Raw genomic sequence first — 56119 nt, forward strand, 5'->3', positions numbered from 1 at the left:
AGCGCCGACTTGCGCCGCGCCGTCCAACGTTTGATCTCTTCGTCCATCACTTGGCTCATCGTGCTCTCCTCAAAAGGTAGCACCTGAGCAGGAAATCACTGGGTCATTACACCCGGGCCTTCGCCCTAGCGGCCGGCGGGCGGTTCTCACTCCCACTCAATCGTCGCCGGCGGCTTCCAACTGATGTCGTACACCACCCGCGACACCCGCGCACTTCGTTGATGATCCGGTTGGAGACGCGGCCCAGGAAGTCGTACGGCAGGTGCGCCCAGTGGGCGGTCATAAAGTCGATGGTTTCCACGGCGCGCAGCGAGATCACCCACTCGTAGGCGCGGGCGTCGCCGACGACGCCGACGGACTTGACCGGCAGGAACACCGCGAACGCCTGGCTGGTCTTGTCGTAGAGGTCGGCCTTGCGCAGTTCCTCGATGAAGATGTGGGCGCGGGCCAGGATCTCGGCGTATTCGGCCTTCACTTCGCCCAGGATGCGCACGCCCAGGCCGGGGCCCGGGAACGGGTGGCGGTAGACCATCTCGCGCGGCAGGCCCAGTTCCACGCCCAGGCGCCGCACTTCGTCCTTGAACAGCTCGCGCAGCGGTTCGACCAGGCCCAGCTTCATGTGCTCGGGCAGGCCGCCCACGTTGTGGTGGCTCTTGATGACGTGCGCCTTGCCGGTCTTGCTGCCGGCCGATTCGATTACGTCGGGGTAAATGGTGCCCTGCGCCAGCCACTTGGCATTGCTGAGCTTGCCGGACTCTTCGTCGAAGATCTCGACGAACAGGTTGCCGATGATCTTGCGCTTGGCCTCGGGGTCGCTGACGCCGGCCAGCGCGCAGAATGAGCTGAGCTTACGCATCTAGCGTCCTACTGGCCGCTCCGGCCGGTAGCGCTCCACGGCCAACGCATCTGCCGGCTCACCATCGCTGAACGCCAGCGTCACCGCCGCGACGATGTCGTCCCACACACCAGGCGTCTTCAACACCGGCATCTCTTTGGCCAGCACGTTGCTCAGGTCCCCGCGATTCTGCTCAATCGAGCGCAGCACGCGGTCGGCCTGATGGTCGGGCATCTCCACGATCTCCTTCAGCCCGGCGCGCGCGCGCGCATGGCTTCGCAGGTAACGCGATTCCTCGCGCATCTGCTCGGTCAGCGTGCGGTCGATGACATCCGACAGATAGACCACGTGTGGCCCGAGGTCGGGATAGCGCCAGACCGGCCGAGCCACTTCGGCACCGGTGAACGCGAAATTCGACGCCACGCCGTCCGGATAGGTGGTCAACGTGGGCTCGAACGCTACGAGCTCCCGTACCCTCTCCATCAACGGCCGCGAGACCCGGTCCAGGACGCGGTCGTAGCCGCGCCGCTCGCCGGCGTCGTCGGTGATGACGGCCGACACCGGCAGGATCACGGGGTCCGGCACCACCCCGTCCCGGCGCAGCGTGTCGTTGACGAGGAAGCGGTGCACGCGGCCGTTGCCGTCGGCCAGCGGATGGATGTAGACGAAACCGAACGCCACCACGGCACTGCGCATCACCGGCGACTGCCCCTGCGTCCTATGCAGAAAGACGCGCAGGCCCTCCAGCATCGGTGGCACATCCGCCGGCATCGGTGCCACGTAGTGCACGACTTCCTCGTAGCGCATCCGCTCGCCGACGAAGACGGGCGACTGGCGGATGCCGAAATGCACGAGCGTGGTCCTGTCGCCCAGGATCTCGCGCTGCAGTTCGGCGAGTGCCTCGTGGGTCAGCGGGGGCGCGTCCTGGCCGGTGCGCCGGGCCATCACGTCGGCGAAGCGCTGGATGCGGCTGTCCTGGTCTGCCTCGCCCTCGATGGCGAAACTGGCGCGGCTCTCTCGCAGCGTCATCCAGGCCGCCGCGCGCATCAGGAGGTCCTCGCCGAACTCGCTCGCCAGCGCACCGAACAGCGCGCGCACGTCCAGGTCCGCGGCGCGGAGCACGGTCTCGGTCTTGACCACCGTCGGGCAGAACCACCGGGTGCCCGGCAGGTTGTCGTTGACCCGCCAGCGCTGGACCTTGCCCACCTGGGCAGGCGAGGCGGCGACCAGCTTGGCGCTGTCGATCGCATCGACGTAGTTGCCGCCGAGCCGCGCCGGCACTTGCAAGGCATCGCCGGTCAGCCATTCGTACAGGAAAGCCGCCCGCCGGGCGTACTGGCCCGTGGGCTCTGCATCCACCCAGGCCTGGACGAAGGCCGGCCCGCTGCGCGCGAACAGCCGGGCCAGGAACTCCAGGTGCGGCACTTCGTGGCGAAGATGGAACTGCAGGTGCGCGGCGGGTTCTGAGGACGGCCGCATCGCCTCCTGGTAGGTTTCCAGACGGAAGCCGTCCTCGACCGCCGTCGCCCGTCGCCCGCCTATCTGGCTGAGCACCGGCAATCGCCCGACGGGCAGCACTTCAAAGCACCGGGCGAGCCACGCGGCACCGATCGGATCGGCTGGCAGATCGTTCATCGCATGGCTCCTGGACTCCCCTTTTTCGACGGGAGCGCTGACGATGGACCCGCGCTCGTGCATCGTCCGGATTACGGGCGGACAGAATCGATTACAAATTGATTGAAATGCATGATTTTGATTATCGTGCCGCAGCGGTGGGACCGCAAGCGCCTTTGAGCCGGCCGCGACGGGACGCTATGCCGAGGCTGATGCGATGGAGCAGGCCGTGGAGATGGGCAGGTAGAGGGCCAGCGAGTGCGATGCAGTGCGCCGGAAACCGTAGACTTCGTAGAAGCGCGCTGCCGCGTCGTCCTTGGCATCCACGATCAGTACGCGCACGCCAAGGGTCTGCCGTGTTGCCAAGGCGATGTTTACCGCATGTCCGACCAGCAACTGGCCGTATCCCCGGCCCTGCGCGTCGGTATTGACCGCCAGCCGCGCCATCCGGATCGCGGGAATCGGATAGGCGGGAAGCCGAGCGCGATCACCCGGCTCGAGTTCTTCCAGCTGCAACTGGGCGGCAGACAACGCGCAGTAACCGAGCACTTGCCTAGGTGCGCTGTCGTCTACAAGGACGTGCGTGGTCGCAATTCCGTCGCGGTGGTGCTGACTCGCCTGCCGGCGCAGGTAGTCATCCAGCGCGGCAACGCCGCATGAGAATCCGGCTCTATCGTGCAGCCGCTTGTCCAGCAGCACGAAACTGAGTGCCATGCGCCTTCAGCGCGGATCGGTGAGGCGGGCGGCGCTATTCATCGCCTTCTGCAGGCGATCGTTGGGCTGGAATGGCGCATCCAGTGCCGCAAGGAAGTGGCGAGATTCCGCCGGAGACAGCGCGACGGTTGTATCCGCCGCGATGGCCGTGTCCGCCTCCCGAAGCACGGCACTGCGCACGAACGCGGACACCGGCATACCGCGCAAGGCGGCGGCGCGGGCGATCCGGTCCTTGTCCCGAGCGTCGATCCTAAGATCCAGACGGGCGGCTGTGCTGTTCATGGGAATCCTCCTGTGTACGGAAATCTACCGTACGCACGAAGACGGAAGCAAATGACGCGAATCGCCGGGTAGCGCGCCGTTCACTCCCACTCAATCGTCGCCGGCGGCTTCCCGCTGATGTCGTACACCACCCGCGACACCCCACGCACCTCATTGATGATCCGATTCGAGACGCGGCCCAGGAAGTCGTACGGCAGGTGCGCCCAGTGGGCGGTCATGAAGTCGATGGTCTCGACTGCCCGCAGCGAGATCACCCATTCGTAGGCGCGGGCATCGCCGACGACGCCGACGGACTTGACCGGCAGGAACACCGCGAAGGCCTGGCTGGTCTTGTCGTAGAGGTCGGCGCGGCGCAGTTCCTCGATGAAGATGTGGTCGGCGCGGGCCAGGATCTCGGCGTATTCGGCCTTCACTTCGCCCAGGATGCGCACGCCCAGGCCGGGGCCGGGGAACGGGTGGCGGTAGACCATCTCGCGCGGCAGGCCCAGTTCCACGCCCAGGCGCCGCACTTCGTCCTTGAACAGTTCGCGCAGCGGTTCCACCAGGCCCAGCTTCATGTGCTCGGGCAGGCCGCCCACGTTGTGGTGGCTCTTGATGACGTGGGCCTTTCCGGTCTTGCTGCCGGCCGATTCGATTACGTCGGGGTAAATGGTGCCCTGCGCCAGCCACTTGGCATTGCTGAGCTTGCCGGACTCTTCGTCGAAGATCTCGACGAACAGGTTGCCGATGATCTTGCGCTTGGCCTCGGGGTCGCTCACGCCGGCCAGCGCCTTGAAGTAGCGCTCGCGCGCGTCGATGCGGATGACGCGGATGCCAAGGCCATGCGCGCTGGAGGCATCGGCGAAGGTCGCCATCACCTGGTCGCCTTCCTGGAAGCGCAGCAGGCCGGTGTCGACGAACACGCAGGTCAGCCGGTCGCCGATGGCCTTGTGCAGCAAGGCGGCGACGACGGACGAGTCCACGCCGCCGGATAGGCCCAGGATCACCTCGTCCTGGCCCACGGTCTCGCGCACGCGCGCGATCTGGTCGTCGATGATGTTGGCCGCGGTCCACAGCGTGGCGCAGCCACAGATGTCGACGACGAAGCGGCGCAGCAGCACCTGGCCCTGCTTGGTGTGGGTGACTTCGGGGTGGAACTGCACGCCGTACCAGCGCTTGGCCTCGTGGGCGAACGCGGCCACCGGCACGCGGTCGGTGGTGGCGGTGACGGTGAAGTCCGGCGGCGCGACACTGACGTGGTCGCCGTGGCTCATCCACACGTCCAGGCGCTGGGCGCCTGCGTGGTCGCTCAGGCCGTCGAACAGACGGTCCTGGGCGACGATGGCCACTTCCGCGTGGCCGTACTCGCGCGCGTCGGCCGATTCGGTCTCCCCGCCCAGTTGCTTGGCCATTGTCTGCATGCCGTAGCAGATGCCCAGCAGCGGCAGGCCGCTGTCGAACACCTGCTGCGGGGCGCGCGGCGAGCCGTGCTCGGTCGTCGATTCGGGGCCGCCGGACAGGATGATGCCCTTGGGCGCGAATGCGGCGATCTGCGCCGGGTCGTGGTCCCAGGCCCAGATTTCGCAGTACACGCCCAACTCGCGGATGCGGCGGGCGATCAGCTGCGTGTACTGCGCGCCGAAGTCGAGGATCAGGATCTTGTCGCTGTGCAGGTCGGTCATCGGCGTGGGCTTGTCGTGTCGGGTGAGGGCGCGGGCGCGCTGGGGAAACGGAAGGTGGGGGGCCGGATACGAAACGGGATCCGCTTGCGCGAATCCCGGATCGGTGCGTGGCGGCGCGGCGTCAGCCGGCCTGGTAGTTCGGCGGCTGCTTGGTGATCGTCACGTCGTGGACGTGGCTCTCGCGCTGGCCGGCGCCGGTGATCTTCACGAACTGCGGTTTGGTGCGCATGTCTTCGATCGTTGCGCAGCCCACGTAGCCCATCGTGGCGCGCAGGCCGCCGGCGAGTTGGTGGACGATGCCGGCCAGCGGGCCGCGGTACGGCACGCGGCCCTCGATGCCCTCAGGCACGAGCTTGTCGGCGTCGGACGAATCCTGGAAATACCGGTCCTTGCTGCCCTGCTCCATCGCGCCCAGGCTGCCCATGCCGCGGTAGCTCTTGTAGCTGCGGCCCTGGAACAGTTCGACCTCGCCGGGCGATTCCTCGGTGCCGCCGAACAGGCCGCCGATCATCACCGTCGAGGCGCCGGCCGCCAGGGCCTTGCCGATGTCGCCCGAGTAACGGATGCCGCCGTCGGCGATCAGCGGGATGCGGTCCTGCAGCGCTTCGGCGACGAAGTCGATCGCGGTGATCTGCGGCACGCCGACGCCGGCAACGACGCGCGTGGTGCAGATCGAACCGGGGCCCACGCCCACCTTCACCGCGTCCGCGCCGGCGTCTTCCAGCGCCTTGGCCGCGTCGCCGGTGACGATGTTGCCGCCGATGACCTGGACCTTGGGATAGGTCTTCTTGACCCAGTTCACGCGGTCGAGCACGCCCTGCGAGTGGCCGTGCGCGGTGTCGACGATGATCACGTCCACGCCGGCTGCGACCAGCGCCTCGACGCGCGCTTCGGTGTCGCCGCCCACGCCGACCGCCGCGCCCACCAGCAGTTGCTCGTCGGCGTCCTTGGCGGCATTGGGGTTGTCGTGGGCTTTTTGGATGTCCTTGACGGTGATCAGGCCGCGCAGTGCGAAGGCGTCGTTGACCACCAGCACTTTCTCGATGCGGTGCTTGTGCAGCAGCGCCAGCACCTCGTCCTCGCTCGCGCCCTCGCGCACGGTGACCAGGCGGTCGTGCTTGGTCATGACGTTGCGCACCGGGTCGTCGAGCTTGGTCTCAAAGCGCATGTCACGCCCGGTGACGATGCCCACCAGCTTGCCGCCGTCGACCACCGGCACGCCGGAGATGTTGCGTGCACGGGTCAGGCGCAGCACTTCGCCGATGCTGGTGTCCGGGCCCACGGTGAAAGGTTCGCGGATGACGCCGGCTTCGAAGTTCTTGACCCGGGCCACCTCGGCCGCCTGGCGCTCGACGCTCAGGTTCTTGTGCACGATGCCGATGCCGCCCATCTGCGCCATCGCGATGGCCAGGCGCGCCTCGGTCACCGTGTCCATCGCCGCCGAGACGATCGGCAGGTTCAGGCGCAGGTCGCGGGTCAGCCGCGTGGCGAGGCGGACGTCCTTGGGCAGGACGATCGAGTGGGCGGGAACGAGCGAGACGTCGTCGTAGGTGAGTGCTTCGGCCTGGATGCGCAGCATGCGGGGTGCCGGGGAGGAGGAAGCGCGCCATTCTATCGCGTTTGCGGCCCCGGCGCGCCGCGACCGGACGCCGCGGATGTCGCGCTAAGTGCCGGCCTGCTCGGCCGCTTCGATCGTGTTCTGCATCAACGTGGCCACGGTCATCGGCCCGACACCGCCTGGCACCGGCGTGATCCAGCTGGCCCGCCGCGCGGCCTCGACAAAGCCGACATCGCCGACCAGGCGGCCGTCGTCGAGCCGGTTGATGCCGACATCGATCACCACCGCGCCGGGCTTGACCCAGTCGCCGGGGATCAGCCCGGGGCGGCCGACGGCGACGACCAGGATGTCGGCCTCGCCGACATGGCGGCGCAGTACGTCCGGCGGCGTAAAGCGGTGACAGGTGGTCACCGTGCAGCCGGCGATCATCAGTTCCAGCGCCATCGGCCGGCCGACGTGGTTGCTGACGCCGACGATCGTGGCGCTGGCGCCGCGCACCGGGCGGTCGGTGTAGGCCAGCAGCGTGGTGATGCCGCGCGGCGTGCACGGGCGCAGGCCGAACTGGCGCAGCGCCAGGTGGCCGACGTTCGCCGGATGGAAACCGTCGACGTCCTTGCGCGGGTCGATGCGCTCGATCAGCCGGCTCGCGTCGTCGATGCCCGGCAGCGGTAGCTGGACCAGGATGCCGTGCACGGCGGGGTCGGCGTTGAGGCGGTCGATCAGCGCGACCAGCTCGGCCTCGGTCGTGCCGACGGGCAGGTCGAAGTCGAAGGCCTGGATGCCGACCTTCTGCGCGGCGCGGCGCTTGTTGCGCACGTAGGACTGCGAGGCCGGGTCGCTGCCGACCAGCACCACCGCCAGCCCCGGGCGCGTCCCGCCGCCGGCGATGCGCGCATCCACGCGCACGCGCAGTTCGTCGAGCAGGGTGTCGGCAATGCGCTTGCCATCGAGGATTCGGGCCGGAACGGGGTCTGCGGCGGTCATGCGGGCGTCGTGCGGCGAAAGAGCGCCCCATTGTCCCTGATTCGGGGCTCGGCTTGCAGACGTCGGCAGCACTGCCGATGCTGTCGGCCTCCCCTGCCCCTGGATCGACCATGACCGATACGCCCGCGGCCACGCCCGCTCCGCTGTCCGAGGACGCCCGCATCCGCGCCGAGGCCGCGACGTTCCGGCGCCTGCGCGCGCATCTGCTCGAGGCCCGACCGGACGTGCAGAACATCGATCTGATGATCCTGGCCGGCTTCTGCCGCAACTGCCTGGCCGATTGGTATGGCGATGCGGTGCGCGCCGAAGGCGTGGACTTCGACAAGGCCGCGGCACGCGAGGCGTTCTACGGCATGCCGTTCGAGACCTGGAAGGCGCAGCACCAGCGCGAGGCGACACCGGAGCAACAGGCCGCGTTCGCCGCGAGCCAGCGCACGCACGCGGGCTGACGCGCGCGCGTCACGGGCAGCGCGGCAGGCCGTCGCCGACGCTGCATTCCACGCAGCACATCGGGGCCGAGGGCTGGCCGGGCGTCGGCAGCACGGGCGTCGGCGCCGTCGGCAGCACCAGCGGCATCGCCGGCTGCAACGCGGCCAGTTCCTGCGCCGGCCGCAGTTGCAGCAGCACCGCCCAGTCCTGGCGGTTGGCGCTGCAGGCGTCCGGCGTGTCGGGCGTGCACGGCACATCGTCGAGCGTGCGCATCGGCAATGCGGCGAACTGCCCGCCGGCCGAGAGCGGCAGCATCCGCATGGTCACGCCGTCGAGCACGTTGCCGCCGACCAGGTACGCGACATTGCCGCCCTCGGCAGCCGCGCCGACGACGACATCGCAGTGCATGCCCAGCCCGCTGTCCTCGCTGCTGAGCAGCGTCGCCAGGCCGGCGAAGCCGAACACACGGTTGGCGGCGCGCACGTAGCACAGCAGGTCGCCGCGCGCCGGCCGCGCACTCACCGGGTTGGCGACGCGGTAGGCGCTGGTCTCGGGGTTGCGGTAGGCCGCGCGCACGTAGTCGACGTGGCTGGGCGAGCCCTCGAAGCCGGGCAGCGCGGCGCGCCGCGCGGTCCAGGACACGAACGCCGCAGACCACGGCACATCGACCAGGAACGCCCGGCACCCGGGCGACGGCGCACCGCCGTAGGCCGCGTAGGCGCATTCGCCGGCGCCCGGCCGGTGCTGCAGCCGGGGCAGCAGGCCGGCGCCCACCCAATAGCCCGCGACCCGGCGCCAGGCCTGCTCGCCATTGGTCAGCAGCGCGGTTTCGGCCTCGCGCACGGTCGACCCCGCGTAACGCCCGTCCACATCGATGAACGGCCGGTGCCAGGTCTGGTGCTCCTCGCAGGCCACCGCGGCCAGCCGCGTCGCCGGGTCCGGCGCCGCCACCTGCGCGCGCAGTAACGGGCACGGGTCGGCGGCGGACGCGCCCGGCGGCCACACGAGCAGCCAGGCCAGGACCAACAGACAGAGCCAGCGTGACGACATGCGCAACCTCGGGAGCGGGGGCAGGATGGGACTCATCGTGCCCCGCCCCGTGTGAAGGCCGGTGGGCGGGCGCGTCGCCGCTTACTTGGTCGTGTAGCCGCCGTTGATCAGCAGGGTCTGGCCGGTGATCCACCAGCCCTCGCTGACCAGGTGCCGGACGAACGGCACCACGTCCTCGATATCGGTCAGGCCGGTGCGGCTGCAGCCCGACAGCGCCGCGGCCGAGCGGTGGTAGGCCACGGCGTCCTTGTCCTCCTGGCCGTAGAAGAACGGCGTGTCCATCGGCCCCGGTCCGATCGCGGTCACCGAGATGCCGCGCGCCCCGAACTCCTTGGCGGCGGCGCGGGTGAAGTGTTCCACCGGCGCCTTGGCGCCGGCGTAGGCGGCGTAGTACGGGGTGAAGGCACCGAGCAGCGAGGTCACCAGGGTCAGCACCTTGCCGTGGTCGGCCACTTTCAGGCCGGCCTGCTGCAGGAAGAAGAACGCCGCCTTGGCGTTGATGTCGAACATCTTGTCGTACTCGGCCTCGCCGATCTCGGTCAGCGGCTTCTTGAGCACCATGCCGACGGTGTTGATGGCGATGTCGATATGGCCGAAGGCCGACACACCGGCATCGAACAGCGCGGCGACGTTGTCCGGACGGGTCAGGTCGCCGGAGAAGATCTCGGCCTTGGCGCCGGCCGCCTGGACGGCGCGCGCGGTCTCCTGCGCGGCCGGAAGCGAGTCGGCATCGTGATGGTGGATCAGCACTGCGCTGGCGCCGTTCCAGGCCAGATCGCGGGCGATCAGCCCGCCGAGGTTCTTCGCGCCACCGGCGATCAGCACCGTCTTGCCGTGCAGCGAATGGTCGATCTTGGACATGCCATGCTCCTGCGATGGGGGAGTCCCCAGTTGACCGCAGCCCCCGGCTCGAATAAACACGATGAATCGACAGTTTGTTTTCGGCGCTACCGAATAATCATGGATCTGTTGCGCCATCTCGCGCTGTTCCGCCGCGTGGCCGACTGCGGCAGCTTCAGTCGCGCAGCGGAACTCGAGGGGCTGGCGCCGTCGTCGGTCTCGGCCGCCATCGGCCAGTTGGAGCGGCATCTGGGCACGCGGCTGTTCCAGCGCACGACCCGCCAGGTCCGGCTCAGCAGTGACGGCGAGCGGCTGTACGCGCGCGGTGTCGAACTGCTGGCCGACGCCGAGGGCATCGCGCAGCTGTTCCAGCCGGCCGCCCAGCCCAGCGGCCTGCTGCGGGTCGAGGCCCCGGCGCGGATGGCGCGCCTGCTGCTCGCCCCCGCCCTGCCCGCGTTTCTCGCGGCCTATCCCGGCATCGCGATCGAGCTGGGCGGCAGCGATCGCTTGAGCAATCTGGTGGGCGACGGCATCGACTGCGTGCTGCGGGTCGGGCCGATCGGCGACCTCGACCTGGTCGCACGCCCGCTTGGGCAACTGCAACAGGTGACCTGCGCCGCGCCCGCCCTGCTCGCCCGGCACGGGCCGGTCGCCGACCTGGACGCGCTGGCGGCCCTGCCGGCGATCCACTTCGGCCAGTCGCCCGGCGGGCGGGCGGAGCCCTGGGAATTCCAGTCCGCGGACGGCCTGGTCACCCGCCCGATGACCGGACGGGTCGGGGTCGGCAATGCCGAGACCTACATCGCCTGCGCGCTGGCCGGGCTGGGCGCGATCCAGGTGCCGCGCTACGACGTCGCCGACCTGCTCGCGGCCGGCCGGCTGTGCGAGCTGCTGCCCGATACGCCGCCGCCGAGCGTGCCGGTCAGCGTGCTCTATCCGGGGCCGCAGCGCGGCTCGCGACTGGTGCAGGTGCTGATCGGCTGGCTCGACGGGGTCATCGCGCCGCTCGTCGAGCCGGTATCCGCGCCCTGAGGCCGGCTCAGCCGGCGCAGAACGCCGCGTAGTCGATGTAGCCGGGGAAGTCGCGGCCCGGTGCGCACAGTGGGCAGTCGGGATCGGCGCCCAGCCGGGTCTCGCGAAAGCGCATCCGCAGTGCATCGAACTGCAGCAGGCGCCCGCGCAGCGGCTCGCCGATGCCGATCAGCAATTTGAGCACTTCGGTTGCCTGCAGCAGGCCGATCACGCCCGGCAGCACACCCAGCACGCCGACTTCCGAGCAGTTCGGGGCGGCTTCCGCCGGGGGCGGCTCGGGAAACAGGCAGCGATAACAGGGGCAACGGCCACGCGCGCGTCCGGCGTCGAACACGCTGACCTGGCCCTCGAAGCGGTGCACGGCGCCGTAGACCAGCGGTTTGCGGTGCAACACGCAGGCGTCGTTGAGCAGGTAGCGGACCGGGAAGTTGTCGGCGCCATCGAGCACCACATCGACGCCGTCGATCAGCCTGTCGATGTTGGCGCTGGTGACGCGCTCGGCGACCGCCTCGATCCGCGTGCGCGGGTTCAGCGCGCCGAGCGTGGCCGCAGCCGAGGCGACCTTGGGCTGGCCGATGCGGTCCTCGGCATGCAGGATCTGCCGCTGCAGGTTGCTGCGGTCGACGACATCGTCGTCGGCGATGCGCAACGTGCCCACGCCGGCCGCGGCGAGGTAGTACGCGGCCGGCGAGCCGAGGCCGCCCGCCCCGATCACCAGCACCGTGGCCTCGGCCAGCCGGCGCTGCCCCGCCAGGCCGATCTCGGGCAGGCGCAGGTGCCGCGAGTAACGGTCGTGGAAATCCAGGTCGATATCGCCATCGGGCAACGTCGTCGGCAACCCCTCGGCCTGCCAGCGGCTGGTGCCGCCGGCGACCGAGGCGATGTCGGTGTAGCCGGCCGCGGCCAGCGCGTGCGCGGCCTGCAGCGAACGCCGGCCGCTCTGGCAGATCAGCAGCAGCGGCGCGGCGCGGTCGGGCACGTGCGTCTGGGGCGCGGCTTCGAGCGTCGCGCGGTCGACGCCTTCGGCGCCTTCGGCCATGCCGGTCACGCGCTCGTGGGCGTCGCGCACGTCGATCAGGCGCACGCCGACCCGGCGACGGCGCAGGGCCTCGTCGGGGGAGATCTCGGGAATGCTCATGCGCCGATTATCGCCCGTCGCGGGCGACCGGGTCGTCCCACCGCCGGATCGCTCAGTACGGCACGACTTCGACCACGCTGTCGGCCGGGTACTCGCGCGCGCCGGCCTCGAGCACGATCAGCACGTCCGAATCGGCCGCCGCCTGCATCCGGTGCGAGCCGTCGGCGGGGTTGGGTTCGACGCGCGACACGCCGTCCTCGTCGATCGACCAGCGCCCGCGCAGGAATTCCAGCCGCCCGTGCTTCTTGGTCCACGCATCGCGCAGGCGCGCGCGCCGGATCGGCCGCGGGGCGCGCCGCTGCAGGCCATCGACCAGGCGCCGGCCGACCGCCAGCCACGTGGCCAGCACCGAGACCGGATTGCCCGGCAGGCACAGGAACAGCGCCGGCCCCAGCGTCCCGCCCTCGGCCAGCAGCAGCGGCATGCCCGGCTTCATCATCGTCTTCCACAGGCGCACGCTGCCGCGGCGCTGCAGCAGTTCGGGCAGGTGGTCCTTTTCGCCGGCCGACACGCCACCGCAGGTCAGCACGATGTCGAAGGCCTCGCCGGCATGGCGCAGCGCCGAGGCGATCTGCGCCGGGTTGTCTGGCAGCGTCGGGAACGCGACCGGCTCCAGGCCCTCGGCGCGCAGCAGGCCCATCAGCTGCTCGCGGTTGGAGTTGTAGATCTGCCCGGGCTGCAACGGCATGCCCGGCTCGACGAGTTCGTCGCCGGTCGCGAACACCGCCACCGTCGGCCGGCGCACGACCTCCAACTGCGCCAGGCCCTGGGAGGCCGCGAGTGCGATCCGGCTCGGGGTCAGCACTTCGCCGGCATGCAGCAGGCGGTCGCCGACCTTGGAATCCTCGCCGGCGCGGCGCACGTGCTGGCCCGGACGCGGTGGCACCAGGATCTCGACCCGGTCGCCGTCCAGGCGCGTGTTTTCCTTCATCACCACGGTGTTGGCGCCTTCGGGAATCGGTGCGCCGGTGGTGATGCGCAGACACTGCCCGCGCGCGATGCGCACGTCCGCACGCGGGCCGGCGAACTGCTCGCCGACCAGTTGCAGCACCGCCGTCCCCTCGCCCGCCAGATCGTGATGGTCCAGCGCGAAACCGTCCATCGCCGAGTTGTCGAACGGCGGTTGCGGCAACGTGGCGACGACATCGCGCGCGAGCACATGGCCATGGGCACGGCCCAGCGACAGCGTCTGCACCTCGAGCGCGCGTTCGGCGGCGACCGCATCGACGATCGCGCAGGCCTGGTCGAACGGCACGCGGTAGGGAAAGGACGGGGCGGTGTCAGGGTGCGGCGATTCCGGCATCGATCAGATCGTCAGGCGTATTGAGGTTGCCGAAGCGTACACCTTCCAATCGGACGGTCCGCATGCCGAGCCGGCTCTGCAACGCGCGCACCGCGTAGTCGCCGCGCGCCAGCGCCTCGGCCGCGCCGCGTCGCAGCGCGTCGGTCGGCCACAACGCGACCAGCGGCTGCACGCCGTCATCGTCCTGCGCACAGGCGCCGGTGTCGCCGGCCAGCAAGGCCAGCATCGGCAGCAGTCGGGCATCGGCCTCGCACAGATCGACCGGCAGGGTCAGCAGCCAGGGCGTGTCGACGGCGGCGGCCAGCGCGTCGAGCCCGGACATCGGCCCGGCATCGGGCGTGCGATCGACCACGGTCTCGATGCCGTGGGCTGCGTAGCGAGCGAGGTCACGGTTGGCGCTGACCAGGAACCGCGCTGCCTGCGGGGCGAAGCGCGCGCGCCAGCGCAGCACCTGCGCTGTGCCGCCCTGCTCGAGCCAGGCCTTGTCGAGGCCGCCCAGGCGCGAGCCGCGGCCGCCGGCGATCACGCCGACGGTCAGTGCCGCCGCGGTGGGCGGCACGCTCACTTGCGCTTGACGTGCCGGATCAGCCGCTTCTTCTTGGCGACCTGGCGTTCGCTGAGCACGTTCTTCTTGTCCTTGTACGGGTTGTCGCCCTCGCGGAACACGAAGCGCACCGGGGTGCCGACGAGCTTGAAGCGCTTGCGGAAGAAGTTCTCCAGGTACCGGCGATAGCTGTCGGGCAGCGTGCGCAGGCGGTTGCCGTGGACCACGATCGTCGGCGGGTTCTCGCCGCCCGGATGCGCGAAGCGCAGCTTGGGCGCATGCCCGCGCACGACCGGCGGCGGGTTGGTCTCGGCGGCGATCTCGAGCGCGCGGGTCACATCGGACGTGCCGAACTTGTAGTTGGCCGAGGCGTGCGCGCGATGGATCGCGGCGAACAGTTCGCGCAGGCCCGAGCCGTGCTTGGCGCTGATGCGCACCGCCTCGGCCCAGGGCACGAATGCGAGCTTGCGCGACAGCAGCGCTTCGGTCTGCTCGCGCTGGTACTCGCTCAGCCCGTCCCACTTGTTGACCGCGACCACCAGGGCGCGCCCGGAGTCGAGCACTGCGCCGAGCACGCTCGCGTCCTGGTCGGTGACGCCCTCGCTGGCGTCGATCATCACCACCGAGACCTGAGTGGCCTCGATCGCCTGCAGGGTCTTGATGATCGAGAACGTCTCCACCGCCTCGTCGACCTTCGACTTGCGGCGGATGCCGGCGGTGTCGACCAAGCGGTAGCGCCGGCCGTCGCGTTCGAGATCGACCTCGATCGAGTCGCGGGTGGTGCCGGCGACCTCCGAGGCGATCATCCGCTCCTCGCCGAGGATGCGGTTGACCAGGGTCGACTTGCCGACGTTCGGGCGGCCGACGAAGGTCACGCGGATGCGCGTGGGGTCGGTGTCGAGCTGCTCGGCCTGCCCGGTTTCGGGGAGCTTTTCGAGCACGTCGTCGACGAGTTCGTCGATGCCGTGGCGGTGCGCCGAGGACACCGCGTGCGCGTCGGTGAAGCCGTAGCGCGAGAAGTCCGCGATCGCCGCACGCGCATCGAGCCCGTCGGTCTTGTTGATGATCAGGAACGTCGGCTTGCCGAGCTTGCGCAGCCAGCGCAGCAGTTCGTCGTCGAGCGCCGAGGCGCCCTCACGGCCGTCGACGACGAACAGCACGAGGTCGGCCTCCGCCGCCGCCGCGCGCGACTGCTTGGCGGTCGGGCCGGCCAGTCCGGCCTCCTCCAGATGCACGCTCTCGCCGGCGATGCCGCCGGTATCGACCAGCGCGAACGGACGCGCGCCGAGGCGGCACACGCCGTAGTGACGGTCGCGGGTGACGCCCGGCTCGTCATGGACGAGCGCGTCGCGGGTGCGGGTCATCGCGTTGAACAGCGTCGACTTGCCGACGTTGGGGCGGCCCACGAGGGCGACGAGCGGGAGCATGCGGCAGGATCCGGAACGAAAGAGCGGAAGGAAGGGCCGGCACCGTGGCGGCGACCCGAAAACGAAGAGGCCCCGGGCGGCGACACCGCCCGGGGCCCTAGTGTCGCATTGGCAGCGTCGAAACCCTACTGGCTCAGGCGCCAGGCGCTGACGTCGCCGTCGACCGTCTGCACCACCAGCACGCCGTCGGCGACGACCGGTGCGCCCTTGATGGGGTCGCGGCCGGCGCGCTGGCGCGCGGCGAACTCGCCGTCGTCCAGACGCAGCCAGTGCAGATAGCCGTCGAGGTCGCCGACCACGGCGTAGTCGCCCTGGATCACTGCCGCGCTGAGGTTGCGCCGCGCCAGTGCCGGCTGCTGCCAGGCCGCGGTGCCGCTGAACTTGTCCAGCGCCCAGACGGTGCCGTTGGCGTCGGTAACGACCACGCGATGGGTCGACAGCGCCGGACGGTTGGAACCGCCATGCTCGCTGACCCACAGCGGACGGCCGCTCGGGCCTTCGAGCGCCATCGTGCGATGCCGGTAGCTGCTGGCAAACAGCACGGCCTCGTCGAGGACGGGCGTGCCGTCGACATCGGCCATGCGCTCGAGTTCGGTGCGGCCGTCGGGCTGGGCGACCGCCTGCTCCCACAGCGTGCGGCCGTCGGCCAGCGCGAGTGCGGCGAGCGTGCCGTCGTCGTTGCCGACGAACACGAAGCCCGGCCCCAGCACCGGCGCGTCGTTGCCACGGACGGTCAGCGACGGCAGTTCGCGGACCCAGAACCAGCGACGCTCGCCACTGGCGATGTCGAACGCGGTGACGCGGCCGTCGTTGGAGCGCACCAGCACCAGGCCCTGCCCGATCGTCGGCGCGGCGATGACTTCGTTGGTGACCTTGGCGGTCCAGCGCTGTTCGCCGGTGGCCGCATCGAGCGCCAGCACGTCGCCGTCCAGGCTGCCGACCACGACCAGGCCGTCGCCGACGCCGGGGCCGCCGCTCAGCCGCAGGTCCGATTCATGGCGCCAGACCGACGCGCCGCTCTGCAGGTCCAGGGCCCGCACGCCGCCCTTGATCGCGGCGACATAGACGCGGCCATCGGCGACCACCGGCCCCTGGCGCACGCCCAGCCGGCCTTCGCCCTTGCCGGCATTGGCGGTCCACAGGCGCGACACCGTCACCGACGGGGTGATATCGGTCAGCTTGGCGGGCTCCGACAGGGCCTTGGCATCGGCCTTCTCGCTGTTGCCGAACCAGCCGCGGACGGTGCTGCAGCCGGTCACCGCGACCGCGCACAACGCAATCGCCGCGAACCGCAACGCGCGGGACGGAACGGGGGAAGCCGCGGCGGGGGCCGTGTGCTCGGTCATCAGGATTCAACCTCGGGTTCGTCCGGCGCACCGCCGACTTGGGAAAGCTTGAGTTCGACCAGGCCGCGCTGGGGCGCTGCGCTGTCGAGGCCGCGCAGCGCGCTGGCGTAGTCGGCGCGGGCCTGGTCGGCCTGGTCGAGCGCGAAATGCGCGTCGCCGCGCACTTCCAGCGAGACCGCATCGTCGACGCCGTCGAGCAGCGCGACCGCCTCCTGGCCTCGGCCGGCGTCGATCAGCAGCCGCGCCAGGCGCTGGCGCACGACCGCCGCCACGCCGGGTTCGGCGCCCTCGACGCCCTGCAGCGTCGCGATCGCGGCATCGCGCTCGCCGGCATCGAGCTGGGCCTTGGCCAGCTGCAATGCGGCCAGTTCGCCATAGGTGGAATCGGGCAGCGCGGCGATGCGCTCGCCGGCCTTGTCGAGCGCCCCGGACCGGATGTCGAGCACCGCGGCCTGGTAGTCGGCGTGCTGGGCAGCCGCCTGGTCGTGGGTCCGCTGCTTCCAGTACTGCCAGCCGAAGATCAGGGCCCCGCCCACGATGACGCCACCGATCAGGCCCAGGCCGTTGTCGCGAAGCCAGGCCTTGACCCGCTCCCCCTGTTCGCGCTCGTCCAGCAGCTCATCAAGTGCCATATGTTCTCTGCGCCCGTCGCCGGCGACGGGTCTTTGCCATTGGAAAACGACAGACCGGCTGCAGCACTCGCGCGCCGTGCCGGTCCTGTGTGCAGCGCGGGTCGCGACTACTCGGCGACGGGCGCAAAACCGCGATCGGAGGATACCTCAAAGCGCGCGACGTTCGATCGGCGAAACTCGGACAGATCCTGAACGACCCCATCGCGCAGCACCTCCACCGCGCCGGCATTGCCCAGCACGATGCGGTGGACATCGGCAGTCGCGAACTCGCGCTGCTGGCCTGCCGGCACTTCAGCCGACTCGATCCGGCGGCCGTCGTGGCCGACGATTTCCACCCAGCTCGGACCGCTGAAGCGCAGCGTCAGGCGCCCGGCCTGATCGCGCGCGGCCGGCTCGGCCGTCGGTACGGGCGCGAGCGCGCGCTTGGGCAGCGCGCCCAGCGACGCGGTGACCGGCCGCGGGCCGACCGGCTGCGCGGGGGCGGCCTCGTCGCCGAGCACACCGAGCGAGGCGGTGATCTCGCCGGTGTCGTCGACATGCTGGCGCGTCGCCACCCAGACCGGCACGACGATCAGCGCGGTGATCACGACATAGACCGCGCGGCCCATGGCCTTGTCCAGCATCCGCTGCATCGGCGGGGTGTAGGTGCGCGGGGTCAGTTCCGGCGGGCGCACCTGGGTGGCCTCGGGAATGGTGTCGGCCAACGACTCGGGCAGCCCGAGCAGACGCAGATAGCTGCGCAGTTGCCCGCGCACGAACACTTGCGCCCCCAGGCGCCCCCAATCTTCGGCCTCGAGCGCCTCGACCACGCGAAGCTGCATCCTGAGCCGCGAGGCGACATCGGCAAGGCGCAGCCCCGCCTGTTCACGTGCAACGCGCAGGCGCTCTCCGACCCCAGACATGGTCTCTGGCGTGGCCTGGTGCGAAGAACTCATGGTGGACTGGTTTCCCTTGGCTGGAGTTGCGGCGCGTCCGGAAATTCGGTCTCAAGACGCCGCATGAGTCGATCGGCGGCGGCTCCGTCGCCGAGCCCCTGTTCGATGCGGGCCGCCAGTTGCAATGCTGCCGCAGTTGCGGGGGCGACGGCAAGCCGTCGTTGCGAAAAAGCGCGCGCATCGAACCATCGCCCCTGCCCGGCGAGCAGCCGGGCCATGGCATCGAGCGCCACCGCGCTCGTAGGCTCGAGCTCGAGCGCGGCGCGCAGGTCGCGTTCTGCACGCACGGCATCGCCGGCATCCAGTGCGCAGGCGCCGGCATTGGCCAGGGCGCCGACGCGGTCGCCGTAGTTCGGATCCTGCAGCGCGGCGTCGAACTGCGCCAGCGATTCACCGGGCCGGCCGCTGCGGCACAGCCAGGCGCCGTAGTTGTTGAGGGTCGCACCGTGACCGGGCGCGCGCTCGACCGCGGCGCGGTAGTAGGCCCCGGCCTGCGCTTGGCGGCCCTGACGATCGCTGACCAGGGCCAGCAGGGTATTGGCGTCGGCCGCGGTCTGCTCGTTGCGCAGGGCCGACTTGGCCTGACGCTCGGCGCTGCGGTCGTCGCCCTGCTGGTAGGCGCGCACACCCATTGCCAGCTGCTCACGCGCAGCCTCGGCACGCCGGAACTCGGGCGTGCCGCCGATGTTGTAGGTCGGTCGCTCGACGTTCGACTTGACGAACCCCGAGCGCGAGCAGGCGGCAAGCGCCATGCCGAGCATCACCAGAACGACGGCCTCAGGCCACCGCATCGGCACCGTCGCCACCCTCGGCGCGCAGCCGCTTGAGGTGTTCGGCCTGGCGCCGAGTGCGGTCGGCGACCTGGCCCTTGAGCTGGCCGCAGGCCGCGTCGATGTCGTCGCCGCGGGTACGGCGGACCGGCGCGATCCGGCCCGATTCGTTGAGCAGCTTCTGGAACCGCCGGATCGCCGCATCGTCCGGGCGCTCGAAGCGAGTGCCCGGGAACGGGTTGAACGGGATCAGGTTGACCTTCGCCGCGTCCTTCATCTGCAGGCGATTGTCGAACTCGCGCATCAGCCGCACCAGCTCGCGCGCATGCTGGGGCTGGTCGTTGACGTCGCGCATCAGCGTGTACTCGAACGTCACCGACTCGCCGCGCTTGCGCTGGGCGTAGCGCACGCACGATTCCATCAGCTCGGCGATCGGGTACTTCTTGTTGAGCGGCACCAGCTCACTGCGCAGCGCGTCGTTGGGCGCGTGCAGCGAGACCGCCAGCGACACGTCGCTGACCTCGCCGAGCTTGTCGATCATCGGCACCATGCCGGCGGTCGACAGGGTGACGCGCTTGTTGGCCAGGCCGTAGCCCAGGTCGTCGCGCATGATACTCATCGCGCGCACGACATTGTCGAAATTCATCAGCGGCTCGCCCATGCCCATCATGACCACGTTGGTCAGGCGGCGCTGCTTGTGCGGCACATTGCCCAGGTGACGGGCCGCCACCCAGACCTGGCCGATGATCTCGGCGGTCGACAGGTTGCGGTTGAAGCCCTGGGTCGCGGTGGAACAGAACTGGCAGTTGAGCGCGCAGCCCACCTGCGACGACACGCACAGGGTGCCGCGCCCCTTGTCGGGGATGTAGACGGTCTCGATCGCGTTCAGGCCGTCCATCGCCAGCAACCACTTGTGGGTGCCGTCGGTGGAGGGCTTTTCGAACTGGATCTGCGGCACGCGGACTTCGGCGTGCGCCTCGAGCTTGGCGCGCAGCCCCTTGCCCAGATCCGTCATTTCGTTGAAATCGGTGACGTAGCGGTGGTGGATCCACTTCATCACCTGATGGGCACGAAAGCGCTTTTCGCCGAGGATCTCGGCGAAAAAGCGCTCCAGCCCCTCGCGATCGAGGTCGAGCAGGTTCTGCTTGGCGACGGCAACGTCGATGGCGACCCCGGTCACGATGGCATCACTCAGCGCGAGACGACTTCGTCGTTCTTGAAGAAGTACGCGATCTCGGTCTTCGCGTTGTCCACCGAATCCGAGCCGTGGGCGGCATTGGCGTCGATCGAGTCGGCGAAGTCGGCGCGGATCGTGCCCGGCGCGGCGTCCTTCGGGTTGGTGGCGCCCAGCAGCTCGCGGTGCAGGGCCACGGCGTTCTCGCCCTCCAGGGCCTGGATCATCACCGGGCCGGAGGTCATGAACTCGACCAGCGCGTTGAAGAACGGACGCTCACGGTGGATCGCGTAGAAGCCTTCGGCCTCCTCGCGGGTCAGCTGCTTGTACTTGGCGGCCACGATCTTCAGGCCCGCCTTCTCGAAACGGCTGTAGATCTCACCGATGACGTTCTTGGCAACGGCATCGGGCTTGACGATGGACAGGGTGCGCTCGAGCGCCATCTGCGAATTCTCCGGACAATGGGGACGACCATCCCGGCGGGCTGGTCGAAGTTAGCATGGAAAAACCCGCGGCGGGGCGCGGGTTTAGCCGATACGGCTGCAGTGATTCTACCGCATTGCGGGGGAGTTCCGCAGCGCGTCGCAACGGTTGCGGTCATTGACGCGTCAGGCCGGCGCGCTCTAGCATCAAACAAGCGTTTGATTCAGCGGAGTACGGATGAGCGGCACGCGACAGTTTTCCACCAAGGACAAGATCCTGGGCGCAGCCGAGGAGCTGTTCGCGGCCAATGGCTTCGCCGGCACATCGCTGCGGCAGGTCACCAGCCGCGCCGACGTCAACATCGCCGCGGTCAACTACCACTTCGGCAGCAAGGAGAACCTCGTCAACGAGGTGTTCCGCCGGCGCATGGACCAGATGAGCGCGCAGCGCCTGGCCCAGTTGCGTCGGGCGCTGGCCGAGCAGCCCGGCCAGATCGAGCCGATCATCGCCGCGTTCGTCGATCCGGCGCTGGACATGGCGATCGGCCGCAACGGCAGCGGCGGGTTCGTGCGGGTGATCGCACGCGCCTATGTCGAGAAGAACGACGCGCTGCGCAAGTTCCTGTCCGAGCAGTACGGCCACGTGCCGCGGGAGTTCGCCTCGGCCCTGGCCGCCTGCCTGCCGGGATTGGGCAAGGCCGAGCTCTACGGCCGGCTGGATTTCCTGGCCGGCGCGCTGACCTACGCGATGGCCGATTTCGGCTTGATCAAACGGCCCCATGGCACCACCGAGGCCGAACACCGCACCCGGATCGCCGGCGAACTGATCCGCTTCTCCGCCGCCGGTTTCCGCGCCTGACCCCACGCCGGGCTCGACCCGGCCCTTATCGAACAAAGGGATGGAGCAAATGTCCGAGAAATTGCTTGTACGTCGCGCCGCGGTCCTGGGCGCCGGGGTCATGGGGGCGCAGATCGCCGCCCACTTGACCAATGCCGGCATCGACACGGTGCTGTTCGACCTGCCGGCCAAGGACGGCGACCCGGACGGCATCGTCCGCAAGGCACTGGCGAACCTGGGCAAGCTCAGCCCTGCCCCGCTGGCCTCGCGCGCGCTGGCCGAGGCCATCGTGCCGGCCAATTACGACACCGGCCTGGCGCTGCTCGAGAGCTGCGACCTGATCATCGAGGCGATCGCCGAGCGGATGGACTGGAAGCAGGACCTGTACCGCAAGATCGCCCCGCACGTGCCGGCACACACCGTGCTCGCCAGTAATACATCTGGCCTAGGAATCAATAAGTTGGCGGAAGTTCTTCCAGAAGAACTTCGCCATCGCTTCTGCGGCGTCCATTTCTTCAACCCGCCGCGCTACATGCATCTGGCCGAGCTGATCCCGGCCAAGACCACCGACAAGGCGGTGCTCGAGGGGCTGGAAACCTTCCTGACCACGCAGCTCGGCAAGGGCGTGGTCTACGCCAAGGACACCCCCAACTTCATCGGCAACCGGATCGGCGTGTTCTCGATCCTGTCGACGATCCACCACACCCAGGAATCCGGGCTGGGCTTCGACGAGGTCGACGCGCTGACCGGTCCCCTGCTCGGCCGGCCCAAGTCGGCGACCTACCGCACCTCCGACGTGGTCGGGCTCGACACCATGGCCCACGTCATCAAGACGATGGCCGATACCCTGCCCGACGATCCTTGGCACGACTACTTCGCCACGCCCAAGTGGCTGTCGGCGCTGATCGACAAGGGCGCGCTCGGCCAGAAGGCCGGGGCCGGCATCTTCCGCAAGGCCGGCAAGGACATCACCGTGCTCGACCTTGCGGCGCAGGACTACCGCCTGGCCGATCGCAAGGCCGCCGACGAGGTCGTGGAGATTCTCAAGACCCGCGACCCGGCCGAGCGCATGGCCAAGCTGCGCGGCAGTGAGCACCCGCAGGCGCAGTTCGTCTGGGCGATCCTGCGCGACCTGTTCCATTACAGCGCCGTGCACCTGGAAGACATCGCCCAGACCGCGCGCGATGTGGATCTGGCGATCCGCTGGGGCTACGGCTGGCAGCAGGGGCCGTTCGAGCTGTGGCAGGCGGCGGGCTGGAAGCAGGTCGCCGACTGGATCGCCGAGGACATCGTCGCCGGCAAGACCATGAGCAGCGCGCCGCTGCCCGACTGGGTGTTCGACGGCCGCGAGGGCGTGCACGCGGCCGAGGGCAGCTACAGCCCGTCCCAGAACGCCAAGCTGCCACGCTCCTCGCTGCCGGTCTACCGCCGCCAGCGCTTCCCCGACCCGCTGCTCGGCGAGCGCTTCGACCAGGGCGAGACCCGCTTCGAGAACGACGGCATCCGGCTGTGGAGCGATGGCGACGACATCGGCGTGATCAGCTTCAAGACCAAGATGCACACCGTCTCCGACCAGGTGCTCGACGGCATCCAGGAGGCGATCGGCATCGCCGAGCAGGACTTCAAGGGCTTGGTGATCTGGCAACCCAAGGAGCCGTTCTCCGCCGGTGCCGACCTCGCCGGCGCGCTGGGCCTGCTGCAGGCCGGCAAGGTCGACGCGTTCGAGGCGATGGTCGCCAACTTCCAGGCGACCAGCCAGCGCATCAAGTACTCGCTGGTGCCGGTGGTCTCGGCGGTACGCGGCCTGGCGCTGGGCGGCGGCTGCGAGTTCCAGATGCACAGTGCCCGCACGGTCGCGCACCTGGAGAGCTACATCGGCCTGGTCGAGGCCGGTGTCGGTCTGTTGCCGGCCGGTGGTGGCCTCAAGGAACTGGCGGTGCGCGCGTCGAACGCCGCCGGCCCGGGGGGCGACGTGTTCGCCGAGCTCAAGAAGACCTTCGAGACCGTCGCGATGGCCAAGGTCTCGACCTCGGCCGTCCACGCCAAGGAACTGGGGCTGCTGCGCGCCGACGACGTGGTGACGTTCAATGCCTACGAGCTGCTGCACATCGCCCGCCAGCAGGCGGCCGCATTGGCCGAGTCGGGTTACCGCCCGCCCCTGCCCGCGCGCGCGATCCGTGTCGCCGGCGATGTCGGCATCGCGACCTTCAAGATGCTGCTGGTCAACATGCTCGAAGGTCGCTTCGTGAGCCCGTACGACTACGAGATCGCCGAGCGCATCGCGACCGTGCTGTGCGGCGGCGATGTCGATCGCAATGCGCTGGTCGACGAGGACTGGCTGATCCGCCTGGAGCGCCAGCACTTCGTCGAGCTGGCGCAGCAGGAGAACACCCAGGCCCGCATCGCGCACATGCTCAAGACGGGCAAGCCGCTCAGGAACTGAGGTTCGCGCGCGGCCCGCACGTCGGGCCGCGCCGTCTCCCCGTCCCGAACCTCGACATCGCATTCCGGAGTTTCCAATGACCAAGCAGATCCAGGACGCCTACATCGTCGCTGCCACCCGCACCCCGGTGGGCAAGGCGCCCAAGGGCGTGTTCCGCAACACCCGCCCCGATGACATGCTCGCCCACGTGCTCAAGGCCGTCGTCGCGCAGGCGCCGGGCATCGATCCGGGCCGCATCGACGATGCGATCATCGGCTGCGCGATGCCCGAGGGCGAGCAAGGCATGAACGTGGCGCGCATCGGCGTGCTGCTGGCCGGCCTGCCCGACACGGTCGCCGCACAGACCGTCAACCGCTTCTGCTCCTCGGGCCTGCAGGCCGTGGCGCTGGCCGCCAACGAGATCCGGCTGGGCAACGCCGACCTGATGCTCGCCGGCGGCACTGAGAGCATGAGCATGGTGCCGATGATGGGTAACAAGGTCGCGCTGTCGCCCAGCGTGTTCAAGGACGACCATGTCGCGATCGCCTATGGCATGGGCATCACCGCCGAGAAGGTCGCCGAGGAGTGGAAGGTCTCGCGCGAGGATCAGGACGCGTTCGCGCTGGCCTCGCACCAGAAGGCGATCGCCGCAATCCAGGCCGGCGAGTTCAAGGATGAGATCAACCCCTACGAGATCCTCTCCCATCAGCCCGATCTGGCCGGCCACACCGTGCAGCTGAAGAAGCGGCTGGTGGACACCGATGAGGGGCCGCGCCCGGATTCGTCGATCGAAGGGCTCGCCAAACTCAAGCCGGTGTTCCGCAACGGCCAGTTCGGCGGTTCGGTGACCGCCGGCAACAGCTCGCAGATGAGCGATGGTGCGGCCGGCATCCTGCTCGCGTCCGAGCGCGCGGTGAACGAGCACGGCCTCAAGCCGCTGGCCCGCTTCGTCAGCTTCGCGGTCGCCGGCGTGCGGCCCGAGGTCATGGGCATCGGGCCGATCGCGGCGATTCCCAAGGCACTGGCACAGGCCGGGCTGACGCTCGACGACATCGACTGGATCGAGCTCAACGAGGCGTTCGCCGCGCAGGCGCTGGCGGTGATCCGCGACAGCAAGCTGGACCCGGACAAGGTCAACCCGCTGGGCGGCGCGATCGCGCTGGGCCATCCGCTGGGCGCGACGGGCGCGATCCGCACCGCGACGATCGTGCACGGCATGCGTCGCCGCAAGAAGCGCTACGGTCTGGTGACGATGTGCATCGGCACCGGCATGGGCGCGGCCGGCGTGATCGAGGCGCTGTAACGCGCCACGGCATGCGGCGCGGCCTCCGATCACGAGGCCGCGGCTGCAGGGTGAATGCCGATCGCCCCCGGTCAGCATGCGGATCGACGACGAAAAAAAGCCCCGGCATGCCGGGGCTTTTCTCTGGCCAAGATCGCGTGCGATCAGCCCTGCAGCGGCACCACGCGGACCTCGACGCGGCGGTTGGCCGCCCGGCCCTGCTCGGTGCTGTTGTCGGCGATCGGACGGGTCTTGCCGAAACCGACGATCTCGAAGCGCTGGCGCAGCAGGCCCTGGCCGATCAGGTAGTTGCCGACCGCGTTGGCGCGCTGCTCCGAAAGCCGCTGATTGACCGCATCGCTGCCGACGCTGTCGGTGTGGCCGGAGATCTCGACGATGGTCTTGTCGTACTCGGCCAGCGTGCGCGCGACGTTGTTGAGCGCGGGGTAGAACTGAGCCTTGAGGTCGGCCTTGCCGAAGTCGAAGGTTACGCCGTCGGGCAGGTTGAGCTTGATGACGTCGCCTTCGCGATCGACCTGGATGCCCGTGCCCTGGGTCTGGCGACGCAGTTCGGCTTCCTGACGGTCCTGGTAGGCACCGATCGCGCCACCGGCGAGGCCGCCGACACCGGCACCCACCAGCGCGCGCTGGCGGCGCTCGGTCGCGTCCGAGCCGCTGAGCAGGCCAGCGACTGCGCCGATGCCGGCGCCGATCAGGGCGTTGTTGCGGGTGCGGTTCGGATCGTCGGGCGCGTTGGTCTGGCCGGTGTAGCTGGCGCAGCTGCTCAACAACAGGACGCCGGCGATGGCGGTGGTCAGGCCTGCGGTGCTCAGTTTGCGCATGTCTTGGATCTCCTTGGGTCCGGACGCGAATGTCCGCGGATGAAGTGGGCGGGAGCGAAATTACCCGTTGGCTGATGCAAATAGGGTGACGGCTGCCGCTGCGGCCAAGGCCTGTTCAGTTTCGCGCGTTTCACGCCACACAGAAAGAATGCCGCCCGGCCAGACGCTCAACGCGACGCGCGATAGGCAGCAAGCGCCGCTTCCCGCCCTGCGTCCAGGTCCACCATCGGCTTGCGCGGATAGCCGGGTGCGATGGCCGCCAGGCGGTCGGGCTCGGTCCAGGGCGCGAACAGCAAGGGCACCGGGACGTCGGCCAGTTCGGGCAGCCAACGCCGGATGTAGCGGCCGTCCGGGTCGAAGCGCTGTGCCTGCGAGACCGGATTGAAGATCCGAAAGTACGGCGAGGCATCGGCGCCGGTGCCGCCGATCCATTGCCAGCCGAGCGTGTTGTTGGCCAGGTCCGCGTCCACCAGCGTGTCCCAGAACCAGCGTGCGCCTTCGCGCCAATGGACGCGCATGTGCTTGCACAGCCAACTGCCCACGATCAGCCGCACGCGGTTGTGCATCCAGCCGGTGTGCCAGAGCTCGCGCATGCCGGCATCGACGATCGGCACGCCGGTCCGGCCCTGCTGCCAGGCCTCGAGGCGTCCGGCATCGGGCCGCGCCCAACGGAAGCGCGCGAAGCGCGGGTTGAGATCGCGATCGATGCTGTCGGGGAAGTGGTGCATCAGGTGATGGGCGAACTCGCGCCAGCCGAGCTGCCGGATGTAGGCGTCGATCTGCGGCGCGGTGGCGGCGCGCCGCTCCGCCTCGAGCGCGGCGACGATCCGCCACGGCGCGATCTCGCCGGCATGCAGATGCGGCGACAAGCGCGAGGTGCCGACCTGGTCGGGACGGTCGCGGCCACTGGCGTAGTCGCGCAGGGCACCGTCGACGAAGACCTCCAACGCTTCCCGTGCGCCGTCCTCGCCCGGCGTCCACGTCGACCAGAAGCCGGCCGACCAGTCGGGTGCGGGCGCGAGCTTGAGATCGGCGAGCGCGACCCCGTTTGGCCCGCTCTCGACCGCCGGCAGCAACGGCGGCGGCGACCAGGTCGCGCGCGCCTGCCAGCTCGACAGGGCCTTGCGCCAGAACGGCGTGAACACCTTGTATGGGCCGCCTTGTCCGGTCTGCAATGCCCACGGTTCGAACAGCAGCGCGCCGTCGTGGCTCTCGGCACGCACGCCGCCGTCGCGCAGCGTCCGCTTGATCCGAGTGTCGCGTTGTTCGATCGCCGGCTCATAGCGGCGGTTCCAGAACACCGCCTCTGCGTCGCAGGTCTCCACCAGCGTGCGCAGGGTCGGCAACGTCGGGCCGTGAAACAGCCGCAGGCGCGCACCATGGCGGCGCAGCGCCTGATCGAGCGCGGCCAGGGCGCGATGTCGCCAAGCGTTGGAGGCCGCACCCGGCGCCCAATCGCCCTCCTCGTCGGGGGCGTGGATATAGACGCACACCGGCGCCAGGCCGGCCTGGAGTGCGGCATGCAGCGCAGGGTTGTCGTCGAGCCGAAGATCGTTGCGGAACCAGACGATCGCGTTCGCCATGCGCTCCTCCTCGCGCGTCGCCGGCAAGCCTAGCCGACCGCGATGATGGCGGCGAGAAGGCCGCCACATCCCCTTCGCGCGCTTTTGCTTCACACTATTGCGTTCTGGCCCGCCCAGCGCGCCGCCCGTTTCCCGACTGCCCCGCTCGTGACCGATTCGCCCTTCCCGCTCGAAGCCTCGCCCGAACAGGCGCAACGCGCCATTGCCGACGAATTCGCCTTCTTCAGCGATTGGTCGGAACGCTACCAGTACCTGATCGACCTCGGCCGCAAGTTGCCGCCGCTCCCCGACAGCGACAAGACCGAGACCAACCGCCTGCTTGGCTGCCAGTCGATGGTCTGGATCGTGGCGTCGGGCGATGCGGATCGTCTGGACTTCGCCGCGGCCAGCGACTCGGCGATCGTCTCGGGGCTGATCTACCTGGCCTTGCGTGTGTATTCGGGCCGCAGCGCACGCGACATCGTGGACACCGACGCCAGTTACATCGCCGACATCGGCCTGGCCAAGCACCTCTCGCCCACCCGCAGCAACGGCCTGGCCGCCCTGCTCGCCTTCATCCGCGATCGCGCCCAGTCCGCACTGGCGTGAGCGCGTCGGACGACAAGTCGCCCGCCGACAGCCGGGCCGCACCGCTGCGCAATCCCGGCTTCCTTGCGTTGCTGGGCTATCGCATCCTGACGATCCTGTCCTACCAGATCGTCGCGGTCACCGTCGGCTGGCAGATCTATGCCGCGACCCAGAACCCGTGGATGCTCGGGCTGGTGGGGCTGGCCGAAGTGCTGCCCTACTTCTGCGTGGCGCCGTTCGCCGGTTACCTCGTCGACCACCTGCCCCGGCGCAAGCTGGGCATGGCGGCCGCTGCGGGCCTGGCGATCACGCCGGTGCTGCTCGCGCTGCTGTCGCTCGATGGGCTGGGCGGCAACGTCTGGCTGATCTACCTGCCGATCATGCTGACCGGCATGGTGCGCGCCTTCCTGGGGCCGGTCTACAACGCGCTGTTTGCGCGCGTGCTGCCGCGCGACCAGTTCGCGCGTGGCGCCAGCCTCGGCAGCATCGCCTTCCAGAGTGCGGTGGTCGTGGGGCCGGCCATCGGCGGATTCGTCGTCGGCTGGGCCGGTGAAGCCAGCGCCTATGCCCTGGCCTCGGTGCTGGCGCTGGGGGTGATCGTGTTCCTGGCGCGGATGCGCGTCACCGAGCCCCCGCGCATGCTGCAACGCGCGCCGATCTTCGCCAGTATCGCCGAGGGTGCGCGCTTCGTGTTCGGCCACCAGATTCTGCTCGGCGCGCTGGCCCTGGACATGTTCGCGGTGCTGTTCGGCGGTGCGATCTCGCTGGCGCCGGCCTTCATCCACGACATCCTGCATTGGGGCCCGGAGGGCCTGGGCATCCTGCGCGGCGCGCCGGCGCTGGGCTCGGTGGCGATGGGCATCTGGCTGGCCCGCCATCCCGTCCAACGCAATGCCGGCCGCTTCCTGTTGCTGGCCGTCGGCGGCTTCGGCCTGTGCATGATCGGCTTCGGCCTGTCGACCGCGTTCTGGCTGTCGGCGTTCTTCCTGCTGCTGTCGGGCATGTGCGACGGCGTGTCGGTGGTCATGCGCTCGACGATCATGCAGTTGGCGACGCCCGACCACATGCGCGGCCGGGTGTCGTCGATCAACGGCCTGTTCGTCGGCTCATCCAACGAGATCGGCGCGTTCTACATGGGCTCGATGGCGCGCCTGCTCGGCCTGGTGCCGGCCGTCGTGCTCGGCGGCTTCATGACGATGGGCGTGGTCGCGACGACGGCCTGGAAGGCGCCGCGCCTGCGCCGCCTGGACCTGCGCGAGCTGCAGTGAACGCCGAACTGTGACGGGCTTCCGAGTCGCTCAGCCCCAGTCTCCGAAGTACTCGGCCAGACGCCTGACCGCCACCGCACGTCGTCCGCCCCCGAGATCGCGCGGATTCGCGCAACAAAAAAGCCGGTCGAGTCGACCGGCTTTTTTTTAGGGGTGATCGAGGAAAAACCGTCAATCCCCCATCTGCTTCTGCAGATGTTCCCAACGTTCCTGCTCGTCGATCGTGCGCTCGGCGGTGAGGCGCGCCTCGAGACGGTCCAGACCGATCTCCTCGCCCGAGTCCACGCTGTAGCCATACTCGCCCGAGTCCACACGCTTGAGCGTGCTGTCGATCTTGCCGATCAGCTTGCGGTAGCGATCGCGCGTGCGAAGCTCGAGCGAGTTCTCGGTCTCCCGGGTTGCACGTTCCGCCTCGTCGCCGACGTCGCGGACTTCGTCCTTGAGGTTCTCGATCGTCTGCTTGGATTCCTCGACCAGGTCCGCGCGCCACTGCAGCAGGCGCTGACGGAAATACTCGAGTTGCAACGGACTCATGTACTCCTCGTCGGCGGAGGGCTTGTAGCCCGCCGGGAGGATGGGACGACCTGTCTCTTCATCGGTCTTGTACTGCACGACCTTCACCTTCGTTCTGGGCGCCGGCTCCGGCTGGCGCGCCACGACCGCGACGGCGACCTTGCCGGCCGGACGCGGACGTGTTGTGGGAGTGGAAGCCGGCACCGGCTTGGGTGCGGCGGTTTTCGCCGGTGCCGGCGTCGCCTTCGCGGACGCGGCCTCCGGTTTGGCGACGGGCTTGTCGATGACCGACTTCGCCGGTGCCGCCTTCTTGGCGACGGACTTGGCGGCTGCCATCGGAGCGGCGGCCTTCGAGCTCGTCGCCGGCTTCGGCGCTACGGTCTTCTTGACCGGAGCGGCCTTGGCGATCTTCTTGGCGGGCGTCTTCGACGGCGCCGCCTTCTTGGCAGGCGTCTTGGCGGCCGGCGTTTTCTTGGTCGCCGGCTTGGCCACTGCCTTGTTGACCGCGGCCTTCTTGGCGACGGCCTTCTTGGTCACGGGCGCAGACTTGGCTGCCTTCTTGACGGCCGCGGCCTTCTTGGCGGGGGCAGACTTCTTCGTCGCGGCCTTGGCGGGCGCCTTGGCTGCGGGCTTGACGGCCTTCTTGACGGCCTTTTTTACGGGTTTCTTGGCTGCCACGAGCTGCGATCCTTGTCATTCCCTTGGACGGGGAAGCGGGCTGTTATACCCTGCAAACCCTGCAGCGGCAACCGAACCGGCCGCCGCATTCATCGCCTCTGCCGACTTGCCGTGATCGAGCGTCTTCTCATCGCCCTGCTCCAGGGCTACAAGCGGTTCGTCAGTCCGTTGCTCGGCCAGCGTTGCCGCTTCCATCCCAGTTGCTCGCAGTACGCCATGATCGCCATCGCCCGGTTCGGCGCATGGCGCGGCGGCTGGCTGGCGCTGCGCCGGCTCTCGCGCTGCCATCCCCTTCATCCCGGCGGGCACGATCCGGTGCCGATGCCCGAAATGGACCCCAAGCCATGACCCAGACCCTGATCCGCAACGCCCGCCTGGTCAACGAAGGCCGCATCGTCGAGGGCGATCTGCGCATCGGCGCCGACGGCCGCATCGCCGCGATCGGCGGCGACCTGCCCGCCCGCGAGGGCGAGCGCGTGGTCGACGCCGCCGGGCGCTGGCTGTTGCCGGGCATGATCGATGATCAGGTGCACTTCCGCGAGCCGGGCCTGGAGCACAAGGCCGACATCGCCAGCGAGTCGGGCGCCGCGGTCGCCGGCGGCCTGACCAGCTTCATGGACATGCCCAACACCAGCCCGCCGACATTGAATGCGGCCGCGCTGCAGGACAAGTACGACCGTGCCGCCGGTCGTGCGCGCGCGAACTATGGCTTCTATATGGGCGCAAGCAACGACAACCTCGACCATGTACGACGGATCGATCCGCTGACCACGCCGGGCGTCAAGGTGTTCATGGGGGCCTCGACCGGCAACATGCTGGTCGACGATCCCGACACCCTCGACGGCATCTTCCGCGAGACGCCGGTGCCGATCATCACCCACTGCGAGGACACGCCGACGATCGATGCGATCCAGCGCGAGTATGTGGCCAAGTACGGCGACGACATCCCGGCGCAGTGCCACCCCGACATCCGTTCGCGCGAGGCCTGCATCAAATCGACGCGGTTGGCGCTGGCGCTGGCACGTCGCCACGATACCCGGCTGCACGTGCTGCACATCTCCACCGCCGAGGAACTGGCGCTGTTCGAGGCCGGGCCGCTGGTGGATGAGGACGGACGTCTGCGCAAGCGCATCACCGCCGAGACCTGCATCCACTTCCTGCGCTTCGACCGTGCCGACTACGCGCGCCTGGGGCATTTGATCAAATGCAACCCGGCAATCAAGGACGCCTCCGATCGCAGCGCACTGCTGGCGGCACTGGCCGACGACGTCATCGATGTGCTTGCCACAGACCATGCGCCGCACACGTTGGCCGAGAAGCACAACCCTTACACCCGTGCACCGAGCGGGCTGCCGCTGGTGCAGTTCGCGCTGGTCGCCGCGCTCGAATGCGTCCACGAGGGGCATTTCGACATCACCCGCGTGGTGCAGAAGTTCGCACACGCACCGGCGCAATTGTTCGACGTCGCCGAGCGCGGCTTCCTGCGCGAGGGCTATTTCGCCGACCTGGTGCTGGTGGAGGACACGCCGTTCACCGTGCAGCGCGAGCAGGTGCTGTCCAAATGCGGCTGGTCGCCGTTCGAGGGCACGACGTTCCGCTCGAGGATCGCGTCGACCTGGGTCAATGGCCAGTTGGCCTGGGACGGCACGCAACTGGTGGGCGATCCGGCCGGCCAGCGCCTGGCCTTCGCGCGCTGAGCGCGGGGACCAGGCCACCGCAGCTTCATGCACGTCCGCCTATCCTACCCGCACCTTTCGCTGCACTGCGCCCGCTGATGCCGACACGTTTCGTACTGCTGCTGGCCTGCGCCTTGTTCGCGCTGCCGCTCGCCGCCCAGGATACCGATGCGCTGCGCTTTCCCGAGCGCGTCCAGCAAGGCAGCCTGGTCGTGGGCAAGGTACCGGCGGGCAGCCAGGTGCGCTATCGCGACCGCGCGCTGCGCGTCAGCGGCTACGGAACGGTGGCGCTGGGCATCGGCCGCGACGAGGTCGGCCCGGTCCAGGTGCAGGTCGTCGACCCGGACGGCCGCGAACAGGTCGCGACGATTGCGATCGCGCCACGCGACTGGCCGATCGAACGCGTCAATGGCGTGCCGCCAGCCACCGTCAACCCGCCGCCGGCGATCGCCGAACGCATCCGCCGCGAGCAGGCGCAGGTCACGCAGGCGCGGACACGCGACGACGCGCGCGTCGATTTCGGCGGTCGCTTCCTGCGCCCGGTCGAGGGGCGGATCAGCGGGCGCTTCGGGCGTGCCCGTTCGTACAACGGGCAACCCGGTTCACCGCACTCGGGCATGGACATCGCCGCACCGACCGGCACGCCGGTCAAGGCGCCCGCCGCCGGCATCGTGACGTTCGCTGCGCCAGATCTGTATCTGACCGGCGGTACGCTGCTGCTCGACCACGGCCATGGCGTGAGCTCGAATTTCCTGCATCTCTCGCGGCTCGATGCCAAGGTCGGCGACCGCGTCGAACAGGGCCAGGTGATCGGCGCGGTCGGTGCGACCGGGCGTGCGACGGGGCCGCATTTGCATTGGGGGATGAACTGGTTCGATGTTCGGATCGATCCCCAGCTGGTGTTGGAACGCTGAGGGCAGTTGCCCACCTCGTTCGCCCTCCCCACGCGCGGCGGCGCGTTCGTCAGGGTCGGCACGTTGGGATCATGGAGGCGCGGTTCGATGTTCGGATCGATCCCCAACTGGTGTTGGAACGCTGAGAGCAGTTGCCCACCTCGTTCGCCCTCCCCACGCGCGGCGGCGCGTTCGTCAGGGTCGGCGCGTAAATGGTCGCAGGCGCGCGCTTGGATAGACTGCTACGCACGATGGCCGCATCCCAAATCCTCTTGCTGACTCTTCTCGCCGCCCCCACGGTCGCCGGGTGCGCGTCGAAGCCGCCCCTTCCGCGCTCTGTGACCGAGGCCGACGTCACCACGCCCCAGGGGCACCGATTGACGCGCGCGACCACGGCGCCAACGCCCGGTTCTCGCTGCAGTTCTGAGCCTGCCCGACAATCGGCACCTGAAAAAGGGGCGGCTTCGGCCGCCCCTTTCCATTCACGGCTGCTGGCCGCGAGACCAAGGATCCCCGTCGGTCGTGAGGTCCCCGGTCAGCCGCTGACGCGTGCTACCGCGTCGTGCGCGTGCAGGCTTTCGAAATGGGCGACGGTCGCTTCGAACCGTGCCACGCGCGGATCGGCGCTGAGCACCGCAGCGACGCGGCGGGCAGCGTCCTCGCAGAACATCAGATGCTCGGCGTTGAGCGCAGCGAACGCCTGCTCGTCCTCGCGCTTGACCGCGGTCTGGACCGGGGTGCCGAGCGCGAGTTCGAGTGCATCGATCAGCGACAGAACCGGCAACGCATCGACATCGGGCGACAGCCGCAGGCGCACTGTCGCGCGGCTGCGCTGGGCATGCGGCGTCGCCGCCAGGCCGCGCGGCGAGGCCAGCCAGTCGTGCACTGCGTCGAAGCTCGGCGCGCTGCCGGCGAAGTCAGCAGCGAACCGGGCCGCGTTGAGCTGGCGCGACAGCGCCGCCGAGGCCGGGCATGTGCTGGAGTACTCGACCGAGAGCGTCAGCGTGAGTGCCAGGCCGTCGGGGCCCAGCACCGCATCGAGCTCGATCGGATAGGTCTTCCAGCCGCTGTGATCGCTGGCCAGGGCACGACGGCGCAGCAACTGGCCGTACTTCAGCGTCAGGTGCACACGATCGGCCAGGCCGCGCTGGGAGTCGATGCAATCGGCCAGCACGCGTGCGAGCGTATCGCGCCCGAGCGTCTCGCGCGCCAACGCGTCCTGCAGGTGCAGATACAGCCGCGACATGTGGATGCCGCGCGCATCGGGATCGATCAGATTCACGCCGATATCGGCACGCGCCGGCACGGTCACCGCTTGCCCATCCCCGTCCTCGACGCGCAACGGCAACGCGATCTCCGCCATGCCCACCCAATCGAGCAGACGCGCCGCCTGGGCCTGGTCGCCGGCGACATCGGGAAGAACGGGAGGACGGACTGAATCGCTCAAGGCTGCGCTCGCGGGGGGGACGGGACGACGCCCGGACGGGCGTGGGCCACGCAGTTTAACGGCTCTCCGGGTCCGTGCCCTGCAACGCAGCGTGTCGCGCAGGCCCGCGTGGCTCAGCCGCGGGCCGCGCGCCAACCCAGCCAGAGCACGGCCAGTCCGTTGGTCGGGCGCAACTGTCCGTGCCGCGCCAGTGGCCGCAGGCGAGCGGCGATGATTGCATTGCCGATCCGGCGCGGCCGGGTCCCGCCGTCGCGCTGCGGCCAGCGCGCGAGCAGCCGTGCGGCCAGCGACTGGTCGCCGCGCAGCATCGCCTGCGGCGCCAGCAGCGGCGCGGCGGTGATGCGCCCGTCCCCGCTGTCGCGGCTGTCGTCGCCGAACAACGCCATCTCGCAGGCGGCCACGGCCAAGGCGAGGTCGTGCAACCGCTCCAGGTGGGCGGCCGGCTCGGGGGCGGCATCGCGCGTGGCCGGCAGCAGCCGCAGTGCGAGCGCCAGCGTGCCCCAGGGCGCGGCATGCCGTTGCAGGTGCACCGCCAGTGGATGCCGACGCGCGCCCTTCTCCCAGCCCTGCAGTTCCTCCTGCCACCAGGCCAGCTTGGCCAGGCCGGGCGTGGGATCGCTGCCGCCCCAGGCGGCCTCCCCGAACTCGTCGAGCAACGCGAACCAGGCCTGCGTGCGCTCACGCAACTCCGGAGCGACGAAGGCCAAGCCGATGCGCCATTCCGGCCACCGGGCCTGCCACTTGGCCAGGAAATCATCGTCGTGCGGCGACGCGCTCATGCCGGACGCGGCCAGGCAGCGGGCTGCGACAGGGCCTCGGGCGTATCGAGCATCACATCGCCCTGCCAGGCGCTCGGATCGTCATCGTCCAGCCGATAACCCCACAGCGCGACGATCGACGGCATGTCGGCCGCCCGCGCGGCGAGGATGTCGCGCGCGTCGTCGCCGACATAGACGCAGTCGCGTGCTGGGATACCGATGGCCGCGGCGGCGTGCAGCAGCGGCAACGGATGCGGCTTGCGCTCGGCCAGAGTGTCGCCGCCGATCAGCACCGCGCAGCGGTCCTGCCAGCCAAGCTGCGGCAGGATGCGTTGTGCGAGCGCTTCGGGCTTGTTGGTGACGATGCCCCAGCGCGTGCCCGCGGCCTCGAGCGCGGCCAGCATGGCCTCCACGCCATCGAACGGGCGGCTGTGCCGGCCCAGTTCCTCGCCGTAGACGGTCAGGAACTCCGGCACCAGGGCAAGCACGCCCTCGGCATCGAGTTCGGGGAACGCGACAGCGGCCATCGCCCGCGCGCCGCGCGAGACCACCGGGCGGATGTCGGCCAGCGCCAGCGGCGGGCGGCCGCGCGCGCCAAGCATCCGGTTGACCGTTGCCAGCATGTCGGGGGCGCTGTCGAGCAAGGTGCCGTCCAGATCGAACAGCGCGCCGGCCGGGAACGCCATCGTGACCTGCGCAGTCGTCGCGCCGCTCACGCCGGCTTCCGCGCCCAGGCGACGTAGTTGATGTCGGTCCGGCGGACCAGCCGGGCGGCATTGCGCCAGGGCTCGTACATCAGCCCGCTGACATCCTCGAGCCGCAGATCGGCCTCGCGCAGCCAGCCGGCAAGCTCGGACGGGCGGATGAAACTTGCGTAGCGGTGCGTGCCGCGCGGCAGCAGCCGGGCGACATACTCGGCGCCGACGATCGCCAACGCGAATGCGGCCGGGGTGCGATTGAGCGTGGACACGAACAGGTGCCCGCCGGGGCGCAGCAGCGTTGCGCAGGCCTGCAGGATCGCCGCTGGGTCGGGCACGTGCTCGAGCATTTCCATGCAGGTCACGACGTCGTAGCTGCCGGGACGCTCGGCGGCCAGCGCCTCCACCGACTGCACGCGATAGTCGGCCTGGATGCCGGTTTCCAACCCGTGCAGGCGTGCGACCTTGACGAGATCCTCAGCCAGATCGATACCGGTCACCTTGCCGCCGACCCGGGCCATGGCCTCGCTCAGCAGGCCACCGCCGCAGCCGACATCGAGCACGTCGGCGCCATCGAGCCGGGCGCGGGCGCGCACGTACTCGAGCCGGGCCGGATTGAGCGCATGCAGCGGGCGCTGCGGCCCGTCGACATCCCACCAGCGGCTGGCCAGCGCGCCGAACTTGTCGAGCTCGGCCTGATCGTAGTTCTCGTGTCGGGCGTTCATGCGGGCCTCGTCATGCCCCGGTGCGGAGCGTGGAAATGCGGTCCCGCCACTGGCGGGCATTGGCGGCGATCGCCTCCAGGTCGAATCCGACCAGTGCGCGCTCGCGCAGCTTGGGCTGCCCGGCGATCCAGACATCGCTGACCTGATGGCGCCCGGTCGCGTAGATCAGTTGCGAGACGACATGGTGCAGCGGCTGGGTCTCGATCGGCGACAGGTCGACGCAGATCAGGTCGGCCTGCTTGCCGACCTCGATCGAGCCGATCCGGTCGCCGAAGCCGATCGCGCGCGCGCCGCCGAGCGTGGCCGCGCGCATTGCGGTGAACGCGTCGAACCCGGCCGCATCGCCGGCCACGGCCTTGGCGAGGATCGCCGCGGTGCGGGTCTCGCCGAACATGTCCAGGTCGTTGTTGCTGGCGACGCCATCGGTGCCGATCGCCACGTTGATGCCTGCGCGCTCGAGCGCGCAGGCCGGGCAGAAGCCCGAAGCGAGCTTGAGGTTGGATTCGGGGCAATGCACGACGCTGACGCCCCGCTCGGCGCACAGGTGGATCTCGCTTTCGGTCAGCTGGGTCATGTGCACCGCGATCAGGCGGTCATTGATCAGGCCCAGCCGGTCGAGTCGGGCGAACGGGCGCTGGCCGTACTCTTGCAGCGACTGCTCGACCTCCTGGGCGGTCTCGTGCAGGTGCAGGTGGACTGGCACATCGAGCTGGTCGGCGAGCATCCGCACGCGCTCGAAATTGGCGTCGTTGACCGTGTAGGGCGCATGCGGCGCGAATGCGGTTGCGATCAGCGGATCGTCGCGCCACTGATCGTGGACCTCGCCGGCGCGGTCGAAATACTCGTCGTCGCTGCTGGCCCAGGCGGTCGGAAAATCGATGACCGGCAAGCCGATGCGCGCCCGGAACCCGTGCTGGCGATAGACCGCCGCCTGCACATCGGGGAAGAAGTAGTTCTCGTTGACGCAAGTGGTGCCGCCGCGGAGCATCTCGGCCAACGCCAGCGTGACGCCGTCGGCGACGAACTCCGGGCCGATCACCGCACCCTCGACCGGCCAGATGTGCTGCTGCAGCCAGACTTTGAGCGGCAGGTCGTCGGCGATCCCGCGCAGCAGCGTCATCGGGTTGTGCGTATGCGCGTTGACCAAGCCCGGCAGCAGCGCCGCGTGCGGGCGCTGGACGGTCTGGGCCGGCGCGAAGCGCTGCCGGGCCTCAGCGGTCGGCAGCACCGCGACGATCTCGCCGCGGTGGATTGCGACGGCATGGTCGTCGAGCACGACCGCGTGCGGCTCGACCGGCACGACGTGCCCGGCCTCGATCAGCAGGTCGATGGACTGGGGAGCGGAACTGTCTGTCATGCGGGGCCTCGATCGGTACGCAGGAAGCGTCGGTGGACGCCGCGCGCGATCGGCGCGTTCGCGGCCGCGCGGGCGATGGTGGACGCGCAGCAGGCCGCCTGCGGGCGGCGCCGCTGCGGGTCGATCACTTGACGCGGCTGACGTACTCGCCCGACCGGGTGTCGACCTTGATGACTTCCTCCTGGCCGACGAACAGCGGCACGCGGACCACCGCGCCGGTCTCCAGAGTCGCCGGCTTGCCGCCGCCGCCCGAGGTGTCGCCGCGCACGCCCGGATCGGTCTCGGTGATCTGCAGCTCGACGAAGTTCGGCGGCTGGACTGCGATCGGCGTGCCGTTCCACAGCGTCACCACGCACTCTTCCTCGCCCTTGAGCCACTTCTCCGCGCCGCCCATGCCGGCCTTGTCGGCCTGCACCTGCTCGAACGATTCGGGGTTCATGAAGTGCCAGTACTCGCCGTCGCTGTAGAGGTACTGCATGTCGGTGTCGAGCACGTCGGCCGCTTCGACGGAGTCGGTGCTCTTCATCGTGATTTCCTGCACCCGGCCCGTGCGGATCTGGCGGTACTTCACGCGCGTGAACGCTTGGCCCTTGCCCGGCTTGACGTATTCGGTGTCGGTGATGACCGCGGGCTCGTTGTTGACCAGGATCTTCTGGCCATTCTTGACGTCGTTCATGCCATAACTGGCCATCGCTCGCTCCTGCTGGGCCGGCGTTGCCGGCGGCTACACTATGGGGTTTCCCGGCAGCGGTGCACGCGGCCGGCTCGAATTGGATCGCAGTCGTACATGATACCCGCAGCCCCCCTTCCGACGCAGCCGCGCCGCTGGCAGCAGCTCTGGCGCGATGCCGTGCGCGATCCGCGCGAGTTGCTCGACCTGCTCGGCCTGCAGCCCCAGGCGCTGGGCCTGTCGCCCGAGGCGGCCGCCCAGTTCCCCCTGCGGGTCCCGCGCGGCTTCGTGGCGCGGATGCGTCCCGGCGACCCCTCCGACCCGCTGTTGCGCCAAGTCCTGCCGCTGGATGCGGAACTGCGCCCGGCGCCCGGTTTCGGCCTGGACGCGGTGGGCGACGGCGCGGCCAAGGCTGGGCATGGCGTGATCCAGAAGTACGCCGGCCGCGCGCTGCTGGTGGCGACCGGCAGCTGCGCGGTGCATTGCCGTTACTGCTTCCGTCGCCATTTTCCCTATGCCGAGGAAACCGCGGCGGCCGGCGGCTGGGGCGCGGCACTGGCGGCGATCCGCGACGACGCTTCGATCGAGGAGGTCCTGCTGTCGGGCGGCGACCCGCTGTCGCTGTCGACCGCCAAACTCGTCGAACTGACCGATGCGCTGCGCGGCATTCCTCATGTGCGTCGCCTGCGCATCCACACCCGCCTGCCGATCGTGCTGCCAGAGCGGGTCGACGCTGAGTTGACCGACTGGCTGTCCGCACTGCCCTGGCCGCTGGTGATCGTGGTCCACGCCAACCACGCCAACGAGTTCGACAGCGATGTCGATACGGCGATGCGCCGCCTGCGCGCCACCGGCGCAGTGCTGCTCAACCAGGCGGTTCTGCTCAAGGGGGTCAACGACCGCGTCGAGACGCTGGCGGCACTTGCCGAACGCGGGCTCGACGCCGGTGTGCTGCCCTACTATCTCCATCAGCTCGACCGTGTCGCCGGCGCGGCCCACTTCGAGGTCGACGATGCGACCGCGCTCGCGCTGCACGCCGCGCTGGTGGCCCGGCAGTCTGGCTATCTGGTGCCGCGGCTGGTCCGCGAGGTCGCCGGCGACACATCCAAGCGCGCCTTGACCCAGTCCTCGGATGGACGCCTGGCGCCCCCCGTGGCATAAGGCGCTCATCACCGGAGACCCGCATGCCAGAGAGCAACGCCGATTCCGCGCTGCGCCTGCTGATTGTCGACGAACGCGTCGAGGATGCCGAGGCGGTCGTCAGTGGGTTGCGCAATGCCGGCATCGCCGTGCGCCCGCTGCGGGCGGCCTCTTCCGACGAGCTGGGCCACATGCTGACCGGCCAGGTCATCGACGTGGCGATCGCCGCGCAGGCGGCGGTCACCCTGCCCTTCGCGCGGGCGATGCAATGCATCGCCGACAGCGGCCAGGACATCCCGGTCATCGCGCTGGTCGATACGCTCGACGAGGCCGCGTTCGTCGACGCAGTGCTCGGAGGCGCGCGCACGGTGGCGTTGCGCCACGCTCCGCAGCAACTGCTGGCCGCGGTGCGCGATGCCTGGGCCGACCGCCAGGCGCGGCGCAACCTGCGACGGCTCGAGGCACGGGTCCGCGAAAGCGAACGCCGCTGCGATGCGCTGATCGACTCCTCGCGCGATCCCATCGCCTACATCCACGAGGGCATGCACATCCGCGCCAACGCGGCCTACCTGGAAATGTTCGGCTACGGCGACTTCCAGCAGATCGAAGGCGTCTCGCTGTTGGACATGGTGGCGCCGCAGCATGTCGATGCCTTCAAGGCCCTGCTCAAGTCGCTCAGCCGCGGCGAGCCGCCGCCGCTGCGCCACGAGATCGAGGCCCGCGATGCGGAGGGTCAGGCGTTTCCGGCCGCCATGGAGTTCACGGCCGCCCAGTACGAGGGCGAACCCTGCCTGCAGGTCGTATTCCGGCGCCGGGAGTTGATCGATCCGGAGCTCGCCTACGAGCTCGAAGCGCTGCGCCAGCGCGACCACGTCACCGGCCTGCTCAATCGGCCGGCGTTCCTGCGCGAACTCGAGGACGCGGTTGACGACGCTGCGCGCGGGCAATCGCGGCACGGTTTTCTGATGATCGAGCCCGACCGCCACCAGCAACTGCTGGCCGACATCGGCCTGGACCATGCCGACGAGCTGCTGGCGGCCGTCGCCGCGCGGCTCGAGTCGCTGCTCGAAGGGACGGCGATCGCCGCGCGTTACGGCGGCACGACCTTCGCGGTGCTGCTGCGCGAGGGTGACTACCACGCCACAGCCGCCTTGGCCGAGCACCTGCGAGCGGGCTTCGCCGATCATGTGTTCGAGGTGGGCGCGCGCTCGACCGTGGTGACGTTGAGCATCGGCGGCATCCAGATCGGCGAAACCAGCGCCAACCTCGGCCAGGTCCTGGCACGCGCGACGCAGGCACTGGAGTCGGCTTCCGGCGCCGGTGGCGACCAGTGCGAGGTGTTCGACCCGGGCGCTGCCGACCGGCTGGAGCAGGAGCGGCTGCAGTTGTGGATCGCGCGGCTGCGCACCGCGCTCGACCACGATGGGTTCGTGCTGCACTACCAGCCGGTGATCAACCTGCAGGGCGATACCGCGCCGGTCTACGAATGCCTGCTGCGGCTCGACAGCGGCGACGGCGAACTCGTCGCGCCGGGCACATTCCTGCAGATCGCCGAGGACCACGGCATGCTCGCCCAGATCGACCGCTATGTGGTCGGCCGGGCGATCGCCGCAATCGCCCGGCGCCTGCACGAGGGACGCCCCACGACGCTGTTGGTGAAGGTCAGCCAGGCGTCGCTCGAGGCGTCGGGGCTTGCGGCGTTCATCGGCGAGCAACTGGCCCATCACCAAGTGCCGGGCCGGTATCTGGTCGTGCAGTTGCCCGAGTCCAAGGTATTCACGCATCTCAAGGCGACACAGGCCTTCGCAGCCCACGTCGCCCGCCTCGACTGCGTCTTTGCGCTCGAGCAGTTCGGCGCGGGGCTGGATTCGTTCCAGTTGCTGAGCCATCTGCAGCCGAATCTGCTCAAGCTCGACCGCAGTTTCACTCAGGACCTGCCAGCCAACGCCGACAACCAGGCCCGCATCGGCGAGATCGCAGCGCGTGCGCGTCAGATCGGCATCCGCACGATCGCCGAGTTCGTCCAGGACGCGGCCAGCATGTCGATCCTGTTCGCCGCCGGCATCGACTACGTGCAAGGCAATTTCCTCGCACCCGCCGGCCCGGGCATGCACTACGACTTCGAGTAGCCACCACGCGGCGCGAATCCGCGCTCCGAAAATGCTTGGCCGACGTCAGGGGAATCTGGCTTGTGCCCACCCGATCACTCGATCACTCGATCAGGGCTTTCTTCTCCGGAACGCGCGTCGCGCCGGCCGGGGACTGCTCCCCGGCTCGGTCATCCATCCATGGATGACAAACCGGGGTCAGAGTGCAATTTCGCCTCGCGAAATTGCACTCTGACCCCGGTTTTCCGTCTCAAACGATCTCGGTAGCGGACTGGCCACCGGTGGCCGCGCCCGAGTCAAGGCAGAGTGAGCATGGATGGCGTGCGCGGCATGCCGCGCATCCATGCGAACGCCACGCGTGCTTCGCGTGGCCGGACCGCGCACGGGACCTGCCGAGGGGAGAGCGGCTTCCGGCCGGCCGATGCCCATCCGAAATAGAAGTCGGTCACCGCACCTCACAAAAAAAAGCCCGCCGAAGAGGCGGGCTTTTCGTTCCACTAGCACATGAGGCTCAGGCCACCACGCCCTGCCGGACGCTGCTGCCGTCGAGGTTGGCGTTGCGCAGCGCGGTGATGCGCTCCTCGAGCGGCGGATGGCTCATCAGCAGGCGCTTGAGGCCACCGCCGACGCCGCCGCTGATGCCGAACGCAGCGACCTGCTTGGGCAGCGTGCTCTCGCCATAGGTCTGCGCCAGCCGCTCGAGCGCGGCGATCATCTTCTCGCGGCCCGCCAACTGGGCACCGCCGGCATCGGCGCGGAACTCGCGATGGCGCGAGAACCACATCGCGATCATCGACGCGAACAGACCGAAGATCATGTCGAGCACGAACACGATCGTGAAATAGGCAATGCCACCACCGCCGTTATCGCGGCCGCCGCTCAGGTAGCCGTCGATCGCACGGCCGACCACGCGGGCCAGGAAGATCACGAAGGTGTTGAGCACGCCCTGCAGCAGCGTCATCGTCACCATGTCGCCATTGGCGACGTGGCTGACCTCGTGCGCCAGCACCGCCTCGGCCTCTTCGCGCGTCATCGCGCGCAGCAAGCCGGTCGATACCGCCACCAGCGAGGCGTCGCGGCGGGCGCCGGTGGCGAACGCGTTGATCTCCGGCGCGTCGTAGATCGCGACCTCGGGCATGCCGATACCGGCCATCTGCGCCTGCCGCTGCACGGTCGTCAGCAGCCAACGCTCGGCCTCGTTGCGCGGCTCGGTGATCACCTGGGCACCGGTGAAGCGCTTGGCCGACCATTTGGAGATCGCCAGCGTGAAGAACGCACCGCCGAATCCGAACAGCGCGGCGAACACCAGCAACCCGGCATAGGTCGAAGGATTGATGCCGAGCACGGCCATGACGATGCTGACCAGGGCCAGCACGGCGAAGTTGGTGGCGATGAGGAGGGCGTAGCGCTTGAGCATCGGGGGCCTTTTTGAGGTCTGCCTGCGTCTGGCGGGAGTCGGAATGTGTGCGAAGAATTTGCGCACGCGCCCCCATGATTTCAATTCACGGGCCGCGATGCCACAGTGTGCGCCCCGTGACAGTTCATGTTCGAGACAGTTCCGGCGCGATGTCGCCTTCTGCCCTTCCCCCTTGCGGCCGCTTTGCGCCGTCCCCGACCGGGCCCCTGCATGCCGGGTCGCTGGTCGCCGCGCTCGGCAGCTGGCTGATGGCGCGCCGTAGCGGTGGGCAGTGGCGGGTGCGGATCGAGGATGTGGACCGGCCACGCGAGGTCGCCGGCGCGGCCGACGCCCAGTTGGCGATGCTGCGCGCCTGCGGTCTGGACTGGGACGGCGAGGTCGTGCGCCAGAGTGCCCGCGAGGCCCTGTACCAGGCGGCGCTCGACCGGCTGCTGGCCGACGGCCATGCGTTCGTCTGCCACTGCACCCGCAGCACGCTGGCGGCGGCCGGCGGGATCCATCGCGGTCGTTGCGTCGCACCCCGCCCGCGCCCGGACCCGGCGATCCGCCTGCGCGTGCCGCCGGGTACGCAGATCGCGTTCGACGATGCGCTGCGCGGCCGGATCGAACAGGACCTGTGGACGGAGGTCGGCGATTTCGTGCTGCGCCGGGCCGACGGACTGTGGGCCTACCAGTTGGCGGTGGTCGTCGACGATGCCGACCAGGGCATCACCGACGTGGTCCGCGGCGCCGACCTGCTCGATTCCACACCACGGCAGATCCTGCTCCAGCAGCGGCTCGGGCTGCCCATCCCGCGCCACGCGCACCTGCCGCTGCTGCGCGACGCCACCGGGCGCAAGCTGTCCAAGTCTCTCGGCGCGGAGGCGCCCGACCCGGCCGCTCCTCTGCCCGCCCTGCGCGCGGCCTGGCAGGCGCTGGGGCAATCGCCGCTCGCGGCCGACAGCGTGCAGGCCTGGCGCGCGCGCGCGCTCGAGTGCTTCGATCCGGCGCGCATTCCGATCGTCGATCCGGTTGGTGCATCGCACACTGGACGCGCTTGTCAGCATGGCTAGACTGGCTTGTCGTCGCCATGGGGGCGACGCCTGCATCGCAATGGGAGGGCGGCAATGAGCGCACGCGTGGCATTGGTCACCGGCGGCACCGGCGGTATCGGCACGGCCATCGTCAGGCGCCTGGCCGACAGCGGCTATCGCGTCGCCACCAACTACCGCAACGCCGAAAAAGCGCAAGCCTGGCAGCGGCAGTTGCGCGAGGCCGGCTACGAGGTCGCGATCGCGGCCGGGGATGTGTCCGACCACGTCGAGGCCGAGCGCATGGTGCGCGAGCTGGAGTCTCAGCTCGGGCCTATCGATATCCTGATCAACAACGCCGGCATCACCCGCGACGGCACGTTCCACAAGATGCAACCGCAGCAGTGGCAGGACGTCATCGGCACCAATCTCAACTCGGTCTACAACGTCACCCGTCCGGTGATCGAGGGCATGCGCGAGCGCAAGTGGGGCCGGATCATCCAGATCAGCTCGATCAACGGCCTCAAGGGGCAGTACGGCCAGGCCAACTACGCCGCGGCCAAGGCCGGCATGCACGGCTTCACGATTTCGCTGGCGCGCGAGAACGCCAAGCTCGGCATCACCGTCAACACGGTCTCGCCCGGCTACGTCGCCACCGACATGGTGATGGCGGTGCCCGAGGAGGTGCGCGCCAAGATCGCCGCCGACATCCCGACCGGGCGGCTGGGACGCCCGGAGGAGATCGCCTACGCGGTCAACTTCCTGGTGGCCGAGGAAGCGTCGTGGATCACTGGCTCCAACCTCGACATCAACGGTGGCCACCACATGGGGTGGTGAGGGGGCGACCGCGCCGCGCGTCCATACCGCGGCGAACGGTCTGCAGCGCGTTGCGGCCGGCCGCATTCATGCCTTGTTCCAGTTGCGCCCCCTTCCCCGCTGCGCCATGCTGCGCGGCATCAAAGACTTGAGTACCGGCTTCATGGGCGCCACGCGCATCATCAAGAAGTACCCCAACCGTCGGCTCTACGATACGGAAATCTCCAGCTACATCACCATCGAGGACGTGCGCCAACTCATCGTCGACGGCGAGAACTTCGAGGTGCGGGATGCCAAGAGCGGCGAGGACCTGACCCGCTCGGTCCTGCTGCAGATCATCTCCGACCAGGAGTCGGACGGCGAACCCGTGCTCTCGACCCAGCTGCTGAGTCAGATCATCCGCTTCTACGGCGATTCGATGCAGGGATTCATGGGCAGCTACCTGGAACGCTCGATGCAGGTCTTCCTCGACCAGCAGCAGCAGTTCCGCCAGCAGATGGGTGGCCTGCTCGGGCAGACGCCGTGGGCGATGATGAACCAGCTCACCGAGCGCAATCTGGAAATGTGGAAGGAATTCCAGAAGACCATGACCGGCGGCGTCCACACCGATCGTCCGGGCGACAAGCGCGGCCGCTGAGCCGACGCACCGTGTCCGTGCCCGACCGGGCGCCCTCCCGCATGAACTCGCCCCCTCGAGTCGCGCTGGTCACCGGCGGCCTGGGCGGCATCGGCCGCGCGATCTGCATGCGTCTGGCCGCCGCTGGCTGCCGCGTGGTCGCCGCCGACCTGCCTCGCGATCCTGCGCGGCGCCAGGCCGGTCTCGACCCGCTGCCGACGCAGATCGAGACACTGGCGCTGGACGTCGGCGACTTCGACGCCTGCGCGGCGGCAGTCGCCGACATCGAAGCACGGCATGGCCGGCTCGACATCCTGGTCAATGCCGCTGGCATCACCCGCGACGCCACCCTGCGCAAGATGACGCGTACGCAGTGGGACGAAGTGCTGCACATCGACCTGGGCAGCGTGTTCAACCTCTGCCGCCATGCGGTCGAGGGCATGGCGACGCGCGGCTTCGGGCGCATCGTCAACATCGGTTCGGTCAGTGGCCAGACCGGCAATTTCGGCCAGACCAACTACGCCGCGGCGAAGGCCGGGCTGCACGGATTCACGATGGCGCTCGCACGCGAGGTCGCCGCCAAGGGCGTCACCGTCAACAGCCTGTCGCCCGGCTACGTCGCCACACCGATGACCGCGGCGATGCCGCCTGAGGTGCTCGCGCGCACCGTCGCCAGCGTGCCGGTGGGCCGCGTCGGCCAGCCCGACGACATCGCCCGTGCGGTCGCGTTCCTGGCGGCCGACGATGCCGGCTACATCACCGGCGTCAACCTGCCGGTCAACGGCGGCTTGTTCATGAGCTTCTGAGGCGCCCGGCCGCGCACGGTCAGCGGGTGGCGGTCTGTGCGTCCTCGCAGAACTTCGCGCGGTACTCGAGCGCCTTGGGCATCAGTCCCTCCAGGGTCTGGATGCGGGTGCCGGGATTGGGATGGGTCGACGAGAACTCCGGCGGCGCCTGTCCGCCGCTGGCCTCGCCCATGCGTTGCCACAGCGGCACCGCTTCGCGCGGATCGAAGCACGCTGCCGCGGCAAGCATCAGCCCGACCGCATCGGCTTCGGTCTCGTGCTTGCGCGCATAGGGCAGCAGATAGCCGTAGCCCATGGCCGCCATGACCATCTGCTGTTGCTGGGGATCCATCCCGCTCATCGCGCCGGCGGTCTGACCGATCTGGGTCAGCCGCTGCTGGGCCATGCGCTGGGCGCCGTGGCGCAGCAGCGCATGCGCGATCTCGTGGCCCATCACCACCGCCATCGCATCGGCGGTCTGCGCCACCGGCACCAGCCCGGTGTAGACCGCCATCTTGCCGCCGGGCAGGCAGAAGGCGTTGGCCTGGTCGGACTCGATGACATTGACCTCCCAGTCGAAGGTCTCGGAAAAGCGCGTCGGCGCCAGTCCGTTCTCGCGCGCCAACTCGGCCTCGACCACCCCGACCTTGGCGATCAACCGATCGGCGATCGCGCGCACGTCGCGGGCGACCGGGCTGTCGGGCGCGACCGCACGCTCCTGGCCCAGAATCTCCTCGTAGGCCTGCAGGCCGAGCGCCTTCTCGTCGTCGACGCTCAGGCCGCGGTCGATCAGCACCGTCTCCCCGGTGACCGGATCGACCGAGCGGTTGGAGATGTAGTAGTACGCGCCGTAGAGCCCGAACAGCAGCAGGATCACCCACCGCAGGTTGAAGCCGCGACGCGGCGCACGCCCGGGCTGCTGCCGGCTGCCACCGAAGGGATCCTGTCTCATCTCGTTCTCCAGTGCCGGAAAGGCCGGCGGCGGTCAAAGGTCGCGGACGACGCGGAAGCCGATTCTGGCATTGGTCGTGTCGACGGAGGCGAGTGCCCGCCAACTGGCGCGGGTCTGGGCCGGCGAGCTCGCCCAAGAGCCCCCCCGGATCACCTGGTCGCGGCAGCCCGGATTGACCCAGGCCGAGCCGTCTTCCGGCGCCCGGCGGTAGGTCGCATGCCAGCAATCGGCCATCCATTCGCTGACATTGCCGGCCAGGTCGTACACCCCCCAGCGATTGGGTGGGAAGCTGGCGACCGGGGCCGGCCCCCAGTAGCCGTCGCCGTAATCGGCGAACGCATTGCCCCAGGTCCGCCCCGAAGGCGAACGGTCGAGGGCGCCGGTGACGTTGCCGGCCTCGGGCGGCGGCGTGCCTTCGCCCCACGGCCAGCGCTCGCTGGTGCCGGCGCGATACGCGTACTCGAATTCGGCCTCGCTCGGTAGCCGGTAGCGCTGCCCGCTCTGTGCCGACAACCAGTCGACATAGGCCTGCGCGTCCTTGGCGCTGACATGCAGCACCGGCATGGTGTCGCCGGCTGGGCGACCGACATAATCCGAGCGCCAGTCGACGTTGCTGCGGCGCAGGAAGTTGCCGGTGCGCTCGTCGTAGACCATCGAAAAGCCGCGGCGCATGGCACGGGTCTGGTAGCCGGTCGCCTCGATGAAGCGCCGGAATTCGGCCACGCTCACTTCGCGCACGCCCATCGCAAAGCCCCGCTCGAACCGGACCGCATGGCGCGGCTTTTCGTTGTCGTCGGCGGTCTCGTCGCCGGGCAGTGCGCCCATCATGAAGCCGCCGTGCGGCAATACGACCAGTTGCGGCCCGCGCGCCCCGCCTTCCAGCGCATCGGTGAATACCTGGCCGGGCCGGAAGTCGCCGTAGTGGACCGCCCGATCGATGCGCTCGCGCAGGTCCAGCGCCACCGGGTCGCCCGGCGAGGCGATCGCCAGGATCTCGGCCAGTCGCGCGCGCGCGGTCGCAACGCCATTGATCTTCGGCAGCGCCTCCACGCCGGCATCGCGCAGCCGCTGGATGCGCACCGCGCGCATGTGCGCGATGCGCCGCTCGGCATCGGGCACGGTCGCAAAGCCGGGCCGGACGGTCGTGGCGTAGGCCAGCCAGCGCGCGGCGGTACGGAAATCGCCCTGTGTGCCGGCGTCCTCGGCGCGCCGGATCAGCGCGCTCTCGACCGCGGCCAGGCCTTGTAGCGCGCGTGGCTGGCCGGGTCGCAACGCCGCCGCCTCGCGGAAACCCGCCAATGCGCCGCCGCCCTCCTCGCCCAGTTCGCCGGCGGCGAGTGCGCGCTCGGCCTCGCGGTTGAGGTCCCACAGCCGATCGCTCTCGTCGACGCGCTCCAGGTACCGGACCACGGCCTCGTCGTCGGCAGCGAGGTAGCGCGCGACCGCGGCAAACTCGTGCGCGGCGCGCAGGCCGGCGATCGAATCGCGGTTGTCGGCCTCGTCCAGCGCACGATCGCCCAGTGCGAGCAGCTTGGCCTGGGCCCGGCGCAGCGCGGCGCGCGCCGCGCGCGCGTGACCGGGCACTTGCTGCAGGGCCAGATACAGCGGGATCGCCGAGTCGGCGGTCGCGTACAGGTCGTCTGCGGCCAGCGCCTCGGCAGCGCGCTTGCGGGCTTCGTCGACGGCCTCGGGGGCGATCGTGACCGGTGGCGGCTGCCAGTTGAGCTCACCGGCGATCCGGTCGTCGCCGCTGATGGTCACGCTGCCGTCGCCGCCTGAGGCCTTTTCGCTGCGGGTGTCGCCGTCACAGCCGCTGCCCAGCAGCAGCAACGCGCCCAGCACTCCGACCACGACGACTGCGCGCAACGCTGGCTCCCATGACCGCATCGCGTCAGATTAATCGATCGCAGCCGAGGCGACGATGCGCCGGCTTCACGATTGCCGCTCCCGCATGCCGCCGTTAGGCTGTCGCGCATGCCCTCTTCCAATGCCTGCTGGATCGACGATCCGGCGATTCTCCAGTCCCGACTCCAGGCGGCCTCCGTCCGCGTCGGGCTCGACACTGAATTCATCCGCGAGCGGACCTTCTGGCCCCAACTGGCCCTGGTGCAGGTCGCGCTCGAGCGCGACGATGGCGGCATCGATGTGCTGCTGGTCGACCCGCTGGTGCCCGGCATGCTCGAGGCGTTGCGCCCGCTGCTGGCCGACCCGGCCATCGTCAAGATCATGCACAGCGCCAGCGAGGACCTGGTCGCGCTGGGCCATGCCTGCGGCGTGGCGCCGGCGCCGCTGTTCGACACCCAGATCGCCGCGGCGCTGGCCGGCACCGGTTCGGGCATGGGCTACCAGCGGCTGGTGCAGGACACGCTCGGCATCGCGCTGCCCAAGGGCGAAACCCGCTCGGACTGGCTGCGGCGGCCGCTGTCGCCGACCCAGCTCGAATACGCCGCCGACGATGTCGAGCACCTGTTCGCGCTGCACGAAACGCTGGCCGCGAAGATCGCGGCGCTCGGCCGCGAGGCCTGGCTGCAGGAGGACTGCGCGCGGCTGGTGGCAACGGCCGGCAACATGGAAGGCGAGCGCTGGCCGCAACTGGGCGGTCGCACCGGGCTGTTTCTGGATGCCGACGCGCAGCGCCGCCTGCTGCGCCTGCTGCGCTGGCGCGAGCACTACGCCCGCAGTCACGACCGGCCACGCAGTTGGATTCTCGACAACGAACTGGCGACGCTGCTCGCTCGCGACCCGCCGGTCGATCCGGCCGCGCTGCAGCGCCGGCTCGACGCCCATCCCAAGGCCCCGCGCAAACTCGGCGCCGCGATCTGGGACGCGCTGAACACCGAACTGCTCGACGAGGCCGAGGCGCCGATCGCACGCGCCGAGGAGCCCGACCGCAAGCGCCTGAAACAACTGCAACAGGCGGTGGCCGCACGCAGCGCCGAACTCGGCCTGCCCGATGGCGTGCTCGCTTCGCGCAAGTGGCTCGAAGCCTTGGTCGAAGGCGCCGACTGGCCCGGCGCGTTGTCGGGTTGGCGCCGCGCCCAGCTCGAACCCACGCTCGCGCCGTTGCTAGAAAAGGCTGGCGGGTTGGTCGAACGCTCCGTATAATTGCGCCCATCGTGGGGCGGTAGCTCAGCTGGGAGAGCGTCGCGTTCGCAATGCGAAGGTCGGGAGTTCGATCCTCCTCCGCTCCACCAAGTCATTCCCGGTTCGAACACGAAGGGTTGGACGGTCCGCCGTCCAACCCTTCGTCGTTCTGCCCAAGGGGCGCGCCCACTCGCCTGGCGTTACGCGCTATTTGCCCAGATGGCGACGCACATCCGCGGCCATCGGCCCCACGGCCGCGACTGCTTCGCGCAACTGCTCTGGGGTGACATCCAGCGCCTGGGTCCAATAGCGAAGCTCGTCATCCTCGTCGACGTTGATGCGATCGCGATCGGCGGCGCCGGTCTTGCGCTTGTCGTCGGACATGGTGGTCTCCAAAGGCTGCGGTGGCGCCACCTTCCCGCCGTGGATGTGGGCCGTGCGTGAACCGCGTCAGACGGTCGCAACCTCGATCCAGGTCGGCGCATGGTCGCTGGCGCCGGGCTCGAGCCGCAGCCAGCGATCCACGCCCGCCTTGCGCACCCGCTCGGCCAGCGCCGCGTTGACCAGCAGATGGTCGATGCGCAGGCCGCGGTCGCGCTCGGCGTGCTGCCGGAAATGGTCCCAGAACGTGTAGACCTGCGCCTGATCGCCGAGCACCTGACGCAGCGCATCGGTCCAGCCCTGCGCCAGCAGCCGCTCGAAGGCGTCGCGCACCTCGGGCTGGATCAGCGCGTCCTTGCGCCAGGCCTTGGCATCGTAGACATCCGCATCGGTCGGGATGACGTTGTAGTCGCCCATCAGCACCACCGGATGCGCCAGCCCGACCAGCGTGCGCGCATGCTTGGCCAGCCGCTGCATCCACGCGAGCTTGTAGTCGAACTTGGGGCCGGGCTGCGGATTGCCGTTGGGCAGGTACAGCGCGCCGACCACGATGCCGTGCACCGCCGCCTCGATGTAGCGGCTCTGCGCATCGTCCGGATCGCCAGGCAGGCCGCGCCGGCTCTCGACCGGCACCGTATCGCGACCGAGCAGCGCGACGCCGTTCCAGGCCCGCTGCCCCTGCCAGATCGCCCCATAGCCGGCCGCTTCCAGCGCTTGGGCCGGGAACGCGGCATCGGCAGCCTTGAGTTCCTGCAGCGCGACGATGTCCGGGCGCGCCGCCTCCAGCCAGGCCAGCAACTGCGGCAGCCGCTTGCCGATGCCATTGACGTTGAACGTGGCCAGCTTGAGGGTCTTCTTGCGCGCCATGGCGCCGGGCTCCGGTGACGGGGCTGCGTGCCGCAGTGGGCCCCGACCATAGGACCGGCGCAATGGCCAGCGGGTGAAAAAGAGGCTTCGTCGGAAATCAGAAAAACCGGGGTCAGAGTGCAATTTCGCCTTGCAAAAATTGCACTCTGACCCCGGTTTTGCCGGCGGCGCTCGGGCGGGGGTCCTGCCCTCTCGCCAACGGGGGGCGGAAGGTGTACAAATGTACACCATGCCCTCCCTTCCTCCCCAACGTGCCGCCGTGCTGGCCTTCGTCCGCGACCGGATTCGTGCCGGCCGGCCGCCGAGCCTGGCCGAGATCGCCGCGCACTTCGGTTTCGCCTCGCGCAGCGCCGCGCACAAGCATGTCCAGGCGCTCACCGCCGTCGGCTTGCTGGAGGCACATCCACATCACAAGCGCGGCCTGAGCCTGCCCGGCGAGGACACGCGCCCGCCGTTGCTGGCGCTGCCGGTGCTGGGCCGGGTCGCGGCGGGCGTGCCGATCGGTGCCGATATCGGCCTCGACCGCCAGCTGTGGCTCGACCGCGGTGTGTTCTCGCTGCGGCCCGACTACCTGCTGCAGGTGCAAGGCGACTCGATGATCGACGACGGCATCCTCGACGGCGACCTGGTCGGCGTGCACCGCAGCGCCGATGCCCGCGATGGGCAGACGGTGGTCGCCCGGCTCGACGGCGAACTGACCATCAAGCGGCTGCAGCGGGGCGCCGACGGCATCCGCCTGCTGCCGCGCAACCCGGCGTATGCGCCGATCGCAGTGCCGCCGGGCGCCGACTTCGCGATCGAGGGCCTGTTCTGCGGACTGGTGCGGCAGGGCTGATGGGCCAGGTCCTGCCCCTGGACGCCTTGCTGGCCGCGCGCACGGTCTGGCACGCCGGCCGCGGAACGGCGACGGCCGGCGATGGCGAGCCGACCGGCATGGCCGCACTCGATGCGGTGCTGCCCGGCCGCGGCTGGCCGCGCGGCGCGCTGACCGAACTGCTGCTGCCGGCCGATGGCGTCGGCGAGATCGCGTTGCTGTTGCCGGCGTTGGCGCGCATGACCGCCACCGGCGGGCGGGTGGTATTGGTCGATCCGCCCTACGTCGCCTATGCGCCGGCCTGGCAGGCCGGCGGTGTCGACCTGGCCAGGCTGGAGATCGTGGTCGCGCCACCGCGCGATGCCCTGTGGGCCTTCGAACAGTGCCTGCGCAGCGGCGCCTGCGCGGCGGTGCTGGGCTGGCCGCGGACGGCCGACGACCGTGCGCTGCGCCGGTTGCAGGTCGCGGCCGACGCCGGCGACTGCTGCGCCTTCGCGGTGCGCGACCGTCGGCACGCGGTCAACGCCTCCCCAGCCGCGCTGCGGCTGGAATATCTGCCCGCCGACAACGCGTGGCAAGTGCGCAAGTGCCGCGGCGCGCAGCCGCCGGCGCGCCCGATCCGGCTGGCTCACTGATGCCGCCGCGCCCGTCCGCATGCAGCGCAGTCCCGACCGCGCCGCGGCCAGCGCTCCGGCTTCCGTGGCGCAGGCCCCGCGACTTCGCCCGCGCGCAGGCGTGAACCCGCCATGCTCTGGACCTGCCTGCTGCTGCCGCAACTGGCGCTCGACGCCGTCCTGCGCCGCCTCGACGATCCCGACGCCCCGCTGGCGCTGGTCGAAGGCCCGGCGCAGTTGCGACGCCTGCACGCGGTCAACGCCGCCGCCGCTGCCGCCGGCCTGAAATCCGGCATGCGGCTGTCGGCCGCGCATGCACTGTTGGCCGACGTGCGCACCGTCGATCACGACGCCGGGGCCGAGGCGCGCTGCCAGCGCTTCCTCGCCGCCTGGGCCTATCGCCACAGTTCGCTGGTCAGCGCGCAGTGGCCGCGTGCGATCGTGCTCGAGGCCCAGGCGAGCTTCCGCCTGTTCGGGCCCTGGCCGACATTCGAGCATCGGCTGCGTCGGGAGCTCGACACGCTCGGCTTCCGGCACCGCATCGCGCTGGCGCCGACACCGCGTGCGGCGCGCGTGCTCGCCGGGCTGCGCGACGGCCTGGCGGTGACCGAGCCGAGCGCGCTGCGGGCCCTGCTCGACCGCGCGCCGATCCGGCGGGCGGCACTGCCCGACGATACCGGCGAACGCCTGCACCGCATGGGCCTGCGTCGCCTGGCCGACGTGCGCGGCCTGCCGCGCGATGCGCTGCGACGCCGTTGCGGGATCGCGGTGCTCGACCATCTCGATCGGCTCTACGGCGATGTCGACGACCCGCTCGACTGCTACGCCCCGCCCGACCGGTTCGATGCCCGCATTGAACTGGGCTACGAGGTCGAGAGTCACACCGCGCTGCTGTTTCCGCTACGCCGGCTGACCGGCGACCTGGCGACCTACCTGTCGATCCGCGACGGTGGGGTGCAGCGCTTCACGCTGCGGCTCGAGCACGCCAGCGGCCGCACCGAGGTCGAGGTCGGCCTGCTCGCGCCCGAGCGCGACCCGGCGCTGCTGTTCGAACTGGCGCGCAGCCGGCTCGAGCGCACCGGGGTCGACCGCCCGGTCGTCGCGCTGGGCCTGGTCGCCCACCAGTTGCCGCCATTCGTGCCGGCCAGCCGCGACCTGTTCGATCCGCGTCCGCAGCAGGCCGTGGACTGGCCGCAGCTGCGCGAGCGCCTGCGCGCACGGCTGGGCGACGACGCCGTGCATCGCGTCGCCCCGGCCGGCGATCCACGGCCCGAACGCGCGTGGCGGCGGGTGTCCGGCGACGACGCCGCCATCGAAGCCGCCCCGCCCCGGCCGCCGCGCCCGGCGTGGCTGTTGCCCGAGCCGGTCCCCCTGCGCGACCCGCGGCTGCGCGTGCTGTCCGGGCCCGAACGGCTGGAAAGCGGCTGGTGGGACGATGGCGACGCGCGCCGCGACTACTACTGCGTCGAGACCTCGAACGGGCAACGCGCCTGGGCCTTCGTGCCGGTCGGCGAACGCGACGGCTGGATGCTGCACGGGTGGTTCGCATGACCAGCGTGCGCAGGCCGATTCCAACGCCCACGGAAGCGCTGCGATGAGCACGATCGACGGCGTCGACCGCGATACGCCCGGCGGCCAGCCGCCGCGGGCCTGGACGGTCGCGCACCGGCTGCGCGAGGCGGCCAACGACGCGGTCGCCCCCGATGCGCGCGCTGCCGGATCGCCGCCCTACGCCGAATTGCACTGTCTGTCGGATTTCTCGTTCCTGCGCGGCGCCTCCGATGCCGAACAGTTGTTCCAGCGTGCGGTGCATTGCGGCTACGAGGCGCTGGCGATCACCGACGAGTGCTCGCTGGCCGGGATCGTGCGCGCGCTCGAAGCCTCCGAAGGCACCGGGCTCAAGCTGATCGTCGGCAGCGAATTCCGGCTCGTCGACGGCCTGCGCTGCGTGCTGCTGGTCGAGACGATCGCCGGCTACCGCACGCTCTGCGCGCTGATCACCCAGGCACGGCGCGCTGCCGCCAAGGGCCATTACCGGCTCACACGCGAGGACATGGCCACCGTGCTGCAGGGCGACGCCGACGGGCTGTTCGCGCTGTGGCTGCCGGGCGAAACCCCCGATCCGGACGAGGGCCGCTGGCTGCACGGCCTGTTCGGCGCGCGCGCCTACCTGGCCGTAGAGCTGCACCGCGAACGCGATGACGCCGCGCGCCTGGACGCGCTGCTGGCACTGGCGCGCACGCTGGGGCTGCCGGCGCTGGCCAGCGGCGATGCGCACATGGCCACCCGGCGCGAGCGCATGCTGCAGGACACGCTCACCGCGATCGCCCGCAACACCCCGCTGGCCGACTGCGGCGCGCACCTGTTCCGCAATGGCGAGCGCCACCTGCGCACCCGGCGCGCGCTGGGCAACATCTATGGCGCGGCGCTGATGGAGGCGGCCGCGGCGCTGGCGGCGCGCTGCACCTTCAACCTGCGCAGCATCCGCTACGACTATCCGGTCGAGCTGGTCCCCGACGGCCACGCCCCGACCACCTGGCTGCGGGTGCTGACCGAGCGCGGCATCATTGAGCGCTGGCCCGACGGCCCGACGCCCCAGGTGCGCGAG

53 protein-coding genes, 1 tRNA gene and 1 pseudogene (1 of these 55 cut by a window edge) are annotated in these 56119 nt (G+C 69.8%); 22 read left to right on the forward strand and 33 right to left on the reverse strand.

Going from position 1 to position 56119, the window contains the following annotated elements:
* Nucleotides 1-146: 146 nt before the first annotated feature.
* The 7 genes and pseudogenes from guaA (ABE505_RS08390) to folD form a co-directional block, all read right to left on the reverse strand.
* Nucleotides 147-832: pseudogene (guaA, locus tag ABE505_RS08390) on the reverse strand (glutamine-hydrolyzing GMP synthase); the annotation flags it as partial.
* Nucleotides 833-856: 24 nt separating this feature from the next.
* Nucleotides 857-2470, reverse strand: coding sequence for a Fic family protein (locus ABE505_RS08395; protein WP_346444175.1), 1614 nt, complete (start codon nt 2468-2470; stop codon nt 857-859).
* A 177-nt stretch (nt 2471-2647) separates the two neighbouring features.
* Entirely contained in the window at nt 2648-3163 is a 516-nt protein-coding gene (locus ABE505_RS08400; protein ID WP_346444174.1) for a GNAT family N-acetyltransferase, read from the reverse strand.
* 6 nt (nt 3164-3169) lie between these two features.
* Complete coding sequence (locus ABE505_RS08405) at nt 3170-3445, reverse strand: DUF1778 domain-containing protein (protein WP_346444173.1); 276 nt, start codon at nt 3443-3445, stop codon at nt 3170-3172.
* 80 nt (nt 3446-3525) lie between these two features.
* Entirely contained in the window at nt 3526-5106 is a 1581-nt protein-coding gene (guaA, locus tag ABE505_RS08410; protein WP_346444171.1) for a glutamine-hydrolyzing GMP synthase, read from the reverse strand.
* Between the two features lie 121 nt (nt 5107-5227).
* Nucleotides 5228-6685: an IMP dehydrogenase gene (gene guaB / locus ABE505_RS08415; protein WP_346444170.1), complete on the reverse strand. Its 1458-nt coding sequence runs from the start codon at nt 6683-6685 to the stop codon at nt 5228-5230.
* Between the two features lie 84 nt (nt 6686-6769).
* Nucleotides 6770-7648, reverse strand: a complete 879-nt coding sequence (gene folD / locus ABE505_RS08420; protein ID WP_346444169.1) for a bifunctional methylenetetrahydrofolate dehydrogenase/methenyltetrahydrofolate cyclohydrolase FolD — start codon at nt 7646-7648, stop codon at nt 6770-6772.
* A 110-nt stretch (nt 7649-7758) separates the two neighbouring features.
* On the opposite strand from folD, the gene ABE505_RS08425 reads away from it, so the two are divergent.
* Nucleotides 7759-8097: a DUF1244 domain-containing protein gene (locus tag ABE505_RS08425; protein WP_346444168.1), complete on the forward strand. Its 339-nt coding sequence runs from the start codon at nt 7759-7761 to the stop codon at nt 8095-8097.
* Nucleotides 8098-8107: 10 nt separating this feature from the next.
* Here ABE505_RS08425 and ABE505_RS08430 read toward each other — a convergent pair whose 3' ends face one another.
* Complete coding sequence (locus ABE505_RS08430) at nt 8108-9127, reverse strand: DUF2272 domain-containing protein (RefSeq protein WP_346444166.1); 1020 nt, start codon at nt 9125-9127, stop codon at nt 8108-8110.
* An 81-nt stretch (nt 9128-9208) separates the two neighbouring features.
* A complete protein-coding gene (locus ABE505_RS08435) occupies nt 9209-9988 on the reverse strand; it encodes an SDR family oxidoreductase (protein ID WP_346444165.1) in 780 nt (259 codons plus the stop codon).
* A 99-nt stretch (nt 9989-10087) separates the two neighbouring features.
* Here ABE505_RS08435 and ABE505_RS08440 point away from each other — a divergent pair, with 99 nt between their 5' ends.
* The gene (locus ABE505_RS08440; RefSeq protein ID WP_346444163.1) at nt 10088-10999 is read left to right on the forward strand and encodes a LysR family transcriptional regulator; all 912 of its coding nucleotides are present in this window, start codon (nt 10088-10090) and stop codon (nt 10997-10999) included.
* A 7-nt stretch (nt 11000-11006) separates the two neighbouring features.
* Here ABE505_RS08440 and moeB read toward each other — a convergent pair whose 3' ends face one another.
* From moeB to ndk, 10 genes are all read right to left on the reverse strand, one after another.
* On the reverse strand, nt 11007-12137 hold the full coding sequence (gene moeB / locus ABE505_RS08445; RefSeq protein ID WP_346444162.1) for a molybdopterin-synthase adenylyltransferase MoeB: 1131 nt from the start codon (nt 12135-12137) through the stop codon (nt 11007-11009).
* A gap of 52 nt (nt 12138-12189) precedes the next feature.
* A complete protein-coding gene (gene glp, locus ABE505_RS08450) occupies nt 12190-13440 on the reverse strand; it encodes a gephyrin-like molybdotransferase Glp (RefSeq protein WP_346444160.1) in 1251 nt (416 codons plus the stop codon).
* On the reverse strand, nt 13418-14005 hold the full coding sequence (locus ABE505_RS08455) for a molybdenum cofactor guanylyltransferase (protein ID WP_346444159.1): 588 nt from the start codon (nt 14003-14005) through the stop codon (nt 13418-13420). Before ABE505_RS08455 ends, glp begins: the two co-directional genes overlap by 23 nt.
* The gene (der, locus tag ABE505_RS08460; protein WP_183427064.1) at nt 14002-15411 is read right to left on the reverse strand and encodes a ribosome biogenesis GTPase Der; all 1410 of its coding nucleotides are present in this window, start codon (nt 15409-15411) and stop codon (nt 14002-14004) included. The genes ABE505_RS08455 and der overlap by 4 nt, the downstream gene beginning before the upstream one ends.
* Before the next feature lie 125 nt (nt 15412-15536).
* The gene (gene bamB / locus ABE505_RS08465) at nt 15537-16757 is read right to left on the reverse strand and encodes an outer membrane protein assembly factor BamB (protein WP_346444157.1); all 1221 of its coding nucleotides are present in this window, start codon (nt 16755-16757) and stop codon (nt 15537-15539) included.
* Nucleotides 16757-17389: a tetratricopeptide repeat protein gene (locus tag ABE505_RS08470; protein WP_346444156.1), complete on the reverse strand. Its 633-nt coding sequence runs from the start codon at nt 17387-17389 to the stop codon at nt 16757-16759. The genes bamB and ABE505_RS08470 overlap by 1 nt, the downstream gene beginning before the upstream one ends.
* Before the next feature lie 107 nt (nt 17390-17496).
* The gene (locus ABE505_RS08475; RefSeq protein ID WP_346444154.1) at nt 17497-18291 is read right to left on the reverse strand and encodes a RodZ domain-containing protein; all 795 of its coding nucleotides are present in this window, start codon (nt 18289-18291) and stop codon (nt 17497-17499) included.
* Between the two features lie 29 nt (nt 18292-18320).
* Nucleotides 18321-19115: a type IV pilus biogenesis/stability protein PilW gene (gene pilW, locus ABE505_RS08480; RefSeq protein WP_346444152.1), complete on the reverse strand. Its 795-nt coding sequence runs from the start codon at nt 19113-19115 to the stop codon at nt 18321-18323.
* Nucleotides 19102-20289 (reverse strand): 23S rRNA (adenine(2503)-C(2))-methyltransferase RlmN, encoded by a 1188-nt coding sequence (rlmN, locus tag ABE505_RS08485; protein WP_346444186.1) that lies wholly within the window; start codon nt 20287-20289, stop codon nt 19102-19104. The genes pilW and rlmN overlap by 14 nt, the downstream gene beginning before the upstream one ends.
* Entirely contained in the window at nt 20286-20711 is a 426-nt protein-coding gene (gene ndk, locus ABE505_RS08490) for a nucleoside-diphosphate kinase (protein ID WP_346444151.1), read from the reverse strand. The genes rlmN and ndk overlap by 4 nt, the downstream gene beginning before the upstream one ends.
* 217 nt (nt 20712-20928) lie before the next feature.
* Here ndk and ABE505_RS08495 point away from each other — a divergent pair, with 217 nt between their 5' ends.
* The 3 genes from ABE505_RS08495 (at nt 20929) to ABE505_RS08505 (ending at nt 25253) form a co-directional block, all read left to right on the forward strand.
* Nucleotides 20929-21549 carry a TetR/AcrR family transcriptional regulator gene (locus tag ABE505_RS08495; protein ID WP_241943384.1) on the forward strand — a complete coding sequence of 207 codons (621 nt, stop codon included), beginning with the start codon at nt 20929-20931 and terminating at the stop codon, nt 21547-21549.
* A 49-nt stretch (nt 21550-21598) separates the two neighbouring features.
* Nucleotides 21599-23971: a 3-hydroxyacyl-CoA dehydrogenase/enoyl-CoA hydratase family protein gene (locus ABE505_RS08500; RefSeq protein WP_346444149.1), complete on the forward strand. Its 2373-nt coding sequence runs from the start codon at nt 21599-21601 to the stop codon at nt 23969-23971.
* 76 nt (nt 23972-24047) lie between these two features.
* Nucleotides 24048-25253 (forward strand): acetyl-CoA C-acyltransferase, encoded by a 1206-nt coding sequence (locus ABE505_RS08505; protein WP_346444147.1) that lies wholly within the window; start codon nt 24048-24050, stop codon nt 25251-25253.
* 143 nt (nt 25254-25396) lie between these two features.
* Here the strand turns inward: ABE505_RS08505 and ABE505_RS08510 are convergent, their stop codons facing one another.
* Entirely contained in the window at nt 25397-26074 is a 678-nt protein-coding gene (locus ABE505_RS08510) for an OmpA family protein (RefSeq protein WP_346444146.1), read from the reverse strand.
* Between the two features lie 167 nt (nt 26075-26241).
* The gene (locus tag ABE505_RS08515) at nt 26242-27657 is read right to left on the reverse strand and encodes a deoxyribodipyrimidine photo-lyase (protein WP_346444145.1); all 1416 of its coding nucleotides are present in this window, start codon (nt 27655-27657) and stop codon (nt 26242-26244) included.
* A gap of 147 nt (nt 27658-27804) precedes the next feature.
* Between ABE505_RS08515 and ABE505_RS08520 the strand changes: the two genes are divergently transcribed.
* Complete coding sequence (locus ABE505_RS08520) at nt 27805-28245, forward strand: SufE family protein (protein ID WP_346444144.1); 441 nt, start codon at nt 27805-27807, stop codon at nt 28243-28245.
* On the forward strand, nt 28242-29492 hold the full coding sequence (locus ABE505_RS08525) for an MFS transporter (RefSeq protein WP_346444143.1): 1251 nt from the start codon (nt 28242-28244) through the stop codon (nt 29490-29492). The genes ABE505_RS08520 and ABE505_RS08525 overlap by 4 nt, the downstream gene beginning before the upstream one ends.
* A 171-nt stretch (nt 29493-29663) precedes the next feature.
* On the opposite strand, the gene dksA is transcribed toward ABE505_RS08525, so the two are convergent.
* Complete coding sequence (dksA, locus tag ABE505_RS08530; protein ID WP_346444141.1) at nt 29664-30683, reverse strand: RNA polymerase-binding protein DksA; 1020 nt, start codon at nt 30681-30683, stop codon at nt 29664-29666.
* A 111-nt stretch (nt 30684-30794) separates the two neighbouring features.
* On the opposite strand from dksA, the gene yidD reads away from it, so the two are divergent.
* The 3 genes from yidD to ABE505_RS08545 all read left to right on the forward strand — a co-directional run bounded on the left by yidD (nt 30795) and on the right by ABE505_RS08545 (nt 33273).
* Nucleotides 30795-31031 carry a membrane protein insertion efficiency factor YidD gene (gene yidD / locus ABE505_RS08535; RefSeq protein ID WP_183427079.1) on the forward strand — a complete coding sequence of 79 codons (237 nt, stop codon included), beginning with the start codon at nt 30795-30797 and terminating at the stop codon, nt 31029-31031.
* A complete protein-coding gene (locus ABE505_RS08540; RefSeq protein WP_346444139.1) occupies nt 31028-32380 on the forward strand; it encodes a dihydroorotase in 1353 nt (450 codons plus the stop codon). Before yidD ends, ABE505_RS08540 begins: the two co-directional genes overlap by 4 nt.
* Nucleotides 32381-32457: 77 nt before the next feature.
* Complete coding sequence (locus ABE505_RS08545) at nt 32458-33273, forward strand: M23 family metallopeptidase (RefSeq protein WP_346444138.1); 816 nt, start codon at nt 32458-32460, stop codon at nt 33271-33273.
* Nucleotides 33274-33787: 514 nt separating this feature from the next.
* Here ABE505_RS08545 and folE2 read toward each other — a convergent pair.
* The 6 genes from folE2 to efp all read right to left on the reverse strand — a co-directional run bounded on the left by folE2 (nt 33788) and on the right by efp (nt 38928).
* The gene (gene folE2 / locus ABE505_RS08550; RefSeq protein WP_346444137.1) at nt 33788-34699 is read right to left on the reverse strand and encodes a GTP cyclohydrolase FolE2; all 912 of its coding nucleotides are present in this window, start codon (nt 34697-34699) and stop codon (nt 33788-33790) included.
* Nucleotides 34700-34812: 113 nt separating this feature from the next.
* Nucleotides 34813-35478 carry a phytoene/squalene synthase family protein gene (locus ABE505_RS08555; RefSeq protein ID WP_346444136.1) on the reverse strand — a complete coding sequence of 222 codons (666 nt, stop codon included), beginning with the start codon at nt 35476-35478 and terminating at the stop codon, nt 34813-34815.
* Entirely contained in the window at nt 35475-36143 is a 669-nt protein-coding gene (locus ABE505_RS08560) for a phosphoglycolate phosphatase (RefSeq protein WP_346444184.1), read from the reverse strand. Before ABE505_RS08560 ends, ABE505_RS08555 begins: the two co-directional genes overlap by 4 nt.
* Nucleotides 36144-36169: 26 nt before the next feature.
* On the reverse strand, nt 36170-36880 hold the full coding sequence (gene ubiG / locus ABE505_RS08565) for a bifunctional 2-polyprenyl-6-hydroxyphenol methylase/3-demethylubiquinol 3-O-methyltransferase UbiG (protein ID WP_346444134.1): 711 nt from the start codon (nt 36878-36880) through the stop codon (nt 36170-36172).
* Between the two features lie 10 nt (nt 36881-36890).
* On the reverse strand, nt 36891-38237 hold the full coding sequence (locus tag ABE505_RS08570; protein ID WP_346444132.1) for a TRZ/ATZ family hydrolase: 1347 nt from the start codon (nt 38235-38237) through the stop codon (nt 36891-36893).
* A gap of 124 nt (nt 38238-38361) precedes the next feature.
* Entirely contained in the window at nt 38362-38928 is a 567-nt protein-coding gene (gene efp, locus ABE505_RS08575) for an elongation factor P (RefSeq protein ID WP_047135839.1), read from the reverse strand.
* Between the two features lie 96 nt (nt 38929-39024).
* Between efp and epmB the strand changes: the two genes are divergently transcribed.
* Nucleotides 39025-40068 carry an EF-P beta-lysylation protein EpmB gene (gene epmB / locus ABE505_RS08580; RefSeq protein WP_346444131.1) on the forward strand — a complete coding sequence of 348 codons (1044 nt, stop codon included), beginning with the start codon at nt 39025-39027 and terminating at the stop codon, nt 40066-40068.
* A gap of 23 nt (nt 40069-40091) precedes the next feature.
* The gene (locus ABE505_RS08585) at nt 40092-42176 is read left to right on the forward strand and encodes an EAL domain-containing protein (protein ID WP_346444129.1); all 2085 of its coding nucleotides are present in this window, start codon (nt 40092-40094) and stop codon (nt 42174-42176) included.
* A 490-nt stretch (nt 42177-42666) separates the two neighbouring features.
* On the opposite strand, the gene htpX is transcribed toward ABE505_RS08585, so the two are convergent.
* Nucleotides 42667-43572 (reverse strand): protease HtpX, encoded by a 906-nt coding sequence (gene htpX, locus ABE505_RS08590; RefSeq protein WP_346444128.1) that lies wholly within the window; start codon nt 43570-43572, stop codon nt 42667-42669.
* 149 nt (nt 43573-43721) lie between these two features.
* On the opposite strand from htpX, the gene gluQRS reads away from it, so the two are divergent.
* The 4 genes from gluQRS to phbB (ABE505_RS08610) all read left to right on the forward strand — a co-directional run bounded on the left by gluQRS (nt 43722) and on the right by phbB (ABE505_RS08610) (nt 46820).
* Nucleotides 43722-44624: a tRNA glutamyl-Q(34) synthetase GluQRS gene (gluQRS, locus tag ABE505_RS08595; RefSeq protein ID WP_346444126.1), complete on the forward strand. Its 903-nt coding sequence runs from the start codon at nt 43722-43724 to the stop codon at nt 44622-44624.
* 54 nt (nt 44625-44678) lie between these two features.
* Nucleotides 44679-45419, forward strand: a complete 741-nt coding sequence (gene phbB, locus ABE505_RS08600; protein WP_346444124.1) for an acetoacetyl-CoA reductase — start codon at nt 44679-44681, stop codon at nt 45417-45419.
* 82 nt (nt 45420-45501) lie between these two features.
* Nucleotides 45502-46035, forward strand: a complete 534-nt coding sequence (phaR, locus tag ABE505_RS08605) for a polyhydroxyalkanoate synthesis repressor PhaR (protein WP_346446195.1) — start codon at nt 45502-45504, stop codon at nt 46033-46035.
* A gap of 41 nt (nt 46036-46076) precedes the next feature.
* Entirely contained in the window at nt 46077-46820 is a 744-nt protein-coding gene (phbB, locus tag ABE505_RS08610) for an acetoacetyl-CoA reductase (RefSeq protein ID WP_346444123.1), read from the forward strand.
* 19 nt (nt 46821-46839) lie between these two features.
* Here phbB (ABE505_RS08610) and ABE505_RS08615 read toward each other — a convergent pair whose 3' ends face one another.
* Both ABE505_RS08615 and ABE505_RS08620 read right to left on the reverse strand, forming a co-directional pair.
* Entirely contained in the window at nt 46840-47751 is a 912-nt protein-coding gene (locus tag ABE505_RS08615; protein WP_346444122.1) for a M48 family metallopeptidase, read from the reverse strand.
* Nucleotides 47752-47784: 33 nt separating this feature from the next.
* Nucleotides 47785-49617 (reverse strand): formylglycine-generating enzyme family protein, encoded by a 1833-nt coding sequence (locus tag ABE505_RS08620; protein ID WP_346444120.1) that lies wholly within the window; start codon nt 49615-49617, stop codon nt 47785-47787.
* Between the two features lie 108 nt (nt 49618-49725).
* On the opposite strand from ABE505_RS08620, the gene rnd reads away from it, so the two are divergent.
* On the forward strand, nt 49726-50856 hold the full coding sequence (gene rnd, locus ABE505_RS08625) for a ribonuclease D (RefSeq protein WP_346444119.1): 1131 nt from the start codon (nt 49726-49728) through the stop codon (nt 50854-50856).
* A gap of 13 nt (nt 50857-50869) precedes the next feature.
* Nucleotides 50870-50945: transfer RNA gene (locus ABE505_RS08630), tRNA-Ala, on the forward strand.
* A gap of 97 nt (nt 50946-51042) precedes the next feature.
* Here ABE505_RS08630 and ABE505_RS08635 read toward each other — a convergent pair.
* Nucleotides 51043-51219 carry a DUF3606 domain-containing protein gene (locus ABE505_RS08635; protein WP_346444117.1) on the reverse strand — a complete coding sequence of 59 codons (177 nt, stop codon included), beginning with the start codon at nt 51217-51219 and terminating at the stop codon, nt 51043-51045.
* A 66-nt stretch (nt 51220-51285) separates the two neighbouring features.
* Nucleotides 51286-52083, reverse strand: coding sequence for an exodeoxyribonuclease III (locus ABE505_RS08640; protein WP_346444116.1), 798 nt, complete (start codon nt 52081-52083; stop codon nt 51286-51288).
* Between the two features lie 229 nt (nt 52084-52312).
* Here ABE505_RS08640 and lexA point away from each other — a divergent pair, with 229 nt between their 5' ends.
* The 4 genes from lexA to ABE505_RS08660 form a co-directional block, all read left to right on the forward strand.
* Complete coding sequence (gene lexA, locus ABE505_RS08645; RefSeq protein WP_346444114.1) at nt 52313-52918, forward strand: transcriptional repressor LexA; 606 nt, start codon at nt 52313-52315, stop codon at nt 52916-52918.
* Complete coding sequence (imuA, locus tag ABE505_RS08650) at nt 52918-53532, forward strand: translesion DNA synthesis-associated protein ImuA (protein WP_346444113.1); 615 nt, start codon at nt 52918-52920, stop codon at nt 53530-53532. Before lexA ends, imuA begins: the two co-directional genes overlap by 1 nt.
* A 111-nt stretch (nt 53533-53643) precedes the next feature.
* Nucleotides 53644-55062 carry a DNA polymerase Y family protein gene (locus ABE505_RS08655; protein ID WP_346444111.1) on the forward strand — a complete coding sequence of 473 codons (1419 nt, stop codon included), beginning with the start codon at nt 53644-53646 and terminating at the stop codon, nt 55060-55062.
* Nucleotides 55063-55105: 43 nt separating this feature from the next.
* On the forward strand, nt 55106-56119 hold the beginning of the coding sequence (locus ABE505_RS08660) for an error-prone DNA polymerase (protein ID WP_346444110.1). Its footprint extends 2232 nt past the window's final position; only the first 1014 of its 3246 coding nucleotides appear in the window; the start codon lies at nt 55106-55108; its stop codon lies off the right edge, out of view.

This window comes from Luteimonas sp. TWI382, assembly GCF_039674545.1.
Taxonomy (GTDB): domain Bacteria; phylum Pseudomonadota; class Gammaproteobacteria; order Xanthomonadales; family Xanthomonadaceae; genus Luteimonas.

What these genes read in the sequence shown, in the direction of transcription:
- ABE505_RS08495 (WP_241943384.1), top strand. Translation starts at nt 20,929, where the DNA reads ATGAGCGGCACGCGACAGTTTTCCACCAAGGACAAGATCCTGGGCGCA.
- ABE505_RS08475 (WP_346444154.1), bottom strand. Translation starts at nt 18,291, where the DNA reads ATGTCTGGGGTCGGAGAGCGCCTGCGCGTTGCACGTGAACAGGCGGGG.
- ABE505_RS08570 (WP_346444132.1), bottom strand. Translation starts at nt 38,237, where the DNA reads ATGACAGACAGTTCCGCTCCCCAGTCCATCGACCTGCTGATCGAGGCC.
- der (WP_183427064.1), bottom strand. Translation starts at nt 15,411, where the DNA reads ATGCTCCCGCTCGTCGCCCTCGTGGGCCGCCCCAACGTCGGCAAGTCG.
- ABE505_RS08640 (WP_346444116.1), bottom strand. Translation starts at nt 52,083, where the DNA reads ATGGCGCGCAAGAAGACCCTCAAGCTGGCCACGTTCAACGTCAATGGC.
- ABE505_RS08655 (WP_346444111.1), top strand. Translation starts at nt 53,644, where the DNA reads ATGCTCTGGACCTGCCTGCTGCTGCCGCAACTGGCGCTCGACGCCGTC.
- phbB (WP_346444123.1), top strand. Translation starts at nt 46,077, where the DNA reads ATGAACTCGCCCCCTCGAGTCGCGCTGGTCACCGGCGGCCTGGGCGGC.
- ABE505_RS08405 (WP_346444173.1), bottom strand. Translation starts at nt 3,445, where the DNA reads ATGAACAGCACAGCCGCCCGTCTGGATCTTAGGATCGACGCTCGGGAC.
- guaA (WP_346444171.1), bottom strand. Translation starts at nt 5,106, where the DNA reads ATGACCGACCTGCACAGCGACAAGATCCTGATCCTCGACTTCGGCGCG.
- lexA (WP_346444114.1), top strand. Translation starts at nt 52,313, where the DNA reads ATGCCCTCCCTTCCTCCCCAACGTGCCGCCGTGCTGGCCTTCGTCCGC.
- ABE505_RS08635 (WP_346444117.1), bottom strand. Translation starts at nt 51,219, where the DNA reads ATGTCCGACGACAAGCGCAAGACCGGCGCCGCCGATCGCGATCGCATC.
- ABE505_RS08440 (WP_346444163.1), top strand. Translation starts at nt 10,088, where the DNA reads ATGGATCTGTTGCGCCATCTCGCGCTGTTCCGCCGCGTGGCCGACTGC.
- ABE505_RS08395 (WP_346444175.1), bottom strand. Translation starts at nt 2,470, where the DNA reads ATGAACGATCTGCCAGCCGATCCGATCGGTGCCGCGTGGCTCGCCCGG.
- ABE505_RS08585 (WP_346444129.1), top strand. Translation starts at nt 40,092, where the DNA reads ATGCCAGAGAGCAACGCCGATTCCGCGCTGCGCCTGCTGATTGTCGAC.
- ABE505_RS08425 (WP_346444168.1), top strand. Translation starts at nt 7,759, where the DNA reads ATGACCGATACGCCCGCGGCCACGCCCGCTCCGCTGTCCGAGGACGCC.
- ABE505_RS08540 (WP_346444139.1), top strand. Translation starts at nt 31,028, where the DNA reads ATGACCCAGACCCTGATCCGCAACGCCCGCCTGGTCAACGAAGGCCGC.
- folD (WP_346444169.1), bottom strand. Translation starts at nt 7,648, where the DNA reads ATGACCGCCGCAGACCCCGTTCCGGCCCGAATCCTCGATGGCAAGCGC.
- ABE505_RS08560 (WP_346444184.1), bottom strand. Translation starts at nt 36,143, where the DNA reads ATGGCGTTCCCGGCCGGCGCGCTGTTCGATCTGGACGGCACCTTGCTC.
- ABE505_RS08515 (WP_346444145.1), bottom strand. Translation starts at nt 27,657, where the DNA reads ATGGCGAACGCGATCGTCTGGTTCCGCAACGATCTTCGGCTCGACGAC.
- htpX (WP_346444128.1), bottom strand. Translation starts at nt 43,572, where the DNA reads ATGCTCAAGCGCTACGCCCTCCTCATCGCCACCAACTTCGCCGTGCTG.
- epmB (WP_346444131.1), top strand. Translation starts at nt 39,025, where the DNA reads ATGATACCCGCAGCCCCCCTTCCGACGCAGCCGCGCCGCTGGCAGCAG.
- ABE505_RS08505 (WP_346444147.1), top strand. Translation starts at nt 24,048, where the DNA reads ATGACCAAGCAGATCCAGGACGCCTACATCGTCGCTGCCACCCGCACC.
- efp (WP_047135839.1), bottom strand. Translation starts at nt 38,928, where the DNA reads ATGGCCAGTTATGGCATGAACGACGTCAAGAATGGCCAGAAGATCCTG.
- gluQRS (WP_346444126.1), top strand. Translation starts at nt 43,722, where the DNA reads ATGTCGCCTTCTGCCCTTCCCCCTTGCGGCCGCTTTGCGCCGTCCCCG.
- ABE505_RS08400 (WP_346444174.1), bottom strand. Translation starts at nt 3,163, where the DNA reads ATGGCACTCAGTTTCGTGCTGCTGGACAAGCGGCTGCACGATAGAGCC.
- imuA (WP_346444113.1), top strand. Translation starts at nt 52,918, where the DNA reads ATGGGCCAGGTCCTGCCCCTGGACGCCTTGCTGGCCGCGCGCACGGTC.
- guaB (WP_346444170.1), bottom strand. Translation starts at nt 6,685, where the DNA reads ATGCTGCGCATCCAGGCCGAAGCACTCACCTACGACGACGTCTCGCTC.
- ndk (WP_346444151.1), bottom strand. Translation starts at nt 20,711, where the DNA reads ATGGCGCTCGAGCGCACCCTGTCCATCGTCAAGCCCGATGCCGTTGCC.
- ABE505_RS08435 (WP_346444165.1), bottom strand. Translation starts at nt 9,988, where the DNA reads ATGTCCAAGATCGACCATTCGCTGCACGGCAAGACGGTGCTGATCGCC.
- bamB (WP_346444157.1), bottom strand. Translation starts at nt 16,757, where the DNA reads ATGACCGAGCACACGGCCCCCGCCGCGGCTTCCCCCGTTCCGTCCCGC.
- ABE505_RS08555 (WP_346444136.1), bottom strand. Translation starts at nt 35,478, where the DNA reads ATGAGCGCGTCGCCGCACGACGATGATTTCCTGGCCAAGTGGCAGGCC.
- glp (WP_346444160.1), bottom strand. Translation starts at nt 13,440, where the DNA reads ATGCCGGAATCGCCGCACCCTGACACCGCCCCGTCCTTTCCCTACCGC.
- phbB (WP_346444124.1), top strand. Translation starts at nt 44,679, where the DNA reads ATGAGCGCACGCGTGGCATTGGTCACCGGCGGCACCGGCGGTATCGGC.
- ABE505_RS08430 (WP_346444166.1), bottom strand. Translation starts at nt 9,127, where the DNA reads ATGTCGTCACGCTGGCTCTGTCTGTTGGTCCTGGCCTGGCTGCTCGTG.
- ABE505_RS08615 (WP_346444122.1), bottom strand. Translation starts at nt 47,751, where the DNA reads ATGAGACAGGATCCCTTCGGTGGCAGCCGGCAGCAGCCCGGGCGTGCG.
- moeB (WP_346444162.1), bottom strand. Translation starts at nt 12,137, where the DNA reads ATGAGCATTCCCGAGATCTCCCCCGACGAGGCCCTGCGCCGTCGCCGG.
- ABE505_RS08500 (WP_346444149.1), top strand. Translation starts at nt 21,599, where the DNA reads ATGTCCGAGAAATTGCTTGTACGTCGCGCCGCGGTCCTGGGCGCCGGG.
- ABE505_RS08470 (WP_346444156.1), bottom strand. Translation starts at nt 17,389, where the DNA reads ATGGCACTTGATGAGCTGCTGGACGAGCGCGAACAGGGGGAGCGGGTC.
- rnd (WP_346444119.1), top strand. Translation starts at nt 49,726, where the DNA reads ATGCCCTCTTCCAATGCCTGCTGGATCGACGATCCGGCGATTCTCCAG.
- ubiG (WP_346444134.1), bottom strand. Translation starts at nt 36,880, where the DNA reads ATGAACGCCCGACACGAGAACTACGATCAGGCCGAGCTCGACAAGTTC.
- ABE505_RS08545 (WP_346444138.1), top strand. Translation starts at nt 32,458, where the DNA reads ATGCCGACACGTTTCGTACTGCTGCTGGCCTGCGCCTTGTTCGCGCTG.
- ABE505_RS08510 (WP_346444146.1), bottom strand. Translation starts at nt 26,074, where the DNA reads ATGCGCAAACTGAGCACCGCAGGCCTGACCACCGCCATCGCCGGCGTC.
- pilW (WP_346444152.1), bottom strand. Translation starts at nt 19,115, where the DNA reads ATGCGGTGGCCTGAGGCCGTCGTTCTGGTGATGCTCGGCATGGCGCTT.